Below are 57,671 nucleotides of genomic sequence, written 5' to 3' on the forward strand. Positions count from 1 at the left end.
CCGGGGCGATGATGATCGAAATCGCCGCTACCATCGCCATGAACGTGATCGGCCCCTGACTCAGGGCCAGCACCGAATCCCACAGCGTCGCGCTGTTCTTCAGGCCCTTGAGGCTGATGCTCATCACCGGATAGAAATTGGCGAACAGCCACAACATCGCCGCCGTGAACGACAGCGCCAGACGTTGCTCCACGGTCAGATTGTTGTAGCGCTGCAGCACGCCGCCGCAGCGCACGCAGAGGGTTTTCTGGTGCCGGGCGAGCGTGGCTTTCTCATACACACAGTCGCAGTGTTCGCAAATGATCAGATCTTTGCTGTTGACCATGGGCAGGCTCGCCGAAAGCGGGAAAGGCTCGGAATCTCAAAAGCATAGAAGCGCAGGGGTATTCGGCAAATTTTTATTGGTGATGGCCCTGCACCCAAGGGCGAGGTCACTGGCCTGCCCGTCGCAGATCAGAGCAGGCTCATGGTGATCAGGTAATTTCCTGAACGCAGTGGTGCGCCTTCTTCATCCACCAATTGGTATTGCTGGTCATGAAAACGCCCGTTGTCGATGTCAGACAGCCGTTGAACCGTGACAGGCGAAGCAATCTTGAGTGGATCAACGCTGTTGGCTTCGACCGTCATGGCGCGGGCGGCTGCGGGGCAGCGGGTCAGGTCGAAGCGCGAGTGCATGACCCTGTCCGTGTTGCAAGGCGCTTCAACAATGGCGCCCTGGAACCGTATGACGCCTTGCGTAGCAGGGGGAGCCGCCCAACACGCATTGTTCAGGGCGAATAAAAGACCGGTGACGACGGGCAGGTGCTGGATTCTCATGGCTCTCTCCTCGGGGTTGTAAGGATTACGTCGTCACGAGTGGACAGAACTTGAGTTTTGCTGAGCGGTTATGGGGTCGCCTGCTGCACCGACGAACGGCTGCTGCTTTCGCTCAGAGCACCCTGCAAAAACATCCGCTCCAGTGTCCGTGCCGAATCGGCATTGGCCGCACGTCCACGCTGCTCTGCATCCACTAACCCGTACACCAGCGTAATAAACAGCTCGGTAAAGATCGCCGCCGTGATGTCGATGCGGAACACACCTTGCTCCTGGCCGCGCAGAAAAAACGCATCAAGCGCCTCCATGTAAAACAGCCAGCGGGCACCGCCGCATTCGAAGTCGAGGAAGTCGGGGCGATATTGCGCCACGAGAAATGCCAGCAGCTCGCGATGGGCGAGGTGTTCCCTGATCAACCGGCGGAGCGCGTCCAACGGCTCGGCCTCCTGCAATCCTGCGTTCACGATGATTTGGTTGAGCGTGCCGCCGGCGTAGTCCTCCAGCCTGTGTTCCAGATTCTCCCGCGTGCCGCAGAAGCGATGCAGCGTTGCCTTGCTGATGCCCGCCAGTTGCGCCAATTCCTTCATGGTCGCCCGTGGCCGGTTAACCACCGCGAGGGTCAGCGCCTTGAGCAACGGTTCGTCATGGGAAGGTGCGGTCATCAGCAGGCCTCAGAGGTTTTAACAAAGATTCACATAATTCTCACATGAGACATATTTGACTCATTATGGATTCGAAAGTAGCATTCGAGCCGTTTTCAATCAAGCCTCGGGTGATTCATGGGCAATTTGCGTGCAATAGGAATGGCGAGTTCATTGGCGGTCGCCATTGCCTTGGCCGGGTGCGGACCGGCAACTGAACAGGCGAACGTGGCCGAAGTGGCACGGCCGGTCGAAGTGGTGGCGGTGACCACCGAGCCTCTGGCCCTGAGTTCGGAACTGCCGGGCCGGGTTGAGCCGGTGCGCGTGGCGGAAGTCCGCGCACGGGTGCCGGGCATCGTCATGAAAAAGAACTTTGAAGAAGGCGCGGATGTGAAGGCCGGCGACCTGTTGTTCCAGATCGATCCGGCGCCTTTGAAAGCGGCGGTATCCCGGGCCGAAGGTGATCTGGCGCGGGCGCAGTCAGTCGCCCATGAAGCGCAGGCGCGGGTCAAACGCTATGAGCCGCTGGTGAAGATCGAGGCGGTCAGCCAGCAGGATTTCGACAGCGCCACGGCCGACTTGCGCAGCGCACAGGCGGCGATCCGTTCGGCTCAGGCCGATCTGGAAACCGCGCGCTTGAACCTGGGTTATGCCTCGGTCAAGGCGCCGATCTCGGGACGTGTAGGGCGGGCGTTGGTCACCGAAGGTGCATTGGTCGGGCAGGGCGACGTGACGCTGATGGCACGGATTCAACAGCTCGATCCGGTGTATGTCGATTTCACCCAGTCCGTGGCCGATGCGCTGCGTCTGCGTGAGTCGCTGAAGGACGGAAAGCTGTCCGGCGACGACAACAAAGCACTGTCGATCCGGGTTGAGGGCACGCAGTACGAGCGTCAGGGGGCGTTGCTGTTCACTGATATCGCGGTGGATCGCGGCACCGGCCAGGTGTCGTTGCGCGGCAAGTTCGCCAACAGCGACGGCGTGTTGCTGCCGGGGATGTATGTGCGGGTGCGCACGCCTCAGGGCACCGACAACCAGGCGATCCTCGTGCCACAACGCGCCGTGCAGCGCGGCAGCGATGGCAACGCTGTGGTCATGGTGGTCGGCGCCGACGATCGGGTCGAGCCGCGCAGCGTGACCACCGGCGCCATGCAGGGTTCGCGCTGGCAAATCAGCGAAGGCTTGAAGGTCGGCGATCAGGTCATCGTCGGCGGTCTTGCCGGCCTGCAACCGGGCGGCAAGGTCGCGCCTGCGCAAACTCAAGTGCAGGCCCAGGTGCAGTCGCCTGCGGCGCAACAGTAAGGGCGATTCGCCGAGGATTTTCCGATGTCTCAATTTTTCATCAAGCGCCCGAACTTCGCTTGGGTCGTGGCGCTGTTCATATCCCTGGCCGGCCTGCTGGTCATCCCGATGCTGCCGGTGGCGCAATACCCCAACGTCGCGCCGCCGCAGATCAAGGTCACCGCGACCTATCCCGGTGCCTCGGCGAAAGTCCTGGTGGATTCGGTCACCAGCGTGATCGAGGAATCGCTCAACGGGGCGAAGAACCTGTTGTATTTCGAGTCGACCAACAACTCCAACGGCATCGCCGAGATTGTCGTCACGTTCCAGCCGGGCACCGATCCGCAACTGGCCCAGGTCGATGTGCAAAACCGCCTCAAAAAGGCCGAGGCGCGCATGCCGCAAGCGGTGCTTACCCAGGGTCTTGAGGTTGAGCAGACCAGCGCCGGGTTCCTGCTGATCTATGCGCTCAGCTACAAGGAGGGCTCGCAGCACAGCGATACCACGATGCTCGGTGACTACGCCGCGCGGAACATCAACAACGAGCTGCGCCGGGTTCCGGGCGTCGGCAAGCTGCAATTCTTCTCGTCCGAAGCGGCGATGCGGGTCTGGGTCGATCCGCAGAAACTGGTGGGCTACGGACTGTCCATCGACGATGTGAGCAACGCCATTCGCGGGCAGAACGTGCAGGTGCCGGCGGGCAGTTTCGGCAGTACCCCGAGCAGTTCGCAGCAGGAGCTGACCGCCACTCTGGCGGTGAAAGGCACGCTGGATAACCCGCAGGAATTCGGTCAGATCGTCCTGCGCGCCAATAGTGACGGTTCGGCGGTAAAACTGGCGGATGTCGCGCGGGTGGAAATCGGTCAGGAAAGCTACAACTTCAGTTCGCGTCTGGACGGCAAACCGGCAGTGGCGGCGGCTGTGCAGTTGTCCCCCGGTGCCAATGCCATTCAAACCGCAACAGCGGTCAAGGAACGCCTGGCCGAGTTGTCGGCGTACTTTCCGGCGGACGTCGAATATTCCGTCCCCTACGACACTTCGCGGTTCGTCGACGTCGCCATCGAGAAGGTGATCCATACCCTGATCGAAGCCATGGTCCTGGTGTTCCTGGTGATGTTTCTGTTCCTGCAGAACGTGCGCTACACACTGATTCCGTCGATTGTGGTGCCGGTGTGCCTGGCCGGCACGCTGCTGATGATGTATCTGCTGGGCTTCTCGGTGAACATGATGACCATGTTCGGCATGGTGCTCGCCATTGGCATTCTGGTGGACGATGCCATTGTGGTGGTGGAGAACGTCGAGCGCCTGATGGCCGAGGAAGGCTTGTCGCCGGTGGAGGCGACGATCAAGGCGATGGGGCAGGTGTCGGGAGCGATTATCGGCATCACCCTGGTGCTGTCGGCGGTGTTCATGCCGCTGGCGTTCATGGCCGGTTCCGTGGGGGTGATCTACCAGCAGTTCTCGGTGTCGCTGGCGGTGTCGATTCTGTTCTCCGGTTTCCTCGCACTGACCTTCACCCCGGCGCTGTGTGCCACGCTGCTCAAACCGATCCCCCACGGACACCACGAGAAACGCGGTTTCTTCGGCGCCTTCAACCGTGGTTTTGCGCGCCTGACCGAGCGCTATTCGTTGCTCAACAATGCGCTGGTGGCACGCGCGGGGCGGATGATGCTGGTGTACGTCGGCATCATCGCCATGCTGGGCTACTTTTACTTGCGCCTGCCTGAGTCCTTCGTCCCGGTCGAGGATCAGGGCTACATGATTGTCGATGTCCAGTTACCGCCGGGCGCGGCGCGTACCCGCACCGATGCCACGGGCGAAGAACTGGAGCGCTTTCTCATGTCCCGCGAAGCCGTGGCCTCGACGTTCCTGGTGTCGGGCTTCAGTTTCTCCGGCATGGGCGATAACGCCGCGCTGGCGTTTCCGACTTTCAAGGATTGGTCGGTGCGCAGCAAGGAGCAGTCGGCCGAGGCGGAAACCAACGCGGTGAACGGCCAGTTTGCCGCGATCAACGACGGCACGATCATGGCGGTCCAACCACCGCCGATCGATGGTCTGGGCAACTCCGGCGGCTTTGCCCTGCGCTTGCAGGATCGCGCCGGACTTGGCCGCCAGGCGTTGCTTGACGCGCGCGATCAAATACTCGGGCAGGCCAACGGCAATCCGAAAATCCTTTACGCGATGATGGAAGGTCTCGCTGAATCGCCGCAACTGCGAATCGTGGTCGACCGGGACAAAGCGCGCACTCTCGGCGTCAGTTTCGAGTCCATCAACAGCACGCTGTCGTCGGCGTTTGGCTCGGCGGTGATCAACGACTTCACCAACGCCGGTCGCCAGCAGCGGGTGGTGGTGCAAGCCGAGCAGGGCGACCGGATGACCCCTGAAAGCGTACTCAAGCTCTACGTGCATAACAGCGCCGGCGACCTGGTGCCGCTCAGTGCCTTTGTCACCACCCATTGGGAGGAAGGTCCGGTGCAACTGGTGCGCTACAACGGCTACCCGTCGATCCGTATCGTCGGTGACGCCGGCCCCGGTTTCAGCACCGGTCAGGCGATGGCGGAGATGGAGCATCTGGCCTCGCAATTGCCGTCCGGGATCACCTACGAGTGGACCGGCCTGTCCTATCAGGAAAAGGTCTCCAGCGGCCAGGCGACGCAACTGTTTGCCCTGGCGATTCTGGTGGTGTTCCTGCTGCTGGTTGCGCTCTACGAGAGCTGGGCGATTCCGCTGACGGTAATGCTGATTGTGCCGATCGGCGCGTTGGGTGCGGTCCTGGCGGTGATGGTCGTGGGGCTACCCAACGACGTGTACTTCAAGGTCGGCCTGATCACCATCATCGGTCTGGCGGCGAAGAACGCGATCCTGATCGTCGAGTTCGCCAAGGAACTGTGGGAGAAGGGTTACAGCCTGCGTGACGCGGCCATCGAAGCGGCACGCTTGCGCTTCCGGCCGATCGTCATGACGTCCATGGCGTTCATTCTCGGCGTGGTGCCACTGGCTCTGGCGAGCGGGGCGGGGGCGGCTAGTCAACGGGCGATCGGCACCGGCGTGATCGGTGGCATGCTCAGCGCGACCTTGCTGGGTGTGCTCTTCGTGCCGATCTGCTTTGTGTGGGTGCTGTCATGGCTGCGCCGCAAACCTGCCACCCTCGAACAACCGGCCCTGGCCCAGGAGTGATTGCATGCGCATCTTTGCTTTTTCGACGCTGCTGATCGCTATGGCACTGGGCGGTTGCTCCCTCGCGCCGACTTACCAGCGTCCTGTGGCGCCGGTAGCCGACAGCTGGGCGCAAGAGGCCGCCAGACCGGGCAGTCCGATCAATGAACTGGCGTGGCAGACGTTTATCGTCGATCCCGATTTGCGCCGTCTGATTACCATGGCCCTGGACAACAACCGTTCGTTGCGCCAGACGCTGCTGGACATCGAACAGGCCCGGGCGCAATACCGCATCCAGCGGGCCGACCGGGTGCCGGGGCTGAACGCGAGTGCGTCGGGCAATCGCCAGCGCCTGCCGGCGGATCTGTCCAGCGATGGCCGATCTGGGGTGTCCAGCACCTATCAGGTTGGCCTGGCCCTGCCTGAGTACGAACTCGACCTGTTCGGCCGGGTGAAGAGCCTCAGCGACGCGGCGTTGCAGGAGTACCTCGCCACCGAGGAAGCCGCCCGTGCGGCGCAGATCGCCTTGATCGCCGAAGTCAGTCAGGCCTATCTGACCCATGATGGCGCCCAGCGCCGACTGGAGTTGACGCAACAGACCCTGATCAGCCGCGAATACTCGTTCGCCCTGATCAGCCAGCGCCGCGCGACCGGTACGGCCAGTGCGCTGGACTACCAAGAGGCGCTGGGACTGGTCGAGCAGTCTCGTGCCGAACAGGAAAGCAATCTGCGACAGAAGCAGCAGGCGCTCAATGCGTTGGTGTTGTTGCTGGGAACGAAGGACGCCGCGAAGTCGATCCCGCAAACCGTGCAGAAGCAACCGATGCTGGTTCAGGACATTGCGCCCGATACCACCTCGACGCTGATTGAGCGGCGTCCGGACATTCTTGCCGCCGAGCATCGCTTGCAGGCACGCAATGCCGACATCGGCGCGGCGCGTGCGGCGTTCTTTCCGCGCATCAGCCTGACGGGCAGCTTCGGCACTTCCAGTGCGCAGATGTCGGGGTTGTTCGACGGCGGTTCGCGTTCCTGGGCCTTTGTGCCGACGCTGTCGTTGCCGTTGTTTGACGCCGGGCGCAACAGCGCGGGCCTGAGCCTTGCCGAAGCCCGCAAGGACTCGGCCGTGGCGGCTTATGAGGGGACGATTCAGACCGCGTTTCGCGAAGTGGCCGATGCATTGGCGGCCACCGACACGTTACGCCGGGAGGAGGCGGCGCGACGCGCCTTGGCCGACACCAGCAGCGAAACGCTGAAGCTGGCCAAGGCCCGTTACGAGGGCGGTATCGACAGCCACCTGCGTTACCTCGACGCCCAGCGCACGCGCTTCGTCAACGAGTCGGCATTCATTGAGGTCAGCACGCAGCGGCAGTTGGCCCTGGTCGATCTGTTCCGTTCGTTGGGCGGCGGCTGGTCAGCCGAACGGCAGGTGCGATAGCAACGGGTTGGCGCATCCAGCCTGATTTCAGCCCCGTGGATCATTTGATCGCGGGGCTTTTTTTCGCCTGGATTTTACTGAGGACGGGCGGGACTGGCGGCGCCGTGCAAGAACATTTGCTCCAGCACATTGGCCGAATTAGCGCTGGCGGCACGTCCACGGCGTTCGGCATCGACCATGCCGAAAATCAGGGTCAGGAACAGTTCGCTGAACACTGCCGCCGTGATATCGATGCGAAATACGCCGAGCTGCTGACCACGCAAAAAAAATGCATCCAGCGCATCCACATAGGATTGCCAGCGATCGCCTTCGCCATTTGTCGGCAGGGTATCGGGGCGATACTGGAAGAGCAGGAACACCAGCATTTCACGGTGCGCCAGGTGCTCGTTGATCAGGCTGCGTAGCGCCGCCACGGGTTCACCGTGCAACAGATCGGTGGTGGCAATGATCTGGTTGAGCACCGTTTCGCCATGGCCCTCCATCATCTGCACCAGGTTGTCGCGGGTGCCGCAGAAGCGGTGCAGGGTGGCCTTGCTGACGCCGGCGGACTCGGCCAGTTCCTTGAGCGTCGCCCGTGGGCGATCAACGATGGCCAGGGCCAGCGCCTTGATGAGTCGTTCGTCTTGGGCAGTCAGGGACATCAATAGGTCTCGGCTCGAATTTCTATGGGACGCATTGTGCCGCAAAAGCTTGCGAGAACAATGAAAACGGCGAATCCGTATTGATTTTTACAGCCGTGAACACGGCACTTCGCAATCTGCACGGCTTCAATGAGCGTCGGCGGACGGTTGTCTGGGCGGCTGAACCTTGTGCATCAGCGGCACCAGCAAGGTGGCGACCACAAAGCACGACATGATCATCAGGAACGCGTCGGCATAGGTGAGCGTCTGCGCTTCCCGCCAGGTCAGAGCCCACAGTTGATGCAGTGCGGTCTGGCTGCCTTCGAGGCTGTTCTGGCCGAGCAATTGGGCATTCAGGGTCAGTTGGTCGAGCCAGGCATTCATGGTTTCGTTGCGGGTATTGAGGTGTTCGGCCAGCCTCAGGAAATGCAGGTTGGTGCGATCGTTGAGCACCGTGGCGCACGCAGCAATGCCAATGGCGCCACCCAGATTGCGCATCAGGTTGAACAGTCCCGAGGCAAGCTTGAGCCGGTCAGGGGCCAGAGATCCGAGGGTGAGGGTGACGACGGGCGGCACCGCCAGTTGTTGGGCGAAGCCGCGAATTGCCTGCGGCAACAGCAGCTCCTTGGCACCCCAGTCGTGGGTGATCGGCGAGAAATCCCACATCGACACGGCGAAGAGGGCCAGGCCCAGCATCAGGATCCAGCGCAGATCGATGCGGTTGGCCAGCAGCGCGTACACCGGGATCGCCAGCAACTGAAAGACGCCGGTGGAAAATACCGCCAGGCCGATGTCCAGCGATCCATATCCGCGAACACGGCCCAGAAACAGCGGCGTCAGGTAAATGGTGGCGAAAATGCCGATGCCGGTGATAAACGAGAACAGGCAACCGAGGGCGAAATTGCGATCACGCAAGGCGCGCAGGTCGACAATCGGTTCGGAAATCTCCAGGCAGCGCCAGATGAACAAGGCACCGCTGATGCCCGCGATCCAGGCAGTGGTGGCGATGGTGCTGTCGCTGAACCAGTTCCAGCGCGGGCCTTCTTCGAGGGTGTATTCCAGGCAACCGAGAAACACCGCCATCAGGATCATGCCGATGTAGTCGGCGCCCTTGAGCAAGGCCAGGTTGGGGCGGTCGACTTTCACCAGCATCGGCACGGCCAACGTCACGAACAAGCCCGGCACCAGGTTGATATAGAACAGCCAGTGCCAGGATGAAATGTCGGTGATCCAGCCACCGACCGCGGGGCCGAGGGTCGGGGCCAGCGAGGCAATGGCGCCGATGGTCGAGGCGGCGATCACCCGCTGTTTGCCGGTGAAGTACATGAATGCCGTGGTGAACACCAGCGGGATCATCGAGCCGCCCAGGAAACCCTGCAGGGCGCGGAAAGCAATCATGCTCTGGATGTTCCAGGCCAGCGCGCACAACAGGCTGGTCAAGGTGAAACCGGCTGCCGACGCCGCGAACAGCCAGCGCGTGCTCATCACTCGGGAGAGCCAGCCGGAGAGCGGGATCACGATGATCTCCGCGATCAGGTAAGCGGTCTGCACCCAGGCGGTGTCGTCCGCACCGGCCGACAGACCACCGCCGATGTCCTTGAGCGACGCGGAGACGATCTGGATGTCGATCAGGGCGATGAACATGCCCACGCACATGGTCGCGAAGGCGGCGACTTTTTGCGCCGTGGTCAGTGTCGGCAGTGGGCTGTTCATGGCTGGCCTGCCAGCGCCACTTCGTTGCGCGACGACGCATCATGAGTGTCTACCCGGACCACCACCGACAATCCCGGACGCAACGCACCCAGTTGAGCATCGACGGCGTCCAGACGTACGCGGACCGGCACGCGCTGCACGATCTTGGTGAAGTTGCCGGTGGCGTTTTCCGGCGGCAATATGCTGAACTGCGCGCCAGTGGCCGGTGCCAGGCTTTCAACGTGACCGTGAAACTCACGACCGGGCAAGATATCGGCACGGATGCTGACGCTTTGGCCTTCCTGCATATGCGCCAGTTGGTCTTCCTTGAAGTTGGCGTCGATCCACAGTCCCTTCGCCGGGACCACCGAAATCAGTTGGCTACCCGCTGCGGCATAGCTGCCGACCCGCACGCGACGGTTGCCGACATACGCATCGACAGGGGCGCGCAACTCGGTGTAGCCGACGTTCAGCAGCGCCTGTTCGCGTTCGGCTTGCGCCTGCTGCAAGGCCGCGCGGGCCTGGCCGCGCTGGCTTTCGATCACTGCCAGTTGCCGGCGGGCCGCCAACAGCCCGGCTTCTGCACGAGCGCGATCGGCCCGGGCGGTTTTCCAGGTGGCGTCGACCCGCTGGGCACTTTCGACCGAGACGGCCTGGCTGCGGACCAGATTTTGATAGCGCGCGTGGTCATCCCCGGCGCGTTTGGCTTCCGCGTCCGACGCATCGATCTGCGCCTTGGCCTGATCGATCACCGCTTGTTGCAATTGCTCGGTCGCATCGAGGTTGATCAGGCTGGCCTGTTGCGCCGCGACGGCGCCATCGGCCTTGGCCAGTGCTGCGCGATAGTCGCGCACATCGATCCGAGCGAGCAGATCGCCGGCTTTGACAAACTGGTTGTCCTGCACCACCACTTCACTGATGTAGCCCGGCACCTTGGCACTGATGACCGTGACATCGGCGCCGACATAGGCATCGTCGGTGTCTTCGATGAAGCGATTGACCGACCACCAGTGGCCGCCGTAACCGACGGCACCGATGATGGCGAGGGCCAACAGCCCGAGTTTCAAGGCTTTTTTGGAGCGGGCGGGGTGAGCGGCCTGTACGACTTCGGGGCTGACTTGAGTGTTCATGGCGATGACCTTTGCGGGACGTTAATGGGGGAAGTGGCTGATCAAGGCATCAGCCTCGCGATAGGCCTGACCGGTGCGCACACGCCATTTGGCCAATTCGTCGGCGTCCTGCGACACATGCACCCGGTGGCCCTCGCGGGCGATGGGCTTGCCGGTGTTGGCGTCCATCAACACCAGATCCACAGGTTTGCCAGTGGCTTCGTCGGCCAGGAAAACCTTGTCCGAGCCGCTGGTGTGGCGGGCGCCCCAGGCCATCAGGGTGAGGATGACCGGGCGTAGATCACGGCCTGCTTCGGTGAGGAGGTACTCGTAACGGGGCGGGTTGTCCTGATAAGGACGGCGTTCGAGCAAACCGGCGGCGGTCAGTGCTCCGAGGCGGCGGGTCAGGGTGTTCGACGCGATACCGAGGCTGTTGAGGAAATCGTCGAAACGGCGCAGACCGTAGAAGGCATCACGCAGGATCAACAGGCTCCAGCCGTCACCAATGTGCTCAAGGGCATGGGCAACCGGACAAGGCATAGGTTGAAAGCTGGCTCTTTTCATCGGGCTTCTCCACAGTCAGCGGTGAAATATTATGCAAATAATATTACATAGATAATTTCATCATGGAAGTGACTTTTCTAAAGCGTCGATGCCGGTCATCGGTTCGTGCTCGAACTCAATTTCGGAGGGGGAGGGAAGCTCGATGGAGTAACGAGCAAGCAAAAAAAAGCCCCGCAACCAAAGGGCGCGGGGCAACAAATCGCCGACGATGCGGGGAGGGGCCGTATCAGCGATCCACCGATTCGCCGTGCGGTTGACGCAAGTAGTGCTTCTCAATGGTATGGCGGGTTGAGGAAATGATTTCCTTGCGGGTCTGCTCCTTCGCCACGACGCGGGACAACATCAAGGCACCCACACATTGAGCGAGAATGGCCCAGGCAGCCTCCGGATCGTCGACACGTCTGGCCCAGGCCTGCTGAATGTGTTTCAACCCTTTCTCGACCGTCTGGCGCACTTCGGGTTCGGCGCGTGCGATCTCTGCGCCCAATGCGGGAAGCACGCACCCCTCATCGGGATGAAGCGAGTGAAAGGTGCTCAGGTAGGTGCGCAAACATTGCTCCAACTGCTCCCCTGACTGGTTTTGATCGCCAGCCAGCATTTCGGTGCTGTTTCGGATCTCGTCTTCAATCACCGCCTGGAACAGTGCCTGCTTGGAGGGGAAGTGGCTGTAGAAAGCACCGCCCGTCATGCCGATGGCGGACATCAACGCGTCAACGCCGGTCGTGCCGAAACCGCCTTTCTTGGTGATGGCTCGTGCGGTTTCAAGCAGTCTGGATCGTGTCTCTTCCTTGTGCGTTTTGGAGTAGCGCATGGGTGGATCTCAGCGATGGATTGACATGCGGCGGAGCTTAGCATGTCGCTCGTTTAGTAAACGATCACTCAGACTCTTCAGTCAGTGCGAAATGAGCCCGTGATCGATCGCGTATTTGACCAGCGCCGCCGGTTTGTCGATGTTGAGTTTGCGGCGAATGCTCAGGCGATGGGTTTCCACGGTGCGCACGCTGATGTCCAGTTCCCGCGCCATTTCCTTGTTGTTCAACCCTTGCGCCATCTTCGACAGCACCTGGCGTTCCCGAGGCGTCAGCTCGCTGTCGCTGTTCTTGTCGGCAATCAGCCTTTGCGCGATTTCGGCGCTGTAGAACGTACCGCCGCTGGTGATGGCTTCGATGGCCGCAAGGATTTCTCGCGACGGCGCATTCTTCAGCACATAGCCGCTTGCACCTGAGCGCAGGGACTCACTCACGTATTCATGATTGTCGTACATGCTCAGGACCAGCACTTTGAGCGACGGGTACTGGCTGCGCAGCACACGGGTCAGCACCAGGCCATTCATGTCGCGCAGGCTGATGTCCACCAGCAGCAGGTCCGGTTGGCAGCGTCCGACCATTTCGATCGCCTCGGCGCCACTTTCGGCTTCGCCCACCACTTCCAGAGGCGGCATGACCGCCAGCAGGGCCTTGATGCCGTCGCGGACCAGAGAGTGGTCGTCAACCAAGGCGACGCGGATAGGAGAGGGCAGGTTCATTGCGGTATTCACTCTTATTGTTTTGGGAGGCGTCAGGATTTGTCGACGGAAGGGTTCATGGGCAGCAGCACGTCCAGCTCACTGCGCCCCGGCGTCGAAATCAGATCGAAGCGACCGCCAAAGTGCTCAACCCGCTCGCGCATGTTGCGCAGCCCGATTCCGGCATGGCGCCGTTGGACCTGAGCGACGTTGAAACCCACACCATCATCGACCACGGTCAGGCGAATGTTGTCGTCCGTGCCGTGCAGGGTAATGGAAACGTTTTTTGCCTGTGCATGGCGTTCGATGTTGGTCAGACACTCCTGCACGATGCGGAACAATGACACCGCTGCGCCATCGACCAGATGACAATCGAATTCGTTGTCGTTGTAGGTCACCGCAAGGCCGCTGCGCTGCTCGAATTCCGCCGCCAGCTGGCCGATGGCCGCCGACAGACCCAGGGTGTCGAGCAACGAAGAACGCAAGTCGTGAGACAGGCTGCGCACTTCTCCAATCGCTTCGCCAAGCCGCTCGGTGGCATTTCTCAAAATCGTCAGGCCATTGTCCTGTCCCTTCTCCAGCACATGGCTGGCCAGTTCGAACTGAAACTTGATCGAGACCAGTACCTGGCTGATGCCGTCGTGCAACTCGCGGGAGACCCGTGAACGTTCCTCCTCTTGCAGACTGACGATGCGCTGCGTCAGACGCTGCAGTTTCTTGTCCGCCAGACGGTGCTCGCTGACGTTGAGGGTAATCCCGGTGGCGAACACGAACAGTACGGCAACGAGGGCGACAACGCCTATCGCCATCATGGTTTTGCGAATGCCCATGGCCACTTCGGTACGCGCTTGCTGAGTGGCGCGCTCGACGTCTTCAATGTAGATGCCGGTGCCCAGCATCCAGCCCCAGCGATCGAGCATGACCACATAGGCGAGCTTGTCGGTGACCTGGCCGGAGGAGGGCTTGTTCCAGGCGTAGCGTTGAAAGCCTTCGCCGGATTGAGCGCTCTTGAGCAACGCCTGAATCACCGGTAAACCGTGTGGGTCCTTCATGTCCCACAGGTATTGGCCCACCAGTTCCGACTGGCGGGCGTGCATCAGGCTGCGGCCTTCATGGTCGTAGACGAAAAAGTAACCGTTGATGCCGAAGCTGAGCTTGCGCAGTTCTTCCAGCACTTGTTGCTGGGCATGGGCATCGCCGCGCCCATCGTCATACAGCGGCGCAATCAGGCTCTGCGCCATTTCCACGTAGTTTTTCAGCTCCGCGCGCTTGCTCGCCAGAATGCTGTCTTCAATCAGTTGCGCCTGCTGATCGCCCAACTGGCGGTTGAGGGAAATCACCAGCCCACAGATCACCGCAATCGCCAGTACGAGCGGCAGAATTCCAAGGGCGACGATTTTGTGTTTGAGCTGCATGGGGGCTCCTGTCCGGGGCGATGGCTCGGCATCATATGTCAAAAGATACGCCCGGCCTTAAACATTGGCGGACGGAATGACTGACGGCTCGAAACGATCCGTTGAAGCGCAAAACCGGCACCCGCGTGGCATCTACGTAGAACTACGTAGGTGGCGCGTACGTAGTAACGCGGATTTCTTTGATGACAGGATGCGCAGATATTGGGCCAGCTCCGCATCGCGGACACAATTATAAAAATTACCGCCGCAGCCCCTGGTTGTCGGCAGGAGACAAGCTATGCCCCGTCTGGCTAAACACCTCGCCTGGTTTGCCGTGGCTGTCCTTGGAGCGATTGCGCTGAGTGTCGTGGCCCTGCGCCGCGGCGAAGCGATCAACGCCCTCTGGATCGTAGTCGCAGCAGTCGCTATCTACCTCGTTGCCTACCGCTACTACAGCCTGTTCATCGCCAATAAAGTGATGCAGCTGGACCCCAATCGAGCCACGCCCGCCGTACTCAACAACGACGGTCTGGACTACGTTCCAACCAACAAACACGTTCTTTTCGGTCACCATTTCGCGGCCATCGCTGGCGCGGGTCCGCTGGTCGGTCCGGTTCTGGCGGCGCAGATGGGTTATCTGCCCGGCACACTCTGGCTGATCGCCGGCGTGGTGCTGGCGGGCGCGGTTCAGGACTTCATGGTTCTGTTCATGTCGACCCGGCGCAACGGCCGCTCCCTTGGCGACATGGTGCGCGAAGAAATGGGCCGCATCCCTGGCACCATCGCGCTGTTCGGTTGCTTCCTGATCATGATCATCATCCTCGCGGTGTTGGCGCTGATCGTGGTCAAGGCGCTGGCCGAGAGCCCATGGGGCATTTTCACGGTGATGGCGACCATCCCGATCGCGATGTTCATGGGCGTCTACATGCGCTACATCCGCCCGGGCCGCATCGGCGAAATCTCCATCATTGGTGTGCTGTTGCTGCTGGGTTCGATCTGGCTGGGCGGGCAGGTGGCCGCCGATCCGGTGTGGGCCAAGGTGTTTACCTTTACCGGTATCCAGATCACCTGGATGCTGATCGGTTATGGTTTTGTAGCTGCGGTGCTGCCGGTGTGGCTGATTCTGGCCCCGCGTGACTACCTTTCCACGTTCCTGAAAATCGGCACCATCGTTGCCTTGGCAATCGGCATTCTGGTGACCATGCCCGAGCTGAAAATGCCGGCGCTGACCCAGTTCGTCGACGGCACTGGCCCTGTGTGGAAGGGCGGTCTGTTCCCGTTCCTGTTCATCACCATTGCCTGCGGTGCGGTATCGGGTTTCCACGCGCTGATTGCTTCTGGCACGACGCCGAAGTTGCTGGCGAGTGAAGGACATGCCCGTTATATCGGTTACGGCGGCATGCTGATGGAATCGTTCGTGGCAATCATGGCCATGGTCGCCGCGTCGGTGATCGATCCAGGTGTGTATTTCGCCATGAACAGCCCGGCCGCCGTGGTCGGTGCCGACGCCGTTGCCGTTGCGCAGACCGTCAGCAGCTGGGGCTTCGCCATTACCCCGGATGCCCTGCAAGCCGTGGCTCACGACATCGGCGAAACCACCATCCTGGCCCGTGCCGGCGGTGCGCCGACCCTGGCGGTCGGTATCGCGCAGATCCTGCACCACGTACTGCCGGGTGAGAACACCATGGCGTTCTGGTATCACTTCGCAATCCTGTTCGAAGCGCTGTTCATCCTCACCGCTGTCGACGCCGGTACTCGTGCTGGGCGTTTCATGCTGCAGGATTTGCTCGGCTCTTTCGTACCAGCGCTGCGCCGTACCGAATCCTGGACCGCCAACCTGATCGCGACCGCTGGCTGCGTGGCGATGTGGGGTTATCTGTTGTATCAAGGCGTGATCGATCCACTGGGCGGCATCAATACCCTGTGGCCGCTGTTCGGTATCTCCAACCAGATGCTGGCCGGTATCGCGCTGATGCTCGGCACTGTCGTGCTGATCAAAATGAAACGCGAGCGTTACGTGTGGGTCACCTTGCTGCCGGCGGCCTGGCTGCTGATCTGCACCACCACCGCAGGTTTCATCAAGCTGTTCGACGCCAACCCGGCAATCGGCTTCCTGGCCCTGGCCAAGAAGTACAGCGATGCCCTGGCCAATAATCAGGTGCTGGCGCCGGCTAAAAGCATCGATCAGATGCAGCACGTGATCTTCAATGCCTATACCAACGCAACCCTGACGGCGCTGTTCCTGTTCGTGGTGTTCAGCATCCTGTTCTTTGCGCTCAAGGTCGGTGTCGCGGCCTGGGGCAAAAAAGAGCGGACGGACAAAGAAGCGCCATACCAGGCCGTACCGGATGCCTGATCATGTTCAATGACCTCAATCGACTCGGCAAATACCTCGGTCAGGCCGCGCGCCTGATGGTGGGGATGCCTGACTACGATAACTACGTCGAACACATGCAAAGCAAACACCCGGACAAGCCGTTGATGGACTACGAGGCGTTCTTCCGGGAACGCCAGGAGGCCCGATACGGTAGCAAGGCCGGGCCTAAGTGTTGCTGATCCGCTGAGCGGGTAGTGAAATCTGATGCGGGAGCCGATGTAAGTCGCTCCCGCATTTTTTGTGTTCTTATGGGACGGAGAAAAAAGATCAGGGTAAAGACACGGTTCCCACCCTTATTTCTTTAAAAATAAACAGTCACATATTGAATAGCAAAATTTCATATGCCATTTCTTTGACATTGCTCTTGATGCCCGCTTGACTTGCAGTCAGATTTATAGAAAGAAGCTTCTCCAAAGATCGAAAGTTTGATGTCCAAACCTAGAATCCAATCTAGGGGTTATTAATAAATAGTTTATGCAGAAGAGCTAAAAAGCTAGCCGTAGTCCCGTTGATTCAAGCGGTTCAAGAGGGCACGAAATCTTATTTGTCCTGCATTCTGATTACTACAATATTGGCATAGCTTACGACTTAACCCTGATCCGATAATTGGTTCTGGAGGTCAATCTCATGCCTGTCGTAGAACCCATCACGAATAATCCCGACCCGGACAAGCCCACGCCAGTGCGCGAGAGTATGGCGCTTGCACTTTCCGGGGGCGGGTATCGCGCAATGCTGTTCCATACGGGAACTCTGTGGAGACTGGGTCAGCTCGGCTTTTATCAGAATCGCCCGTTTGACCGAATGGACGCCAACGGCGATCTAGTGAGTGCAGGCAAGCTGGAACGGATATCGAGTGTTTCAGGTGGTTCGATTGTTTCTGCGAAATTGGCATTGGAGTTCGCTTCGCTTGAAAACCTCAATCCGGTTGAATTCGACAATGTGTACCGAAAACTCGTCGTAGACCCGATACGCCATTTGGCAGAGACCACTCTCGCAGGAATGTCGGTCGAGGGGGTTTTCAAGGTCATCAAAGACATAGTGATGCCCGGAGAAGTAAACGCGCATGTCGCCAAGGCACTTGATGATGCGCTGTATCAGGGAAAGAAACTCCAGGATCTCCCTGACCGCATGCGCTTTATCTTTAATGCTTCGAATTTGCAGTCGGGTGCAGTCTGGCGTTTTTCGAGACCCTATATGGGTGACTGGAAAGTGGGAAGGGTTATGAACCCGAAGTTTTCGGTAGCCCGGGCGGTCGGTGCATCTGCTGCATTTCCGCCGATTCTGGCACCCGCAACCCTGACTCTTCAGAACAGTGATTTTGATCAGGATAAAGAAAAGTCCTTTCTGCGGCATGCACCCTATACAACTTCTATAGCCCTCGCTGATGGCGGGGTCTACGATAATCTCGGATTGGAGACCTGTTACAAATCCTTCCAGACCCTGTTTGTCAGTAACGCTGGGAAACCTTTTTCCGAGCAACCCGAAATTTCCGCTAATTGGGTTTCTTTGGGTAGTCGCTGTCTCGACGTAATGGATAACCAGGTATTGAGTCTCAGGAAGCGTTTGTTGATTCAGGCGTATAAGGATCGCGAGCGATATGGCGCCTTTTGGGATATCAAGCAGGATATCGGGGTGCATAACCTTCCCGATTGTCTGCCTTGCCCATACGACAGCACACGCAAGCTGGCTCAAGTACCCACAGACCTAGCAGCCAAAGACATTGAAACCCAGAAGCGCCTGATCAACTGGGGCTATGCGGTTGCCGATGCTGCGATACGTGCTCACTTCAACAGGAGCTTGCAACCTCCTGCGAACTTTCCCTACCCAGAGATCGGTGTATGAGTCATTCAACTTTCTCCATAACGCTGATGCCCGCCAGGGAAGGTGATTGCCTTTGGATTGAATATGGCGATGCTGCGTCACCTCATCGAGTATTGTTCGATATGGGACGCCAAAACACCTACGCACACATCAGGCAGCGGTTTGAAAAACTGAGCCAGGATCAGCGTGAGTTTGAATTGCTGGTGATTTCACATATCGACCGTGACCATATCGAGGGTGCCCTGGCATTTTTCGCCGATCCTCAACAACCGGTCGGATTCAAGGAAATATGGTTTAACGGATATCGGCATCTGGCTCCGGCCAGTATGGAGTCCTTCGGTGTTCTCCAGGCTGAGGCCCTATCAGGTCACCTGAAAGACCTGGGTCCAGCCTGGAACCGCCAGTTTAACTCGGGTGCTGTCGTCTGTGATAAAGAGGGCGCTCTCCCCGTGGTCCAACTGGCAGGCGGCCTGAAACTGACGTTGGTTTCTCCGACAAGGGCCAAACTGGACGCGCTCGAGAAAGAGTGGGCGAGCGAATGTCTCAAGGCAGGCATCGTACTTCCGGAAACATACGAGGCTGACCCGACGGAAGATGAGGCGTACGGCGCCCCGAACATAGATTTGCTGGCCAATGAGATGTTTATCAGCGATACCGCTGTTGCCAACGGCAGCAGCATCGCCTTCATTGCCGAGTTCGAAGGGGTGTCGATCCTGCTCGCTGCGGACGCGCACCCAGACGTGCTGATCGAATCATTGGGCAAACTGGTGGCTGGAACAGGCGCTGAAAGAGTGCGCCTGGACGCCGTCAAGGTTTCTCATCATGGCAGTTCGCACAACACCTCCAACGAATTGCTGGCTCTGATCGACTGCCCCAAGTGGCTGGTTTCGACCAACGGAAGTTACTTCAAACACCCATCACCTTCGACGATTGCGCGTCTGATCAAAATGGGTAATGCCAAAGAAATTGTCTTCAACTATCGATCGAGCGAAACCGCTCCTTGGGATAATCAGGCGATGAAGAGCCAGCGAAGTTTCACCACTCGTTTTCCTGATAAAAACCAGCCGGGTGAGATAAAGGTCGAGTTATTGCCGTAGTCAACCATAGCGCCATCGAGGTTCGATCATGACCCTGATGTATGAAAGCCAGGACTACCAGAATAATCCAGATGCGCCGGGCACCCATGCCTTGATCGTTGGCATCGGCAATTACCCATATCTCTTGGGTGGCGCGGAGGAAACACCCAATGCGCTCCCTTTGGCACAGCTCACGTCCTCGCCTGTTTCCGCTCGTGCGGTGGCCGACTGGGTGCTGGGCATCAATATGTTTGCTGGTCATCCTGAGGCGAGACTTAATAATCCCGCTGCCCCTCTGGCAACCGTTGATTTACTGGTTTCAGAGGCATCACCACCAATAAATGCTGTGTCGATCCCGACCATGGCCAATCTGACAATGGCCATCCGCCAATGGGTTACGCGCTGCAATACTCACCCCGACAACGTCGCATTTCTTTACTTGTGCGGACACGGTTTGAAAGTGCGCGATCTGGTACTGCTGGCCAGTGACTTTGGCAAGCCGGGAGAGCTCAGCATCTGGAATCAGACCCTGAGTCTGGACTCCATACGGCTGGGAATGCGCAAATGCAGCGCCCAGTCGCAGTTCATGTTCTTCGATTGTTGTCGTAGCTACCCTGTTGCCTTTACCGATATTTATGCGACCGGGACCCAGATGTTCGATGCCTTGATGGACCATGCTGACAATCGAAACTATCTGGCAATGAACTCGACGCTCGAAGGCTCGCAGGCATTCGGTACTGCTGGTGAGCCCTCACACTTCACCAAGGCATTGCTCGATGGCTTGAGTGGTTTTGCATCAGAAAACCGCGGGGGAGGATGGGTCGTAACAAACAGCAGCCTGGCGAGTGCAACGCATCGAATCATGCGCTTCGACGCCGGCGCTTCGGTGAACAGGCAACTGGTAGTTTCCGAGGCACCCGGTGATGCAATTCTTCATGTGCTCAGGGGACTACCGAGAGTCAAGACTCGTGTGCAGTGCCTGCCACCCGTTCCAGTGGTTCCCGTCACTTACCAACTCAAACGCTCGGGGCTTGTACACCACGAAGCTATAAACCAGCCATTGCGGGCCGATATCGAGCCAGGAGAGTGGCGTGTCGAAATGGGAGTCGGGAATCAATGGACGCAGCATGATCAAATGATTTATCCGCCGACTTGTGATCACCCGTTCAAATATCCGTGAGATTCTGCGCATGGCCATCATCAATCTGGTAATCGATCTGCCGCCATCTTTTCAGGACAAGTTCGTCGCCACTTGGGACATTATTAACGCCAATATGGAAATCTGCGCCCGGGGGGCGTTCTTTTCAGAAAGCACGGCTTCGCTACGCTGGCAACTGCCTGGGCGATATTGGGCGCGCGTCCACCTGCCTAATGGTGAATCTCAGTCGCGTGCGTTCGAGCTGACGGGAAACGATGAACCCGTTGAGGTCAGATTCCCACAAAACATGGTTGTCCAGCATGAGTGGTTGGGTTGGGCAAGCATCGGGGAGTCCTCGGAGCTGGTGCAACAGGGTTTCAATGGACCGGTCATGGACGATTTGTGGACCCGTGCATGGACATACAGCCAAGAACAATGGAGTCCATCTCTTGAGGCTGTCGATGCAGTCGTCAATCACGATACGGGGCTGTACCAGCTGGAGCTGGATTCATCATGCCAGGATCCCTTGATGTTGGAGATTGGCGGCCCCGATATCGCCACACGTTTTGTGGTAATACCACAGCAAGGTTTCTCCCGACTTCTGATCATCACCAAACCCGCCACCAATTTGTCGGAACCCGCGGATGACCGGATTGAGGTGGCGGTGTCGTTGCGCAACTCCGTCGCCGACAATCTGATTCGATTCCTGACTGCGTCACAGTCCGGCACGGATCAGGTTTCAGACCAGGATCTATTGGAAAAATGCAAGGAGTTGCTGAACCAGAAGGCTCAGGATCCTCTCGCAGCTATCGTCGGTGGTTATTTCATATTGCAACATCGGCGCGATGTTCCGATTGAATGGTTGAACAGACTAGCGCTACTGACGCCGTGGATGGCCGATGGATACATACAATATGCCAACGCGTTGTTGCTTGTTGAGGGCATCCGCAATGTGCCGATGGCCGTGCAGGCCTTGATACAGGCTTCCAGTCGTGGATATCCATTGTTCCGCCGCGGAATGCGCCTGTTCCTGGATACACTGCGTATTCTCGAGTCCGTTAAGGCAGTCGAACAAAACCACCGACTGATGAAGCAGGCAGAGCTTTATGCGCAAGTATTAGCGGCGGATACCCGTCAGAGCGCATTCACATCATTCTATGGGACGAGCCCGAATAGTCCGGTCAAACCAACCTCGCCACCAGACGCTGTTAAAACCCAACTCTCGTCCGGGATAGCAGAGATCTTTGGACTCGGAAAAATTCTGTTTGGCGATAGTCTTCGCAAAAAGTGAAACGACAAATGTGTTTCAGGCTGCTCGCGAATATCTATGAAGTTCTCGCGATCCGAGCCCAAATAATCGAGCAACAAGCAAGCCGTCTCTGCGCCGGTTTGCCTGTTGCTTCGAGTCACGCAAATCGAGCGCTCAGAGCGCAGCCTTCACCTGCAATCCCACCACCAGTGCATTGTCGATGTCCTGCCCGGAAAACGCGCCCGGTTCGATGATGTATTGCACATTCGGACGCAGCGTCAGCCAGGGGGTGGCTTGATAGCCGTAACCGAGTTCGACCAATTGTTCCGCACTGTCCAGGTTCGGGAATGCAGCGCCATTGGCCAGCGCGGCGTCTTGTTGCACATCGCGACTGTGCGGGTTGGGCACGGCGCGGCCATAACCTAAAGCAACCGTGTCACGCGGGCGGCCTTCGAACGGTTTGTACAAAACCACGCCGGTGCCGTACCACTTGCTGAACGGCGAAGCTGCTTCGCTCGCGGCCGAGTATTGGCCGAAGGCGTGCAGGCTGCGCCCCTCGGACGTCGGCGAACGCCAGACCGCCTGATCGATCAGCAGATAATGACCGCCGCGCCCGGATACGTCCTTATCGCTGCCGATGCGTTTTACGTCGGAGCTGTCGTAGTAATAACCGAGCTTGTATTCGCCGGGCAGGCTGCCGGCGTGCTTGTACACCAGTTCGATCGGAACCACGGTGCCGGTGGTGTGTTTCGGTCCCAGGTGCCAGGCACGGCTGGAATTACCATTGCTTTCAGGATCGACGTTGAAGGCGGCCACACGCAGTTGCCAGGCGGACGACAGGTCGTATTTGACCCGCACACCGAGGCGGGCATTGGGGTAGTTGGTCCAGCCGCTGCCACCGGACATGTTTAACGGATGGCCGCAGAACCCGGCGTTCATGAAGTTGCAGAGAATGCCACTGTCGAGGCCGCCGAGGTCGTTGCCCATGGCCATGTAGCCGAGCTTGACGTTGAGCGCCGGGGTGAACAGCGTGCGCTCGTAGCTCAGTTCGGTCAGGCGGGTATAGAGGCCGCCGTAGTTTTCCTGGATCGGCAGACGGTTGCCGACCAGGTCTTCCGAGGCGCTGTTGCCGCGTCGGTCGTTGATGGTGAGCTGGATCTTGCCGGCGTTGTCCACGCCATACAGTTTGCTCAGGTCGAATTGCGCGCCGAGCTTGATGTTCTGCGAGTAGCGCGCCGAGCGGTGCAGACCGCCGTCGGCGTTGTAGGCAGTCTCGCCGCTGTAGTCACCGGTGAATTTGATGCCGTCTTCGTCGAGCTGGTGGCGCAGTCCGCCCCAGTCGCCGGTCAGGGTATTGCGGGTGAACAGATTCGAATCGGTATCGGCGAAGGCGGGCAGGGCGGCGCTGCAAGTGAGACCGAACAGCACGCCGGTGAAAACGCCGGAATGAGTAAAGCGAACAGCCAATGACATGTAAAAACTTCCTGCTGAAATCTTGGGCATAGACAGAAAACGACGCGGCACCCGAAGGTGCCGCGCACAAGTGCAATGAAGAAGGGCGGCGGTTTACGGCAAGGCGTAAGCCATCACGTAGTCGCCGCGATCGGTCGACTGACGGGCACCACCGGCAGTGATGACGACGTATTGCTTGCCGGTTTTCGGCGACACATAAGTCATCGGGCCACCCTGACTGCCCACCGGCAGACGCGCTTTCCAGACTTCTTCGCCATTGCCACTGTTGAAGGCGCGCAGGTAGAAGTCCTGAGTGCCGGCGATGAAGATCAAGCCACCCTGAGTCGACAGGGTGCCGCCGAGGGTCGGCAGACCGATTTTGATCGGCAGGTGCATGCGGATACCCAGCGGGCCGGTGTCTTCAACGGTGCCGACTGGAACTTGCCAGGCGACTTTTTGAGTCTTCATGTCGATGGCGGTCAGCGTGCCGAACGGTGGTGCCTGGCACGGAATGCCGGCAACCGACAGGAAGCGGTTCTTGTTCACCGCGTAAGGCGTGCCTTTCAGCGGCACGGCGCCCATGCCGGTGTTCAGTGCTTCGCCGCCGGAGGTGGCCTGGCCCTTGTTCTGCGACGCAATCATCTGAATCCACAGGCCCAGACGCATGTCGTTGACGAAGATGAAACCGTGTACCGGGTCGGTGGAGATGCTGCCCCAGTTCATGCCGCCCAGCGAACCCGGGAAACTCAGCGATTTGTCGGTGCCCGGTGCGGTGTACAGGCCGTCGTAGCGCATCGATTTGAAATCGATTCGGCACAGCAGTTGGTCATACGGCGTCGCACCCCACATGTCCGATTCGGTCAGGTGCTGGGCACCGATCTGCGGCATGCCGACCGATTTCGGCTGGGTGGGCGAGTAAGGTTCGTTAGGGATGTTGGAGGCCTTGACCGGCACTTCCTTAACGTCGGTCAACGGTTTGCCGGTGGCGCGATCGAGCACATAGATTTGCCCGGCCTTGGTGCCGATCACCAGCGCCGGTATGGTTTTACCGTCCTTGGTGAAGTCGATCAGGCTTGGCTGCATTGGCAGGTCGAAGTCCCAGAGGTCGTTGTGGACGGTCTGGTACACCCACTTTTCTGCGCCACTGGTGGCGTCCAGCGCCAGGATCGAGGCGCCGTAGGTGTGATCAAGCTTGCTGCGCTCGACACCATAAATGTCGGTGGACGAGCTGCCCATTGGCAGGAACACCGTGTTGGTCGCCGGATCATAGGACATCGGCGCCCAGCTGTTCGGCGTGCTGCGCACATAAGTGCTGCCGTCGGCCGGTGCGTTGCGATCCTGCGGGTTGCCCGGGTCGAACGCCCAGCGCATGGCGCCAGTGACGACGTCGAAACCACGAATCACGCCGCCGGGCATGTCGGTTTGCACGTTGTCGGCGACGCGACCGCCCACCACCACGGTGGTGCCCGCCATCAGTGGAGCGGACGACAACTGGTAGTAGCTGTCCGGGACATCGCCCAGACCGGCCTTCAGATCCACCTGGCCGTTGTGGCCGAAACCCTGGCAGAACTCGCCGGTGTCGGCGTCGACCGCGATCAGACGCGCATCAATGGTGTTGGTCAGCAAACGGCGTTGGCAATTGGCGGCCGGCGCGGGTTTGGCTTCGATGATGGTCGAGTTGCTCGGCTGAGCGATTGCCTTGGTGGCATCGAAGTAAGCCATGCCACGGCAACGCTGCCAGACTTTCGACTGGGCATTGATCGGGTTTTTCCAGAGTTCCTTGCCAGTGTCGGCATCCAGCGCAATCAGGTTGTTATGCGGGGTGCAGATGAATACCTTGTTGCCGATCTGTAGCGGGGTGAGCTGGTCTTCGGCACCATTGCCATCGCTCTCGGCGACGTCACCGGTGTGGTAGGTCCACGCCACCTGCAGCTTGTCGACGTTGCTGCGGTTGATCTGATCCAGCGCGGCAAAGCGGCTGCCGCCTTCGGTATTGCCGTAATGCGCCCAATCCTTCTGTGCCTTTTCCGGTTCGACCGGAGTGAGGGCAGGGCTGGTGCCAGTGGCGGCAACGGTCGGGTGGGCGACAAACATGTTGCCGGCGGCCACGGCGATCGCTACGGCCAGCACGGCGGCAACGGCATAAGCGCCACGACCCGGCACACCGCCGTTGGCACGCTTGAGCAATGGGTAGACCAGCGTCACCGCCAGGCCCACGACGCTGAACATGAACAGGCGCGAGAACACCGGCCAGAACACCAGCCCGGCGTCGCTCACCGCCCAGATCGCCGTACCCAGCAGAAATACGGCGAACAACCAGGCGCCGGCCGGCTTGCAGCGAGCGATCAGCAAACCGGAAATGGCCATGACCAGACCACCCACCAGGAAGTACCACGACCCTCCCAGACTGACCAATTTCACGCCGCCAGCGGCCAGTGCCAGGCCGAGGAGGGCGATGACCACGCCCAGCCCCACCAGAATGAATGTTGATATGCCCGAGAGGCGTTGACTCTGCTTCACGTTGAATGTCCCGTTGAAATGAGGCGGGCATTATATAGATAGGTAACTACCTAGTTAAATCACTAATTCAGCATGAAGCGTAGTTGGCTGCCCGAAGGCTTGCCAGAACGAGCACGGGCTTGCGTCTCGGGGATTCGCGGGGATTTCTGCAGCGTTTGAAAAAGTGGCTTTTTTGTCAGGAAGGGGAAGAGTTTTGACAGGTATGGATTTTGGCGGATGCAGGTTAGCCCTCCAAACTTCAAGGCGCGGAGGACACTTCCTGAGTGTTAACGACGCGCGAAATGCTGTTGCGGTGCCAGAAAGGCATCATGGAAATACGTACGGAACGCCTGCATCGCCGGACTGAACTCTCGCTCGCGATGCCACGCCAGGCCGACACTCATCGCGGTCACCTTGTCAGTGATCGTCAGCGTTTCGATGCGCTTGCCTTCCAGCGACCAGGGGCGGTGCACGAGGTCCGAAAGGATTGCCACGCCACTGCCATTGGCGACCATGCTGCGCACGGCTTCCACCGAGCTGGTCCGAACTCTGACGTTCGGCTGCTGGCGGGCGTTTTCCCAATACCGCATGGCGCTTTGTTCTGCCTCGTCAACGGTCAGCAGGATGAACGGTTCTTTCGCCACGTCGGCAAGACTGACCGCCGAACGCTCGCACAGCGGATGGTGGCTGGGCAGCCATAACCGGCGTTCAGAGTTGAAGAGTGTTTCTGAAACGATATCCGGGTGGGTGAGGTTGGCAGTGAGCACCACCGCCATGTCGAACCGACCTTCCAGCAAGCCTTGCTCGATTGCTTGCCGTTCCTGTTCGTGGACTTCGATGGCCACGTCGGGATGCCAATGCTCCAGTCGCTGCAAATGGTGCGGCAGGAAATAGCCTATCACCGTGTAGCTCGCGGCCAGGCGTAATACGCCACTGGCACGAATGTCCGGCAACGGGCTGTTCAGCGCGTCATCGACACTGCGCAAAATCACGTAGGCGCGGTTCAGGAAATGCCTCCCGGCATCCGTCAGGCTCATGCCTTGGGCCGAGCGCTGGAACAACAACGTGCCGAGTAATCCTTCCAGCTCCTTGATCGCGGTGGTCACCGCCGACTGGGAAATATTCAGGTGGATCGCCGCTTGGGAAATCTGCCCGATCTCGGCCGTGGCAACGAAGTAGCGAATTTGGCGCAGCGTCAGGGACATGAAGACTCCGGGCGAATAGGTATCTGATTTTCAGAAGATAGCCTATCTGATAATAGATCTTCCCAAGGGGGTGGCAGAAATCTAACGTGGCCTGCATGCAGTCACAAGCGCCAGGAGCAAGCGTCATGCAAGCAGTAGATTTCAATTCGGACATGGGTGAAGGCTTCGGCCCATGGACCATTGGTGATGGTGTCGACAACGAGCTGATGGGGTTTATCAGTTCCGCCAATGTCGCCACCGGTTTTCATGCCGGCGACCCCGGCACCATGCGCCGGACCGTCGAGCAGGCCAAGCGCCTGGGTGTGGCCATCGGCGCGCATCCGGGATTTCGGGACCTGGTCGGCTTTGGCCGCCGGCACATCAACGCTCCGGCCCAGGAACTGGTCGACGACATGCTCTATCAACTGGGCGCCTTGCGCGAGTTGGCCCGGGTGCAGGGTGTGTCCCTGCAACACATAAAACCCCACGGGGCCTTGTACATGCACCTGGCCCGGGACGAGGAGGCTGCCCGCCTGCTGGTGGAAAACCTGCAACGTCTGGAGCCTGAGTTGCTGTTGTATTGCATGCCTGATTCGGTGATCTGGCGAGTGGCGACAGAACTCGGCCAGCCGGTGATCCGCGAGTTCTATGCCGACCGCGAATACGACCTTAGCGGCTCCATCGTATTTACCCGCAACGTACGTGCCTACGATCCAGCCCAAGTCGCCGCACGGGTGCTTCGCGCTTGTCAGCAAGGCGTGGTGCGTACGGTCGAGGGTGAGGATCTGGCAATCGAATTCGATTCCATCTGTTTGCACAGCGACACGCCCGGCGCACTGAGTTTGGTTCAAGCCACACGTAAATCCCTCGACAACGCCGGGATCAAGGTGCGCGCACCGCGCTGACCTCTCGCGACATCACCTGGCACCCAGAGGCCAGGGTATGCACCACGATTCACTTTTTGCCTGCCTTTCTACAACTATTCCAAGAAGGAACAGACATGGCCGAACACACTGTAATCACCCCTTTGCCAGGGACCTTCTATCGCAAAGCCACCCCGGAATCGGCGAACTTCGTCGAGGTGGGCGCGCAGGTCAGCGCCGACACGGTGATTGGCCTGATCGAGGTCATGAAGCAGTTTTCCGAACTGACCGCCGGGACGGCCGGTCGCCTCAGTGCCTTTCTGGTAGAAGACGGAGATCCGGTGGAGCCGGGTCAAGTCATAGCAACACTCGACGACGAGTGAGGGCGTGATCATGACTCAAGGCATTCATAAATTACTGATCGCCAACCGTGGCGAGATTGCGGTGCGGATCATCCGTGCCGCCAGACAACTGGGCATTCCCACCGTCGCTGCCTGCAGTGAGGCGGACGTCGATTCCCTCGCCGCGCGCATGGCCGATGAGGTGCATATCCTCGGCCCGGCCCGCGCCGATAAAAGCTATCTGAACGTCGAGGCATTGCTCGCTGCCCTGAAAGCCACGGGCGCCAATGCGGTTCACCCCGGTTACGGTTTTCTTTCGGAAAACGCTGATTTCGCCGAAGCGGTTGCTGCCGCCGGAGCCATTTTTGTTGGCCCCAGTGCCGAGACAATCCGGCGCATGGGCGATAAAGCCGAGGCGCGTCGCACCGCGCAAGCGGCGGGGGTGCCTGTAGTACCGGGATCGGCGGGAGAGCTGTTCGACGTTGAGGCGGCGCTCAAGGCTGCCGAAACCGTGGGCTTCCCACTGTTGATCAAAGCCTCGGCCGGCGGTGGCGGACGCGGTATTCGTCTGGCGGAGAATGCCCAACAGCTGAGCGAAGAATTTCCCCGCTCTCAGCGCGAGGCGCAGGCGGCGTTCGGCAATGGCGCGGTGTACCTGGAACGGTTTATCGGCCAGGCCCGGCATATTGAAGTGCAGGTGTTGGGCGATGGCCGCAATGCGGTGCACCTGTTTGAGCGCGAATGCTCCTTGCAGCGCCGGCGGCAGAAAATCTTTGAAGAAGCACCGTCACCAGTCCTCAGCCAGCAGCAGCGGGAAAAACTCTGTGCCAGTGCCGTGCGCCTGACAGAATCGCTGGGCTACAAAGGCGCTGGTACCCTGGAGTACCTGTATGACGATGTCACCGGCGAGTTTTTCTTCATTGAGATGAACACGCGGATTCAAGTCGAACATCCGGTCAGCGAACTGATCACCGGCATCGATCTGGTCCAGGCAATGTTGCGCATTGCCGGTGGCGAACCGCTCGGTTTCAAGCAAAGTGACATTCAACTGAACGGTGCAGCCTTGCAAATGCGCCTGAACGCCGAAGATCCGCAGCGCGATTTCTTTCCCTGCCCGGGGCTGGTTGAGCAACTGATCTGGCCGCAGGGTGAAGGCATTCGCGTCGATACGCATCTGTATCAGAGCTACCGCGTGCCGCCTTACTATGATTCGCTGCTGGCCAAGGTGATCGTGCATGGCATTGATCGGACACAAGCGTTGGCTCGGGCACAGCTTGCCGTGAAGCAAACCACGCTCACCGGCATGGCCAGCACGCTGGCGCTGCACGGCGAGTTACTGGAGCAACCGTGGCTGCACAAAGCAGACTTTCACACCGGCACCCTGGAAATCTGGCTGGCCGCGCGCCGCAGCAGAGGTGAAGCATGAGCAAGCCGATCCGATACAGCTTTGGCGCCGATGAGCATTTGTTTGCCGAAGTCAGCGACAGCATGTCTCTGGACGCGTTCTTCAAGGGGCTTGCGGTCACCCGCGCAGTGGAGCGACTGGCGCTCGATGGCGTGCTCGATGTGTGCCTGGCCAATGCCTCGTTCCAGATCCGCTTCGATCCGGATCGTATCGCCCCGCAAACCTTGCTCGAAGCGGTGCAAGGCGCCGAGGCCGAAGCCGTCGCCGAGCGCACGTTGCAAACACGGATCATCGAGATTCCGGTGCTCTACAACGACCCCTGGACTCATGAAACTCTGATGCGCTTTCGCGATCGTCACCAAGACCCGAGTGCCACCGATCTTGAATACGCCGCACGGATCAATGGCCTGGCGGACGTCGATACCTTTATTGCGGCTCACAGTGGCGCCCCGTGGTTTGTGTCGATGGTCGGCTTCGTTGCCGGGCTGCCGTTCATGTTCCAGATGGTCGAGCGCGAACGCCAGTTGCAGGTGCCGAAGTACCTGCGGCCTCGCACGGACACACCGAAGTTGACCCTCGGCCATGGCGGTTGCTTTGGCTGCATTTACTCGGTGCGCGGTGCCGGTGGTTACCAGATGTTTGGCGTGACGCCGGCACCGATCTACGACCCGCAACAGAACCTCGCCTACCTGAAAGAGCACATGGTGTTTTTCCGTCCGGGCGACATCGTGCAGTTCAAGCCAATGGACCGGGCGGCCTATGACCGCGCCGTAGCTGACGTGGAGGCAGGGAGTTTTGACCTGCGGATTCGTCCGGTGGAGTTTTCCCTGGACGCCTTTCTGGCCGATCCGATCGGTTATCCCAAGTCGCTGCAGGAGGTGCTGGCATGATCAAGGTACTCAAACCCGGTCTGGCCACCTCGGTACAGGATCTTGGCCGCGAAGGCTATTACCACCTGGGTATTCCGCCGTCAGGCGCACTTGATCAATACGCGTTGAGCGCGGCCAATCAACTGGTCGGCAACCCGGCGGGTCTGGGCGCGCTGGAGTGTACGCTGCTCGGGCCGGAACTCGAGTTTCAGCAGGACGCCCTGGTGGCGGTTTGTGGTGCACACATGACACCACGGGTCGACGGCGTGGAGATGCACCACGACACGGCCTTCTCGGTAAAGGCCGGGCAAGTGTTGCGGTTCGATTTCCCCAAGGCGGGTGCCCGGGCCTATCTGGCTGTATCGGGGGGGATTGATGTGCCGCTGGTGCTCGGCAGTCGTTCGACCTACGCGCTCGGAGCACTTGGCGGTTTTCACGGCCGCCGACTGGTCGCGGGAGACGAATTGCCAATAGGCGTTGCCGGTGGCAACGGCCGTGTCGGGGCCAGCTTGCCTATGGCATTACGGCAGTCGCTGGGTGGCGAAATTACTTTGCGAGTGGTTCCAGGCCTGTATTACGAGCGCCTGAGCGAATCGGCGTCAAAGAGTTTCTTCGCCGAGCCGTGGACGGTTGGCTCGGAAGCGGATCGCATCGGTTATCGCTTCAAGGGCGGCAGCGCGCTGAGCTTTCAACCGCGTGAACAGCCGTTCGGTGCCGGTTCCGATCCCTCGAATATCGTCGACAGTTGCTACCCGATCGGTTCAATTCAGGTGCCGGCCGGGCTTGAACCGATCGTCCTGCACCGTGACGCGGTGTCCGGAGGCGGTTACGCGATGATCGGCACGGTGATCAGCGCCGACCTCGATCTGATCGGCCAGATGCAGCCCAACCAGAAAGCCCGTTTTGTTGCGGTGACTCTGGAGGAGGCGCTGCAAGCGCGCCGTTCCTATAAGAAAAAACTCAGCTGCCTGAGCATGCTGTTCCCTTCCTGATTCTGCCCGCCGCATCGCGCGGGCCATGCCAAACGGTAAGCCAACGCCGCACTTCGGTGCGGTGACGGCTGCCCGCGCTTCAACCTTTGACTGGTTCTGGAGTTCACGCATATGGCTGCTTTATCGCAATCGAGTCAGACCGGGCAGGACCCGGCCCATCATCCTGTTTCAACCGAAGCCCGTATGGGCCGCCTTTCGCTGACCATGGCCTGGTGGGCGGTGTGCAGCGCAATGTTCTACATCGTGGTCGGCGCTTCACTGGCCTTGTCCTTCGGCGCGCGCAATGCACTGATCGGCATGGTGCTGTCAGTGATCAGCTATGGATTGGTCAACAGCGTGCTCAGCCGATTCGCCATCCGCAGCGGCTTGTCGGTGGCGTTGTTCTCAAAATTGTTGTTCGGCAGCACGGGAGCGTGTCTGGCAACGTTGATCTTCTTTTCTACCGCGATCTACTACGCGGTGTTTGAAGGTTCGGTGATCGCCGTAGCGCTCAATCACCTGTACCCGGAACTGGTCTATCCGCTGGCGGCGCTGGTGGTGGTTTTGTACAGCGTGCCGATGATCCTGGGGAGCGTGCAACACTGGCTGGACAAGCTCAACGGCGTATTGCTTCCGGTGTATCTGGGCGGTTTGCTGGTGGCGGTGGGGCTGTCGATCAACCGTTATGGCTACCAACCGCAGTGGCTGGATTTCGGCCCCCAAATGCCCAGCCCGTACGGTTGGTGGCACTGTTTTGTCGCCTACATGGGCGTATGGATTTTGATGCTCTTCACCTTCGACTACGCCCGTTTCGGCAAAACTGAAGACGCCGGGTATCACGGTCGCTGGAACTTCGGCATGCCGTTCTACGCGGTGACGTTTTTGCTCAATGGCGCGGCGGGGATCTATCTGGTCAGCAGCATTCCCCACGAAGGTGCGCTGAACGAAGTGTCGGTGGTAATGGCGATCCTGCAGTTGATGGGTTTGTGGGGGCTGGTATTCGTCTGGGCGACGCAGACCCGCATCAACACGGCCAATTACTACCTGGCGACGTTGAACATGCAGGCGTTCTTCGGCCGATTTGGCGTACGGGGTTCGTACCTGGCGTGGGCATTGGTGGTGGGGGTAGTCGTGTACGGCCTGATGCTGGCGGACGTGTTCGCCTACTTGCTCAAGGCTCTGGCCTATCAAGGGATTTTTGTGGTGGCCTGGGTCGGTGTGGCGTTGGCGCAGACTGTCTACGGACGCAACGATGCGGCGGCACTTGAACGTGTGGAGGCGTTCAACCCTGTCGGTTTGACGGCGTGGATCAGCGCTACAGCGCTGGGACTGGCGTTGATGTTTGCAGGCGATGGGCTGAGCAGTTTTTCAGCGCCTGCAACGGTGATACTTGCCTTTGCCTTGCAGTCGGGTTTATCCCGGAAAGTCCGGTTACCGTTGACTGAGTGAGGACTTCAGGCAGGGAATTCGAACAGGGCAAGCAGTCTCTGTGTGTAGAGGTCGATGGCACGCGTGCCTTTCGTCGCCATGCTTGAACGCAACGCACGACAACGGCTCTACGGATCTCGTTGGCAACTGTTGTGTTCAAGCCATGACGGGAGAGGGGATTTGCATCAACGCCTGCAACGACCAAAGCACCGGACTGCGTTTTTTGCCGATACCACAGCACTGATCCTGTTTTTCACCACCACCGGGATTATCAATGAACGCTTCATTGCCAGCATGGATTGGAATCAGGTTCTGTACGCACGTCTACTGGGCACGGCGTTGATGATCCCCGTCGCCAGGCCTTATGGTGTCTGGCGCGATTGGGTGATGACACGGGCCAATCAGAGCAGGGTGTCCAGAGTGTTTTGGGACAGCATTGCGCTGGTCAGCTTTCAGGTGCCCATCTATGCAGCGATCATTGCTTTCAGTGGTGCATCGGGCGGTGACCTGGTACGCGGTACTCTTGGGGCGGCTTTGATGATGCTGTTTTTGGGGCGACCTTATGGTGCGTTTCTGAACGGAGTGAGAAAGTTGTTCGGGTTGCCTCCGGGCGGTGACAAGCCAATGTCGTTGAATAGCTGAATGAACGTTATCGGCGAAAGAATATTGGGATAATCAAAGCCGGTAACTGTTAGGGGATCTAATTGATCCCCGCTTCATAATCGTTCAATTGGGACAATCGCCCCGTCTGAGGATTGCGAACTCGCAGATACACTGGAGCGCACGCCTCACTCACAGCCTATTTCATGGCCCGATCTGCGACAGCGCAGTCATCTGCTACTCCGGCATTCCATGATATGCAGGGAAGTCTGCACGTTCGAGGTGATTGTCGCGTATGGTAGCCCCTGGATCAGACTTTGTACGCTTGTGCAGCATTGCGTCCGAAAACTCAAGCAACCTGATTTTGCGGACGACGCTGCATGCTCAACAAAGCACTCAACCCACTTCACACCTTGACTATTCTCACTGTTAGCTTCGGCGGAGAGTCACTGTTCGAGACAACGCTGGACGACATCGGGATAGGTCATGAACCTGCAAAAACGTAACAATGTGCATATTGCCGGAGACGGCAGCGCAACCTTGATCCTGTCCCACGGCTTCGGCTGTGATCAATCGATGTGGAAGCTGTTGCTGCCACATTTCATCAAGCGTTTTCGCGTTATCACCTATGACCTGGTCGGCGCGGGGCAATCAGACCTCAGCGCTTATGATCGCGAAAAGTACGCTTCATTGTGGGGTTACGCTTCGGATCTCAACGAAATCATCGACGAGTACGCGACCGGACCAGTGGTCGTGGTGGCGCACTCGGTGAGCGCAATGATCGCAGCCCTGGCACAGGTTCAGCGACCAGGACGGATCGCTGGCCTGGCCATGATTGGCGGTTCGCCTTGCTACATCGACTCCGGCACGTACACCGGGGGCTTTTCTCTGGATGAAGTCTACGAATTGCTCGCCACCATCGATGAGAACTACCTCGGTTGGTCCAGCACCATGGCGCCTGTGCTGATGGGCGCACCGGAACAGCCGGCGCTCGCAGAAGAATTGCACGGCAGCTTTTGCCGTACCGATGCGCAGATCGCCAGACATTTCGCTCGCGTTATCTATCTATCCGATCACCGGCAGGACCTCGCCGGGCTGCCGATACCGACCTTGATTCTGCAATGCACCGGCGACCCGGTGGTGCCGGTTGACGTCGGAGAGTATCTGCACAGTGTTCTACCTGACAGCCAGCTGACCCTCATTGACAACATGGGCCACTATCCGCAGTTGAGTGCTCCGAGTGCTTGCTCTGCGGCCATCGATGCATTTCTCACACAATATGGTCTTGTTCATGGATGACACAGCCCAGCTGTTCACAGAATCGTTTTTCGAGAACGCCCCCTGCGGACTGATCGTTATGGCCGTGGATGGCACCCTGCTGCGTTGCAATCAGACGTTCAGTGATTGGTTGGGCTACGACAAAACATCCTTGCAGGAGCGCAGTTTCGATCAGTTGCTGACGGTCAGCGGGCGAACGTTTCAGCTCACCCACTGGGGGCCATTGATGAACAAGCAGGGCTCTGTGGCGGAGGTGAAGCTTGATCTGCGGCATAGCGACGGATCTGTGCGTTCCATGCTGCTCAACGGTGTCCGGCGTGTAACGAGTGATGGAGTACGTTTTCATCTGGCGCTGTTTGCCACGACGGAGCGTGACCGTAGCGAGCGGGCGGTTTTTCTGGCGATGCAGCAAGCCGAAAAGCTGCTGGCGGAGAAAATCAGCGCTGAGGCCGCATTGCACCGCGCTCAAGCCGAGCTCGCCAAGGCCTATGAAGAGGCTCAGCATCGCGCACTCTTCGCTGAGCAGATGGTCGCTGTCGTCAGCCATGACCTGAAAAATCCGATGACCGCCATCAAAATGGCTAGCCAGTTGCTCGAGCAGGAAGCACAAAGCGACAGGGCGCACCGTTTGCTGGCCAGCATCGGCGACTCGACTGACCGGGCACAGCGCATGATCATTGACCTGCTGGATTTCGCCTCGGTCAGGATGGGGCAAGGCATCAGCATCCGTCGCCGGGAGGTCGACCTCCTCAAGGTGGTGGACGAGAGCGTGAGTGAACTCAGGGTTGTATTCGCCAAGGCAAATATCCGTCACTACTCGCGGGGGCGTGGCACCTTCGGCGTGGACCCGGACAGATTGCAGCAGATTATCGGTAACCTCGTCGCGAACAGCGTGGCCTATGGCGACCTGCGGTTCCCGATCACACTGACCACTGACTTGTCGCAGGAAAACGTCACTCTGAGCGTTCACAATCATGGGCCGGCCATCGATCAGGCATTGGTGCCGGCCTTGTTCGAACCCATGACAAGGGGGACCGAACATCAGGATTCAATACGCTCGGTGGGGCTCGGGTTATTCATCGTCAGGCAGATTACCCAAGCGCACGGCGGCACGATTGCCATGACCTCGAACGCGGCCAATGGCACCACGTTCACCATTCGGTTGCCCGTGGAGTTGCCGGAGCAGGTCGGCAGTTAATCCAGGTTGCTGCACCCGGCCACGGAGCTACTCGTACGACAGGACGTCAGCATGAGAAGTCATCGAGACAAACGAATCGTCATTGTGGGGGCGGGCATCGTTGGTGCCTCCCTGGCCTATCACCTGTCTGCCAAAAAGGCGCATGTCACGCTTGTGGATGCCGGGGAAATAGCTTCAGGCGTGACCGCAACCTCGTTCGCCTGGATCACGGCCGCACATTGCGGATCTGATCCCATCTCACAACTGCGTGGCGCGGCGATCGAGGAGTACCGACGACTTGAGGCGCAGGTGCCAGGTCTCGACATCCGTTGGACCGGAGCGTTGTCTTACGATGCGGATGCCCATCAGACACCGCCGCCCGATGGGGTGCTGTCGGCGAACCTGGTATCGCGCGCTCGAATACTCGAACTGGAACCCCATCTCAAACGTCCACCACGGCAGGCTATGTTTGCAGCGCAAGAAGGCGCGCTGGACGCAGTGGCCGCGACTTACGCATTGGTTGGCGGCGCTCGCCAGAACGGGGCGAAGATTCTCACGCACACGCCCGTTGACGGCTTCATCAGTAAGGGTAACCAAGTGATCGGCGTTGAAACTGCGTCAGGCGTGATTGATGCCGATGTTGTCGTAATGGCGGCTGGTACGGGAATCAAAATGCTGACTGAACAACTTCAAACGCCTGTTCCTGTAACGGCATCGCCGGCGATTTTCATCCGCTACAAGGCCCGGCCCAATCTGGTGCGCACTCTCATTTCCAGCCCTGAGATGGAAGTCCGGCAATGTGCGGACGGTACGTTGCTGGCCGCCGAAGATTATCTGGACAACACCCCGGAAAACCGGCCGCAAGCCATCGCTTTACGTACCGCCAGGGCCATTCAGAATGAGCTCGACGGCGTCGTTGCGATTGAAGCGGAAGTGGCCTGCGTCGGCCTCAGACCAATGCCTGAAGACGGTATTCCCATCATCGGCTATCTGCCGCAAATCAACGGTGTCTACATTTGCGCCATGCACCCGGGAGTGACCCTGGCAGCGGTGGTGGGCCGGCGCGTCAGCGAAGAGATAGTCGACCTGAAGGTCGCGCCTGCTCTGGCTGCGTGCCGGCCGGATCGGTTCTTCCAGGCTGATTGACCGACTCGACCACACCGTAACCTCTTACCGCTCAAATAGACGAAGCCCGCACGAGGCGGGCTTCGGTAGTGCGTTCAGGCGTCTGGCTCACCTTGGGGAGGTAACACGACCAGACATCAGAACGCAGTACTTAGGGTCAACGACAGATTGCGCGGATCGCCATAAATGGCGCCGGCATAGAAGCCGTATCGGGTGTAGTAGGTTTTGTCGAAAAGGTTGTTGGCATTCAGGGTGAGCGAGGTGTCATCGGTAATGTCGTATTTGGCCATCGCGTTCCAGATCGCATAGCCAGACCAGTTGACGTCGGTCGGGCCACGGCTGACGCCGTTGGTTGGAGCGCCTGCCGGCGTGGAAGTGACGCGGATGTTGGTCTGTGCGGTCACGCCGGTGCCCAGCGTCAGGCGGTCAAGCGCACCGGACAGACGATAGGTGGTCGAAGCGCGGAACAGGTGCGACGGATCATTGCGGCCATCGGCGTCAAGTCGACGCATGTGCAGGTAGGTGTAGCCGCCGTAGACATTCCAGTCCGGGGTGAGGGCGCCGGACACTTCGATATCGATGCCATCGGTTTCCACGCCTGTTCCGGCCTTGTACGCCGTGGCGCCGGAAGGGGTCAGATTATCGCCGTCGGTGACCGCTTTGTTTTCCTGCTTGGTCAGGAAATACGCCACCTGCGCATTGACCTCGCCGTCGAACCATTCGCCCTTGATGCCTGTTTCATAGCTCTGGCCACGGATGGGTTCGATCTTGCTGCCGCTGGCGCTTTCTTCGCTCTGCGGGCTGAAAATGTCGGTGTAGCTGGCGTAGAGCGAGTAGGTGTCGTTGAGGTCATACACCGCCCCCAGATACGGCGTGACGATGCCGTTTTCCTGCTGATTGCTGCGTGCGCCTGAGGTTGCGAGCGTGGTGTTGCTGTAGTCGCTGACCCGGGCCCCGAGGATGACCGAGAGGGGATCGGTAATGCTCAAGCGGGTGGCGGCGTACATGCCTTGCAGGCGGGTGGTGGTCTTGGTGTGCAGGCCGGTTTGTTGCGCGACGATCGAATAGTCGTCGTTGACGCCATTTCGCCAGTCGCTGAGCGCAAAGCCGTTGTTGGCCCTGAACTGACAGCCCAGAGAACTGGCGCTGATACGGCTTGAGCTGACCATGTTGCAGCGATACTGAGGCACCCACGCCACCGTGCGGCTGTCGTTGTAGCCGAACATGGCCTGGTGAGTGCGGCCGAACAGGCTGAAAGGTCCGGTCAAATCCACCTGTGCCGACTGTTGGGTGGTGTCCGTTGAGCTGTGCAAACCGTTGAGCACCGCGCCGCTACCGTCCTGATTCCAGTACCCACGATAAGTACCTGCGCCGGCGAGTTCACTTTGGCCAGGCCACGGTGGTTCAACGCATCTGTAGTACTCTGCGCGACTTTAAGGTTCAGGTTCCAGTCGTTGTCGAAGCGATGCTCCAGCGAACCAAACGTGGTGCGGGTGGTGAACTCGCCGAAGCTCCAGCTCGGCACGACATTGGTGCTGCGTGGCAGGTCGGTTTTGGCGCCGTTGCCGTACCAGATCGGAATGTTGGCGCCCCAGCCGCCACCCACGGTTTTAGAGTACTCATACTGATAGCCCGCGCCGATGGTCGTGGCATCCGTCAGGTCGAATTCGAAATTGGCCAGGGCTGCCCGCGAGCGATCCGATTGCTGATCGCGGAAGGAGTTGGCGTCCTGCTGCGTCATGACGAAACGCGAACGCAGCCGGCCGTCTTCCGACAGTGGCAAATTCAGATCCGCGCCAAGACGGCGTTTGTCCCAACTGCCATAGGTGACGTAAGCCTTGCCGCCGAACTCGGTGCCGGGACGCTTGCGAATAAGGTTGATCGTCGCCGAAGGATCGCCCGTTCCACCCAGGAGGCCGTTGGCTCCCCGCACGATATCGATACGCTCGTACATGTCCATGTTCAGCGCGTTGCCACTGCCACTGAAGTCAGATCCGCCCTGAACCTGCAGCCCATCGACTTTCCAGTTGGTGACCGGATAACCGCGAGCACGAAACTCTGTACGTCCGCCCACTTCCGACTTGCTCACGCTGATGCCCGGCGTGGCTTCCAGGGCCTGTTCGATGTTGGTGATCTGGCGGTCGGCCATTTGTTGCTGGGTGATGGTCGTGACCGACTGCGGGGTTTCTCGTGGCGAGAGTTTCATCCCCGTGGAACTGGTGGTGCTCTTGACCGTGTAGCCGAGCTGCTCGTTGCTCTCATTGGCCTGGGGCAGGCTGGCCTGGACATTCACCGCATCCAGCTCGACGGCGTCGGCGACGGCATTTGGACTGATAAAGCCTGCAACCGCGCTTAATCCCATGGCGATAAAAAGTGCGGATTTCGGGTGGCTGCATGCCTGTGTTTTCAGCAAAAGCGGTGAATAGTCCTTCATGTTGCCCCATGTTGTCATTGGTAACGGTTCGTATTTGCAGATGATTTTTGCTAGCATTTTATGCATCGCGGCTCTGCGCTCTACCACTGGCTTGTATGGGGATGTAATGGATTGTAATGAGGGCATCTGCCCCCCGGTCTTGAAGGCCCATCCGCTGGTCAAGACCCTGCTGGTCGTGGATGACGACGATGAAATACGCGAGCTGCTGTGCGACTACCTCAGTGAAAACGGCGACTGTGTACTCGCCGCCGCCGATGGTCCGCAGATGTGGCAGCAACTGGAACAGCAACCCGTGGATCTGGTGATACTGGACGTCATGCTGCCTGGCGAGGACGGTTTGAGCCTGTGTCGACAACTGCAAGCCCGACCAGGTCTGAGCGTGATCATGTTGTCCGCCAAAGGCTCTGCACTGGATCGCATCATCGGCCTGGAAGTCGGCGCTGACGATTACGTCGCCAAGCCGTTCGAGCCGCGTGAATTGTCGGCCCGGATCAAAGCGGTACTGCGCCGCCCGGTTCGTAGCGCGCCCGAGGAGAGGCCACGTCCGGAGCCACAGCATCAGTTCGCCGGGTATCGGCTCGATCATGCCAAACGTGTTCTCAGCGTCCCGCAAGGATCATCTTTCACGTTGCCGCGTTCTGATTTCAGAGTGTTGCGGGATCTGCTGGATGCGCGCGAGCAGGTGTTGTCCCGAGATCAGCTGACGCGCAGTGCAATGGGCCGTGATTACTCGCCGGATGATCGCAGCGTCGACATGTGCATCAGTCGCCTTCGCCAGTATTTCAAGAGCGCCGAGGATGGCCTGGTGCAGATCCTTACGGTGCGCAATGAAGGGTATCTGTTGAGCATTTCCAGCATGGCCGCCGATTGAGATGATTCGTGACCGCCTGCTCAACGGCTTGAGACGTCTGTGGCCCAAGACACTCTTTGCCCAACTGACATTGATCATGGTGACTGGCACGCTGGCCGTTCAACTGCTGTCGAGCAGCATCTGGTTCGATGTGCGCTTCGCCCAGGTACTCGAGGCCCCTTTACGTCTGATGGCCAGCCGTTCCGCCGATCTGATTCGCCAGGGCGGTTGTCATCCCGACGAAGTGATAAAGGCACCTGCGAACTATCAGGTCCAATGTCTGGACTCTGAACCTGCGATACATGCCGATTTGCAACGAGGTGCCCGGCGTACCGAAATGCTGCTCAACCAGGCGCTGACGTATGAGCTTGGTCACGAGCAATCGGTCAAGGCATTGATGATTCAACTGACCGATCTGCAAGGCAAGCCAGTGGTCTGGCGCAGTCTATTCGGGTTGCAGACGGCGCTGACCCATGTCTGCTTTGCCGTGCGGCTGCCCGATGGTCACTGGCTGGAAGTCGACGGTCAGGAGTTGCAGGGCTGGAGTGGCGAGTCGGCCTGGGCGCTGATCACCGATTACATTCTCAGGGTCTACGTGCTGCGGATAATGGCGGTGTTGGCCATTTGTTGGATAGCTGTCCGCTTGTGCCTGAGCCCGCTCAAAAGGATGAGTGATGCCGCCAGGGCACTGGGTAAAAACCTCGATCAACCACCCCTCATTATTGAGGGATCATCGGAAGTCCGTCAGGCCGCGCGCACGTTCAATTCCATGCAACAGCGAATCGTGGCGATGGTCAATGACCAGAGCTTTTTCCTCGCGGCCGTTTCCCATGACCTGCGCACGCCCCTGACTCGTATGCGCTTGCGCATCGAGCGGCTGAAAGAAGTCGATCACCGCGAGCGCCTGAAGCAGAACGTGCAACAGATGGATCGGATGATCGCCCAAGTGCTCGATTATCTGCACAGCGCCAAACAGCATTCTTTCCAGTTTGTGGACGTCGACAAGCTGTTGCATCGACTGTGCACGGATTTGGCAACCAAAGAAGAGAACCTGCCGGTGACCGGGCGGGGAGGGATGATCCACGCAAACGAAGTGTTGCTGCAGCGCTGCCTGCAGAATCTGTTGGAGAACGCTTTACGTTATGCCTGCCAGATCGAGATACATGTCGAGAGGACACAAGAGGCGGTGCTGATCAGCATCACCGACCGTGGTCCCGGCATTACGCCAAGCCTGCTCGACTCCATCACCGATCCGTTCGTGCGTGGAGAGAGCTCGCGCAATGGCCAGTCTGGCGGATATGGCCTGGGACTGAGCATTGCCAAGCGTATTGCGGCGAGCCAGGAGGGCGCGCTTGAACTGTCGAATCGGCAGGGGGGCGGGCTCAGAGTGAGCGTAGGTCTACCTTACATACGTGAAAGCTGCCGGACGGATTGCTGTTGATCCACGTTTAACCTGATGCCTTCGTGCCCGAAGCCGCTTTCAGGCGATAAGCGGCTGGGGAGCAGCCAAACCAGCGGTTGCAGGCGCGGTAAAAACTGCTGACCTCCTGAAACCCCAGACCTTTGGCGATCACCGCAGAACTCTGGTCGGTCGTACCGATCAAGTGGCGGGCGAGCTGCAAGCGGGATTCGTCCAAAAGCTCCCTGACCCCCGTTTGCTCCTCATCCAGCCGGTTACGTAGCATTCGTGGACTCAAATTCATGGCACTGGCGATACTTTCGAGTGAAACCACGACACCTGTGGCCAGACCCGAGACAATATGATTCTTCACCACGGAAGACATTTTTACGGGGAAGTTCTGGATTTCCAGGTTGACCAGGTTGTCGTGATGAATTTTCAGTTCGGGAAATCCGGTTGGCAACTTCTGATTCCAGTCGTGAACAGAGATCGTTATTTTGTTGATCAGATTGGAAAATGTCAGATTTTCCCCGAAAAGGACTTTAAGTTTGCTTGTGTCGACAGGGGCTTCATAACTAAATGTTGTTGCGACAGGTACGACCTTGTTAAATGGCAGTAACCAATGAACAATTCCAATCAGCGTGGCAAAATAACAGTCTATATAAGATCTGGAAAGATTCAGTAGCTCCAGCCTAAGAAATACGACGCTAAACGAGTCAGGCTCTTCAAGAACCAATAGTGGAGCTCCGTCCGACAATATTGCGGAGAGTCGCGAAAGAAGCAATAACGCGTCACCTAGAGTAGCGCTGGACATTAAAGGGTAGAGTTGGGATTGAAGTTGTCCTGGGTGAAACTCTTCATAACAGGCCAGCCCGATGTCTGTGTTTCCCGAGTCGGACTGTAGGCAGAGCATAAACTTCGATACGTCTTTTATTTTTGTCCGCTGCCCGCTATCCGCCAAAGCGTTCAAATAGTTGTATAGATTTTCTGTTTCATCAGATGTCGCTTGCGCATGCTCTTTTAATCTGAGCATGACTTTTGTACAGGACGGTGCAATGGTTGACATAAGTAGGGATTCAGACCTTTAGCTTTTCTGGTTTTGTGCTCTTAGCTGACCAGGGGACAGAGAAAACCAACGCTGACAGGCTTTACTCAGGCTGCTTGACTGGCTGAAGCCGAGAATGGAGGAAATCTCCTTCAGGCTCAACGCGGAGCTGGCGATCAAATTGCTGGCAAGTTCTTTTCTCAATGCCTCCTGGAGTGCAGAAAACGTTACACCTTCCTCTTCAAGGTATTTTTGCAGTGTGCGTTTACTCATGTTCAGGGTTGTGGCCATTTCCTGAAGCGAGATCAATCGTCCCTCGGTCATGCCGGAAGAAAATACTGAACGAACTTTTTCCATCAATGAGCCATTTATTTTTTCTTCGAGTTGCGCATCGGCATATCGACGGTGAACGTCTTCAAATCCCGGGTTTCTGCTGTAAATCGATTTCTTTTTGATCTCGCTATCGAATACCAGGCGGATATGTGGCGCATCGAAATTGATGTTTTTACCGAATAGCCGCTGCAGATTTATCGTTTCAGCCGGCTTTGGATAGGGCAGATCTACAAAAACCGGCTGTAGTTTCAACGGAAACGCAAGCCAATGAATGAGCCCGAGAATAACGGCTGCTGCGGCGTCGATAATGTGCCGAGTGACTTCGGTGCTGGGTAATCCTTTATTGAAAGCCGAAATGATGAAGTGCTCGTTTTCGTCATCCAGTGTAATGAATGATGAGTCAGCCACTAATGGGTGATATTTGGCCAGGCGTTCAAGCGCGATGTCGAGGGTTGGACTGGACATCAACGAATAGCCGGCTATTCCAAAGAAGTCCGGTCTGGCATGTTTGTAGGCTGACAGACCGATATCCGCATCGCCTGAATACTGAGAGGCGTCATTAAAGAAACGACAGGCTATCGAAAGTTTTAACTTGTCATCGTCATTTTCTTCGATTAACTGCTCAGCGTAATGATTGACCAGCGATTTTATTTTAAAGTTGCTCGATGATATGGCCTGAATGATATTTCTGAAAGAACTTGCGGAAATCGTACACATCACTTTGCCTGAAGTTTTTATGGGTTAATCATCGATGGCACACAATTTACGAGAGGGCAATTTGCGCGGCAGGACATAATAAAAGAAACTCAAGACACTAGGCAAGGCAGCGCAGCAATGTGATCATCGCCTTCGTAATAGCGCATGGCCATTTGTCTTGATTTGTTAATCAAAGATTGATTATCAAGGAAACAGCGCAAGCGTCTCCGTCGACATGCAGAGCGCGACAAATCAATAAGGGAGACCGCAGCAAGGATTTGCGTCTTTTTTGGACTGGTGTTCCATAAAATACCCAAGTAGTTGGTGGCGGAGGAGCTTATGGAGCTATTTTCTTATACAGAGACGAGTTCTGATCTCAAGTTTTGCAGCGTTTCGTCCGAAGATGCACGCGAGTTTGTCAATTGGTTCTATCAGGAGCTCGCGCAAGGCCATTTTTTTCTCGCTTTCCAGCCGATTATTGCTGTCGGCTCAGACAGGTTTTTTTATTACGAGGGCCTGCTTAGGCACTGCAACGGCCCGATGAAATTCAGCCCGTTTGCAATTCTGGAAGGGCAAAAATCTATAAGGGATCTTGATCATTGTGTGGTGTCGAGCGTGATTGCCATGTTGCGCGAGCATCCCGCAATCAGGCTGGGTTGCAACATCTCGGCGCAAAGTGCAGTCGTTGATGAACAATGGAAAAGTATCATTTCTCAATTGAAGGCTGAGCCGCAGCTCGCTGAACGCCTCGTCATTGAAATCACCGAAAGTGCATCTCCCGATCAAAGCGCCGCAGCTGATTTTGTCATTCACATGCGAAGTGTTGGCTGCCTGTTGGCCGTTGACGATTTTGGCTCAGGTTTCAGCACACTTGAATTCATCCGTGTCGCGTCTCCCGACATTATAAAAATCGATAAGGGCTACCTGCTGCGCGCGAGCAATTGCGCAACGGCTGCCAAGGCATTTGAGCATCTGGTCGGTCTCTGCAAAACCTTCGTTCCCTATGTGATTGCGGAGGGCGTCGAGTTCGAGGCGGATACCGAACGCTTGGCGAACTGCGCTGTGGAGTGGATGCAGGGGTTCTTTACAGGTCGGCCTGAGCGCTGCCTGCCGGGTATCACTGGGCAGTGTGTCGTTGGTAACTACCTGTAATGGAGTGATCACCACTGATATCCAGTTCAAATCTTCTCAAATCGAGTTCAGGAAGTAGATTCATGCCCCAAAATCATCGCTTGCATGATATGACCTCCGAGCCTTTACCGAGCCTGTCTCTTCCTGCGTTGACTACCGGTGCATTCGCGGTCGGGACGGTGTTTCTGCAGAGCATTTATCCCGTTCACTGGGGCATCTCTTGCGCGGCAATCCTGTTGGCGACGCTCATGTCGGCGTATTGGCTCAATCCGCTCCGGCGCCGGCAACCATCCAACCGCTTTGTGCTGCAAGGGGCAATGTCCTCGGCGCAGCCTGATGCTGCGGACGATGATTTGCAGGCGTTATGTCTGAAGGCAATGCCCATCTGGTCGAGCCAGATCGAGATCTCCCGCAACCAGACCGAAGTGGCAGTCGTTGAGCTGACCGACCGATTCGTCGGCATTGCTTCGCGCCTGCAACAAACCGTACAGGCATCACAGCAAGCCGCCGGTGATCTGGTCGGGCAGGGCGGTGGCGGCGTGAACGAGACCCTGGCCAGCGGCAAGCAGGACTTGCGCAGAGTGATCGAGTCACTGCGCATCACCCAGCGAAACCGTGACGAAATGCTGGCGCAAGTGCAGAAGCTCAACGACTACACCGGTGAGTTGAGCAACATGACCAAAGAGGTCAAGGCCATCGCTTCGCAAACCAACCTGCTGGCCCTCAACGCAGCGATTGAAGCGGCCAGAGCGGGCGAGGCAGGGCGCGGTTTTGCCGTCGTGGCCGACGCGGTGCGCAAGCTCTCGCAGGAGTCCAGCGCAACGGGTGAGCTGATGTCGAGCAAGGTGGACATCATCAACGCCGCGATCGCTCAGGCAGTGGGCGTTGCGGACAGCAACAGCGAGCGTAGCGCCGACATGATTGCGCAGTCCGAGGAGACGATCCGCAACGTGCTCGCCCGTTTCGGCGATGTCACGGCGCGCCTGAGCCACTCCGCCGAGTTGCTGCAGCGTGAAGGCAGCGGCATACGCGAGGAGCTCGACGACGTGTTGGTGGCGTTGCAGTTCCAGGATCGTACCAGCCAGATCCTGTGCCACGTGCGTAACAACCTGGATCAGTTGCTGGAGCACCTGCACACCCGCGCAAACGCTCCAAGCCAGGCGGGCACTCTAGACACCTTGAGCTGGCTGGCCGAGATGGAGCGCACCTACGCCACTGACGAGCAGCGCCAGTCCCATAAGGGCGGCTTACAGCAGTCGGGCACTGAACATGAAATTACTTTTTTTTAAGGAACCGCTCTCGTGGCAAAGACCATTCTCGTTGTGGATGACTCCAGCAGTGTCCGTCAGGTTGTCGGCATTGCGCTCAAAGCGGCTGGCTACGACATCATCGAAGCCAGCGATGGCCGGGACGCCCTGAGCAAGCTGACAGGGCAGAAAGTCCATCTGATGATCAGTGACGTCAACATGCCCAACATGGACGGCATCACCTTCGTCAAAGAAGTGAAGAAGCTGCCCGCCTACAAGTTCACTCCGATCATCATGCTCACGACCGAGTCCCAGGACTCGAAGAAACTTGAAGGCCAGGCGGCGGGCGCCAAAGCCTGGATCGTCAAACCGTTTCAGCCGGCGCAAATGATGGCGGCGGTCTCCAAGTTGATCATGCCGTAAGGCCCTCAGGGAATCCGCACCATGGCAATCGTCAATCAGTGCCCTGAGGGCGGCGTTAATTGGGTTATCGACGGGGAGCTGACCATTTACACCGTCGCAGAGCTCAAGGCTGAGTTGTTGCCCTCGCTCGCGCCGAACGGCGACGTCGAAGTGGATCTTGCCCTCGTCAACGAGATCGACAGCGCCGGCGTTCAGTTACTCCTGGCGCTACGGCAAGCCGTCACGGCGTGCGGGAATGCGCTGCACATGAAGGGTGCTAGCCCGGCAGTACGCGACGCGCTGCAGTTGTGCAATCTCGCGCATGTGTTTGATGGTCACGCGAGCCTCATTTGAGGCTCGCAAATTCAAAGGGCAGTTGGACGATCCATGGATATCAACCTCGATTCCGCGTTGCAGACCTACATCGTCGAAGCCCGCGATCTACTCCACCAGATGGAGGAAGCGTTGCTCGTTCTGGAAAACGACCCGAACGACAGCGACACGGTCGACAGCTTGTTTCGCGGTGCGCACACCATCAAGGGGTCGGCCGGCCTGTTCGGTTTGACCCCCATCGTCAGCTTCACCCATGGCGTGGAAGACCTACTCGATCGCGTGCGGGATGCGACGCTGAACATCGACAGCGCGTTGATTGCCTTGCTACTGGCATGCACGGACCATATTTGCGAACTCGTCGATGTCGTCGCCGAGCGCAGCGCCAGCCTTGATGCGCAGGCAGTACAGCGCGAAAACGCCCTGCGTGAACGGCTGATGACGTATCAGGTTTCGACACCAACGAGTCCAGATACGTGGGTGCGCCAGTCTGTGATCGACGATTCTGCAGTGCGGGCAGCCAATCTCGACTGGCATATTTCCCTGCGCTTCGGTGAGCAGGTTTATCGCAATGGCATGGACCCGTTTTCGTTCCTTCGCTATCTGAACACCCTCGGCGAAATCCTCCATATCGTCACCACTACGACGGCCATGCCTGCCTTGCCTGAGATGGACCCTGAGTCCTGCTATCTCGGCTTCGACATCCGTTTTCGCTCCGCTCAAACGTTTGAAACGATCAACGAGGCTTTCGATTTCGTGCGCGACGATTGCGCCGTGCACATCCTGTCGCCGCGCGCTTCATTGAGTGAGTTTGCAGCCTTGCTGGGGCAACTTCCGGAAAGTCGCGATCACGCCGAGCGTTTGTTGGTGGAGTCCGGTTCGCTGCTGCCGGGAGAACTCGACAGCGTACAGAGCCAGTTACCTACGCAGCCGAGCCCATCAACGGATCTCGAACTGCCTGCTGATCCCGTCCAGTTGCGCGGTGATTCCGCCCCCCAGGCCACCGCACGCGAGCAAAAGAGCCGGGAAAGTCGTTATGTCAGAGTGCATGCCGACAAACTGGAAGAGCTGATCAACCTGGTGGGCGAACTGGTCATCGCCGGGGCAGGCGCGAAGTTGCTGGCGAGCTATAACCCCGAGTCTGAGCTGCGCGATGCCACGGCAGCGGTGGCGGAGCTGGTCGAGAAGACCCTCGATTGCGCGCTCAGAATGCGCATGGTACCCATCGGTGACACGTTCAGCCGCTTTCAGCGAGTGGTTCGCGATGTCAGCAAGGAGCTTGGCAAAGACATCGAGCTTGAGATCAGTGGTGGCGAAACCGAACTGGACAAGACCGTCGTCGAGCGTATCGGCGACCCGCTGATGCACCTGATCCGCAATGCACTGGATCACGGTATCGAGGCCCCGGCGGTGCGCCAGGCCAACGGCAAGCAGGCCAGGGGCCGACTGCGCCTCAATGCGTTTCACGATGCCGGCAACATTGTCGTGGAGATCATCGACGACGGCAGAGGCTTGGACCGTGAACGCATTCTGGAAAAGGGCCGCGAGCGCAATCTCGTGCCTGCCGGGGCGACGCCGAGTGATTCGGACATCTACAACCTGATCTTCGAACCCGGTTTTTCAACCGCCGAGGCGGTTACCAACCTGTCCGGCCGAGGCGTCGGCATGGACGTCGTGAAGCGCAATATCACGGCGCTGCGTGGCTCAATCGACCTGGACAGCCGAAGCGGCGAGGGCACGACCGTGCGAATCCGCCTGCCGCTGACACTGGCGATCATCGATGGCTTCCTGGTGGGTGTAGGCGAGGCCTTCTACGTCATCCCCCTGGAGCGCGTGCAGGAATGCATGGAGCTGACGTCTGCCGCCAACGACGCAGCCCGCCGCTGCGGTTACATCGATCTGCGCGGCGAGGTGCTGCCGCTGCTGTTCATGCACGACTACTTCTCGATTGAAGAGGCAGGCGCGGGCAGTCGCCGGCAGAACGTGGTGGTCGTGCATCACCTGAGCAAAAAAATCGGGCTCGTGGTGGATGAGCTGATGGGCGAGTACCAGACCGTTATCAAACCGCTGGGCAAACTCTTCGGTGCGCTTCACGGGTTTGGCGGATCAAGCATTCTGGGCAACGGCGCGATTGCCCTGATTCTGGATATTCCGGCCTTGCTCACGCGCTTGTCTGAAGACAGCCGAGCCTGCGTCTCCAAAAGCACAACCACATCCGAATCTCTTTCCGTTTCGCAGGGGCAACGCTCATGAACTGGTTCTATAACCTGAAAATATCCACCAAGCTGCTGACGTCTTTCATGCTCGTGCTGGTGCTCACGGCGGGAATGGGGATCTTCGCGGTCTTTCAACTGCAACAGGTGAATTCCAGTTCTACCGACATGAAGGAGAACTGGATCCCGTCGATCCGGCTCGCCGCCGGCATGCGTTTTTATGCGAGCCAGTACCGTACCCGCGAACTGCGCAACGTGCTGGCTGATGATCTGCGGGAAAAAGCCGTACAGGAAAAGCAGGCTGCCGAATCCCGGCATGAGATGGACGAACGGATTCAGCGATACAAGCAACTGGTCAGCGACGAGAACGAACGCCAGATCTATGAATCGGTGATAGACGATTGGAACACCTACCTGAAGTTGAGCCAGTCGGTGTTCGAACTCTCGCGCACCGATCGGCCACGGGAGGCCGAAGCTCTGCTCACCGGCGAATCGAAAGAGGTCTCCGACAGCCTCTCCACCAAACTGCAACAGCTCGTTCAGCTCAATGACGACGGGGCTGCAGCCGCCAGCGACCAGGGTGACCAGATTTACAGCAACGCGCGCTTGTCGATCCTCGTGGCGCTGGCTGTCGCCTTGGGTGTCGGGTTGTTCCTGGCCTTTTTCATCGCACGGATCATTTCCCGCCCATTGATCAATGCCGCCGAGGTTGCCAGCCGTCTCGCCGAAGGCGACCTGACCCCGAACGTGATCGTCACCTCGCGCGACGAGACCGGTGTTTTGCTGGGCGCCATGGACAACATGATCGGCAAACTCTCGCACATCATCGGCGAAGTACGTAACGCTTCTGACAATCTGGCCAGCGCCTCGGAGCAAGTCAGTGCCACGGCACAATCCATGAGTCAGGCCACTAGCGAACAAGCCGCCAGCGTCGAAGAAACCAGCGCTTCGATCGAGCAAATGAGTGCGAGCATCAACCAGAACACCGACAACGCACGTGTGACCGACGGCATGGCCAGCAAAGCCGCCCGTGAAGCGACTGAAGGTGGCCAGTCGGTGCAGCAGACCGTCATTGCGATGAAGAAGATCGCTCAGCGCATCAGTATCATTGACGACATTGCTTATCAGACCAACTTGCTGGCGCTCAACGCCGCCATTGAAGCAGCGCGGGCGGGTGAGCATGGCAAGGGTTTCGCCGTGGTAGCCGCCGAAGTACGCAAACTGGCCGAGCGCAGTCAGGTAGCCGCCCAAGAGATTGGCGAGCTGTCGACGAGCAGCGTGGAAATGGCTGAGAAGGCCGGCAGTCTGCTCAATGAAATGGTGCCTTCGATCAACAAGACCAGTGATCTGGTACAGGAAATCAGCGCCGCCTCCGAAGAACAGGCCGCCGGTGTCGGGCAGATCAATACCGCCATGGCGCAACTCAATCAGGTCACTCAGCAAAACGCCTCGAGCAGCGAAGAGCTGGCTGCGACCGCCGAGGAAATGAGCAGTCAGGCTGAGCAATTACAGGAAGCAATGAGCTTCTTCACTCTCTCCACCACGACATCCTCTGCCCCCCGAGCACGCGCAGCAACACCACCCCGTTCGGCGCCGTCGAGCCCGACAGCCGTTCCGAGCTTTCGACCGGTTGCTGCCAGCGCAGCGATTTCGGAACACGAATTCACGCGATTCTGACGGGAGCATGTCATGAAGGGTTTGGCAGATAAAAGCCGTGTGCAAACACCTCCTGAGGGCGACGGTCAGTACCTGACGTTTACCTCGGGCGGCGAGATGTATGCCATCGCCATTCTAGGGATCAAAGAGATCATCGAGTATGGCGGTTTGACCGTGGTGCCGATGATGCCCGACTTTGTGCGTGGGGTGATCAACCTGCGGGGCGCGGTCGTGCCGGTCATTGATCTGGCGGCACGATTCGGTCAGCCCAATGCAAGCTTGAGCCGGCGCAGTTGCGTGGTGATTGTCGAGGGGCACTCCGAAGCCGAAGGGCGTCAGGACATCGGTCTGTTGGTGGATGCGGTGTCCGCTGTGCTGGATATCGCCGCCAGCGACGTCGAGCCTGCGCCGAACTTCGGCGCCCGGATCAACGCCGAATTCATCAGCGGAATGGCGCGCATGGATGGCAAGTTCGTCATTGTGCTCAACGTTGACCGCGTGTTGTCGGTGGACGACATGGCGGTGATAGGCACTGCTTGCGCCCCGGCTCATCCGGAGCCAGCGTGAGAGCCGTCGATGAACGCTTTTGGCGCGGGGTTGCTGCGTGAATACGATTGTCTTGCACGACAGTGAGTTTCGGCAGTTCCAGTCCTGGCTTCACCGCGCCGCCGGCATCAGCCTTTCAGAAGCGAAAAAGCCACTGGTGGCGGGGCGTCTGTTCAAGCGTCTGCGCCACTATGAGTTCAATAGCTATGGCGAGTATTTAACCCTGATCATGGGGCGCGACGGCGCTGCGGAATTGCAGGTCGCGCTGGATATGCTGACCACCAACGAGACCTACTTCTTCCGCGAACCCAAACATTTTGAGTTCCTGCGCGAAGTGGTCTTGCCTGAGGTCAGGGGCGGCCAGCCGCTTCGGGTCTGGAGCGCGGCCTGTTCTTCCGGCGAGGAGCCTTACAGTCTGGCCATGACCTTGGCCGAAGGCCTGGGGAGCAAACCCTGGGAGATCGTCGCCTCGGATATCAGCACCCAGGTATTGGCGCGCGCCTGCACCGGTCATTACCCGATGACGCGCACCAGCACGTTACCGCGTGAGCTGTTGGTCAAATATTGCCTTAAAGGCATCGGGCGCCAGGAAGGGACGTTCCTGGTAGAGGCCGGATTGCGCAGTCGCATTCAGTTTTTGCAAGTGAACCTGAATGAGCCGCTGGCGCCGATGGGTGAGTTCGAGGTGATTTTTCTGCGCAACGTGATGATCTACTTTGAAATGGAAACCAAGCGCCGGGTGGTGGCGCGCATGCTGCCGCTGCTCAAACCCGGCGGTTATCTGATTGTCAGTCACTCCGAAAGCCTCAACGGCGTGTGCGAAAGCCTGCAATTGGTTGCACCGTCCATTTATCGAAAACCATAAATATGGCCAGACCCATCCCACCGCAACCGGCAGAGGTCTACCTCGAGATCGGGGCGATCTATTTCGGACAGGCCGGCACGCGCATCACCACGTTGCTCGGTTCATGCGTGGCGTTGACGTTCTGGCACCCCACATTGCGCGTCGGCGGGATGTGTCATTGCTTGCTGCCAAGCCGGCGCAACGGCCAACCACCGTTGGACGGTAAATACGTCGATGAGGCTGTGCAGTTGTTGCTCAATGCCATGGCGAAGTGCCGTCGCCCCGTCAGCGAGTACCAAGTGAAACTGTTCGGGGCCGGCAATATGTTTCCTAGCATCGTCGGATCGGGGCCGCAGGTCGATGTGGCAGGGCGCAATGCCGAGGCCGCACGAGAAAAAGCGGCGAGCCTGGGGCTACAGATAGTCGCTGAAGATACCGGCGGCTGGGGTCATCGAAAAGTGGTGTTCGATTTGGCCAGCGGGCATGTCTGGGTCCGTCACGAACGCATCAACAACAGAAGAATGAAATGAATCCGATCAAGGTTTTGGTGGTGGACGACTCTGCGGTCGTTCGCCAGGTGATGCAGGCCATTCTTGACGCCGAGCCAGATATCCAGGTTATTGGTGTGGCCTCGGACCCACTGTTTGCCATCGAGCGCATGCGCAAAGAATGGCCGGATGTCGTGGTACTGGATGTGGAGATGCCACGGATGGATGGCATCACGTTCCTGCGCAAGATCATGGCTGAACGACCGACGCCGGTGATCATCTGTTCATCTCTGACCGAGAAGGGCGCGCAGACAACCCTGCAAGCTCTGGCGGCGGGTGCGGTGGATATCATCACCAAGCCGAGCATGGGCTTGAAGAACTTTCTGATGGAGTCTGCCAGCGAGTTGGTGCGCGCCGTGCGTGGCGCCAAACAGGTAAACATGCGCAATCTCAGTCGGGCACACGCAGCACATGACGCCACGACAGATCAGCCGCCCCCCAAAACCATTGCCGTCAATCCGCGCTATAACGCCGACGCCATCCTGCCGTCAGGCGATGGCCATGCCATGGTCGCCACGACAGAAAGAATCGTTGCGCTGGGCACCTCCACCGGGGGAACGCAAGCGCTGGAATACGTGCTGACCCGCTTGCCCAGAGTCTGTCCAGGCATCGTGATCGTCCAGCACATGCCGGAAAAATTCACCGCATCCTTTGCCACCAGGCTCAACGATATTTCACAAATCGAAGTCCGCGAGGCTCGTAACAACGATCGCGTCTTGCCGGGCACCGCGCTGCTGGCACCAGGTGGCAAGCACTTGCTGCTCAAACGCAGCGGCGCGTTATATCTGGTCGAGGTGCGCGACGGTCCCTGCGTCAACCGCCATCGACCTTCGGTGGATGTACTGTTTCGCTCGGTGGCCAAGTTTGCCGGACGCAACGCAACGGGAATCATCATGACGGGCATGGGCGATGACGGTGCCCGGGGTCTCAAGGAAATGGCCGAGGCCGGGGCCAACACCTACGCCCAGGATCAAGCGAGTTGTGTCGTGTTTGGAATGCCCAAAGAGGCGATCAAGCTGGGAGGGGTAAAGAAGGTCCTGGAGTTGCGGCAGATTCCGGGGGCAATTGTTGGTGGGTGAAGCGGCGGTATTATCCGGACGCGTCGCTGTCGCTGCGATGTGTCATTCTCCGCCACGGACGTGCCAGCGATCTCGATGCTCGAATCGGGCTATTGTCCCATCAATCCCTCTTCAGATCCGTCGTGGCTTTTGTCGTCTCGAGGCGAGCGTCCAAAATAACTTTTGTAGGCGCGACTGAAAGCCGCCTCGGACTCGTAGCCGATCGCGAAACCCACCTCGCCGATCCGGCTGTCCTTTTTGGCCAGCATCGATTTCGCCAGGCTCAGGCGCCATTCATTCTGGTAGCGCAGCGGCGAGCGTCCAACCAATGAGCTGAATCGCTCGCAGAAGCTGGATCGAGACATCCCCGCGATGGCCGCAAGAGCATCGATCCGCCATTGCTGTCCGGGCTTTTCGTGTATGGCCCTCAGCGTTCGCGCAATGCGTTCGTCAGACAAGCCCCCGAGCCACCCCGACGCCATGCCCTGTTGAACCCAGGTGCGGAGGATACGAATGACGATGAGGTCAATGAGACGTGAAATCATCAACGCACCGCCGGGCTGTGAGTCATCGGACTCGATCAGTATGAAATGCAGGATGTTTTGCGCCCACGCTGCCGCTTCGGTTTGCTTGATATGAATGAGCGATGGCAAGGCGAACACCATCGCCTGGAAACTGCTGGCATCAAACCAGAAGCGACAGATGATCAGCGCCGCAGGTCCCTGGGTGGCCATAATCCTCAGGGAGGAGGGGTCGTGGGGCAGCAGGAGAATGTCGCCCTTTTCAACAGTAATGATTTGCTTGTCGGCGCCTTCGATATGGAGTCGCCCGAGCTGCAGCACGCAGATATGTGAGCTTTTTGCATCCAGCTCCAAGCGTTTATCCATGTCCAGTGTTGCTGAGTAGACACGATCCCCTGTCAGGCGAATCTTGGCCAATACCTGCGAGAGCAGATCCCCCGTGGACAGCCCTTCCAATTTCAATTCCGGAAGAATGGTCAAGTTTTCCAGCAAATCAGTCATGTCGGCATGGTCACGTGTTGAATAGTCTGAATGCCTGAATCATAAGGTTTTCAAACGACAAAATTGGCATTTCTGAAGCAAATTTTGCTTTTAACACATCATCCATAAAACAAGGATACATCGCATGTTCGGGATATCTGCCCTCGGCTGGCTGCACACACTTGGAAGCCTGCCCGCCATTCCGCTGGCCGCCTATATGCTCTTCAAACACGGGCGCATCGTACCGAGGTCGCGAGCCGGGGCTGCCTATTTTGTCTTTATGCTGATCGGCGGTTGCACAGTGTTTCTGGTTGCTCGTCAGCCGATCAGTCCAGTGATCGGCGCCATAACACTGTTGTTACTGTTTGCCGGTTACGGAATAGGGTTCGTTCGCTGGCTGGGGCGAGCAGGGGTGTACCTTGAAACGATTCTCTTGAGCCTGACCGTGTTCTTCTTGATGGTTCCGACCGTCTCGGAAACCTTGCGTCGTGTTCCGGATGGCCACCCTGTTGTGACCGACCCGAATTCGCCTTTGCTCAAAGGCGTGCTGGGTTTCATAGCGCTTGCGCTGGTCATGGGTGTCACGGCGCAGGTGGTATTCCTGCGACGTTCTGGAAGATCGAAGTGAGTGATCACAATAGCCCTGATACGAGGAGCTCTTATGACCAGAGTTTCCCCCGTCCCGCCAGCTCCATCAATCTTGCCGGCTGAAGAAAATAAACCGCAGGTGACGACCAGTGGGCCGGATTTCCACTCGCAATTGCAGGCTCAGTCCAACCCTCGTGAGCGGCAGCCCGATACAACACGCGCTCAGGGGCTACTGAATATGACCATGAACGTGTCACGCCGACCGGAAATGGAAGCAATGCTTCAGTCATCGGAGTGGCGCAAGAATGCGGCCAGTGCAACGAACAAACCCGCTCGACCAGTGCCAGGTGCTCGAGCCAGTGGACTTGATATTGCTGACTACAGTTTTCCGGATCGAGACGTGCAGGTCGATGGGGAGGTCGTCAAGCAGGCCTGCTTGAATGAGCACGGTAGCGAGTTCGCTCCAGAGTCCGTCGATGATCCGACCGCATGTACTCCCAACGGCGAAGAGAGCCAACTCAACTCTGACGTTATCGGTGGAGGAGGACTGAATGCGTTCGCCATTGCAGTGGCTTTGTCCCCAATCACGCTCACCTGGGTACCGATTGAAATTGTTCGAGCACCACTGCGATCACCCCGGATCCGGACCTGGCGGCGCAATCCGTTTGCAGCGCAGAGCCATCTTCCAGACACGTCGGATTCAGAGGCAGGAAGTCCCAAACCGGTTCTTGATACTTAATCGTAGACGAACTGGTCAATCAGTCCCAGACGTGGAACGTGGGTGTTTGGCCGTAATATGGCACCGGGGGCTATGACTGCATTTGCCCCGATTTTGCATCCATCACCGACCAAGGCACCGAATTTTTTCACTCCCGTCTCGATCACACTGCCTGCGTAGCGGATGCTGATGTCTGCGCCATCCAACTCGTTACGGTAATTGGCGATGATTGCCCCAGCTTCAATGTTTACGCCTTCGCCAATCAGTGAGTCGCCGACAAAATTGAAGTGAGCAAGCTTGCTGCCATCAAGCATGAAGCTGCTTTTCAATTCGCAGCTTGGTCCGACAATGCAATTGCGGCCGAGATAAACCCCTCCACGCAGGTAAGCCCCCGCAGCCACAAAAGATCCCTCGCCGATGATAATCGGCCCCTTCAGCACAGCACCGTGCTCCACATCGGCGCTTTCGTGGATGGCTACATTGCCGTGGCGGCGATAACTCGCGCCGAGACCTTCCAGCAGGGACAAAACCTGGTTTTCGCAGTCTTGAGAAATCATTCAGGGGGCAGAGGGCAGCAAGCCCAACATGGGCCACCGACTAATAAACGCACTGATCTCAACTAGCTTCATGGCATCCTTCTGGTGCGGACAATGTGGGGAAGTACTGCGCGGCCAACGGCATGTCGATGGCGCCCGGACATGTGCAGCACATACCCGGGCTGATCGCTTATCCCGTCATCAAATAAGGCCAAGGGCGCTGAAAATCACTAGCGATTGCGCGGCAAACGCTTCGGCAGACTCGGTCAGTTCGGCGAGGTTTTCTTCAGCCGTGAGCAAAGGCTGATTGTCCTTGATCAGGACTTCGCCTTGTTCGCCGAGGACACTCCAGGCCAGCATTGCCCAGTCGGCAGGGCGCTTGTTGCCTTGTTTGATCGAAATCAGGAACAACTGCTGGAAGCGGCTGACCGTTACGCCGCCACCGGTGACCGGGCTGGCCAATACCTGGATCTTGGCGCTCAGCAGCGCGCGTTTGCACAGCTGCAGGTTGAGTGTGCGGCAGCGCGCCTCGACTTGTTGTTCGGCGGCTTCGCTTTGGCACGGTGCCGCGGCGCCCATCCCGACCAGTACGGTAATGGCCTGCACCAATTCGTCATATGGCAGCGAGGGCGCGGCCACTGACAGCTGACGCAAGGTTTTTGGCGTATAGGCGTTGGCGGCCAATGCTTCGAGCACCGGGCCGTAGATCTCCACTTGCAGCGATGCTTCGCCGGCCGGCCCACGGACGCTGGCGGACACGCTTTCTGCCGCTTGCAACAGCACAAAGCGCGTATTGAGCAGGGCCTGGCGCTGTTCCGAGGCGGTCAACCGGTTGGCGCCGCGCACGTACAGATCCCGGCGGAAGTGCTGATTGACGAAATAGTCACGCGCCTGTTCGCGCATGACCGGATGCTCGATGCCCTCGAGGAAGTCCATGCCTTCGGCGCTCAGGTTGAGCGGATCCACGGTATCCAGCGGCACCGCCGTCGCCGCGTAGTCGAGCTTGGCTGGCGCCAGGGCATCGACCACGTCGG

General features: G+C 58.5%; 51 protein-coding genes and 1 pseudogene (2 of these 52 only partly in view). 33 read left to right on the forward strand and 19 right to left on the reverse strand.

Annotated features, from left to right (window positions below; genetic code table 11):
* From N8H74_RS05510 to N8H74_RS05520, 3 genes are all read right to left on the reverse strand, one after another.
* Window positions 1-325: the 5' portion of a paraquat-inducible protein A gene (locus N8H74_RS05510; RefSeq protein WP_217829919.1), read on the reverse strand. 272 nt of this gene lie to the left of the window's left edge; only the first 325 of its 597 coding nucleotides appear in the window; its start codon is at window positions 323-325; its stop codon lies off the left edge, out of view.
* Between the two features lie 128 nt (window positions 326-453).
* Window positions 454-816: a type 1 fimbrial protein gene (locus N8H74_RS05515; RefSeq protein ID WP_217829920.1), complete on the reverse strand. Its 363-nt coding sequence runs from the start codon at window positions 814-816 to the stop codon at window positions 454-456.
* Between the two features lie 68 nt (window positions 817-884).
* A complete protein-coding gene (locus tag N8H74_RS05520; protein ID WP_217829921.1) occupies window positions 885-1,475 on the reverse strand; it encodes a transcriptional regulator in 591 nt (196 codons plus the stop codon).
* Window positions 1,476-1,592: 117 nt separating this feature from the next.
* On the opposite strand from N8H74_RS05520, the gene N8H74_RS05525 reads away from it, so the two are divergent.
* From N8H74_RS05525 to N8H74_RS05535, 3 genes are read left to right on the forward strand one after another with little or no spacing between them, the layout of a single operon-like run.
* A complete protein-coding gene (locus N8H74_RS05525) occupies window positions 1,593-2,756 on the forward strand; it encodes a MexC family multidrug efflux RND transporter periplasmic adaptor subunit (RefSeq protein ID WP_217829922.1) in 1,164 nt (387 codons plus the stop codon).
* 24 nt (window positions 2,757-2,780) lie between these two features.
* Window positions 2,781-5,912, forward strand: a complete 3,132-nt coding sequence (locus N8H74_RS05530; RefSeq protein ID WP_262146507.1) for an efflux RND transporter permease subunit — start codon at window positions 2,781-2,783, stop codon at window positions 5,910-5,912.
* Between the two features lie 4 nt (window positions 5,913-5,916).
* The gene (locus tag N8H74_RS05535) at window positions 5,917-7,326 is read left to right on the forward strand and encodes an efflux transporter outer membrane subunit (protein ID WP_262146508.1); all 1,410 of its coding nucleotides are present in this window, start codon (window positions 5,917-5,919) and stop codon (window positions 7,324-7,326) included.
* Between the two features lie 74 nt (window positions 7,327-7,400).
* Here N8H74_RS05535 and N8H74_RS05540 read toward each other — a convergent pair whose 3' ends face one another.
* The 7 genes from N8H74_RS05540 to N8H74_RS05570 form a co-directional block, all read right to left on the reverse strand.
* Complete coding sequence (locus N8H74_RS05540; RefSeq protein ID WP_217829925.1) at window positions 7,401-7,967, reverse strand: helix-turn-helix domain-containing protein; 567 nt, start codon at window positions 7,965-7,967, stop codon at window positions 7,401-7,403.
* A gap of 126 nt (window positions 7,968-8,093) precedes the next feature.
* Window positions 8,094-9,659 carry a DHA2 family efflux MFS transporter permease subunit gene (locus N8H74_RS05545; protein WP_217829926.1) on the reverse strand — a complete coding sequence of 522 codons (1,566 nt, stop codon included), beginning with the start codon at window positions 9,657-9,659 and terminating at the stop codon, window positions 8,094-8,096.
* Window positions 9,656-10,768, reverse strand: a complete 1,113-nt coding sequence (locus N8H74_RS05550; RefSeq protein WP_262146509.1) for an HlyD family secretion protein — start codon at window positions 10,766-10,768, stop codon at window positions 9,656-9,658. Before N8H74_RS05550 ends, N8H74_RS05545 begins: the two co-directional genes overlap by 4 nt.
* A gap of 21 nt (window positions 10,769-10,789) precedes the next feature.
* Window positions 10,790-11,311 carry a helix-turn-helix domain-containing protein gene (locus tag N8H74_RS05555; protein WP_262146511.1) on the reverse strand — a complete coding sequence of 174 codons (522 nt, stop codon included), beginning with the start codon at window positions 11,309-11,311 and terminating at the stop codon, window positions 10,790-10,792.
* Between the two features lie 226 nt (window positions 11,312-11,537).
* The gene (locus N8H74_RS05560; protein ID WP_217829929.1) at window positions 11,538-12,122 is read right to left on the reverse strand and encodes a TetR/AcrR family transcriptional regulator; all 585 of its coding nucleotides are present in this window, start codon (window positions 12,120-12,122) and stop codon (window positions 11,538-11,540) included.
* A gap of 81 nt (window positions 12,123-12,203) precedes the next feature.
* Window positions 12,204-12,836, reverse strand: coding sequence for a response regulator transcription factor (locus N8H74_RS05565; protein ID WP_217829930.1), 633 nt, complete (start codon window positions 12,834-12,836; stop codon window positions 12,204-12,206).
* A 32-nt stretch (window positions 12,837-12,868) separates the two neighbouring features.
* Window positions 12,869-14,230: a cache domain-containing protein gene (locus N8H74_RS05570; protein ID WP_217829931.1), complete on the reverse strand. Its 1,362-nt coding sequence runs from the start codon at window positions 14,228-14,230 to the stop codon at window positions 12,869-12,871.
* Window positions 14,231-14,507: 277 nt separating this feature from the next.
* Between N8H74_RS05570 and N8H74_RS05575 the strand changes: the two genes are divergently transcribed.
* The 6 genes from N8H74_RS05575 to N8H74_RS05600 all read left to right on the forward strand — a co-directional run bounded on the left by N8H74_RS05575 (window position 14,508) and on the right by N8H74_RS05600 (window position 21,912).
* Window positions 14,508-16,565, forward strand: a complete 2,058-nt coding sequence (locus tag N8H74_RS05575; RefSeq protein WP_262146513.1) for a carbon starvation CstA family protein — start codon at window positions 14,508-14,510, stop codon at window positions 16,563-16,565.
* 2 nt (window positions 16,566-16,567) lie between these two features.
* Window positions 16,568-16,765, forward strand: coding sequence for a YbdD/YjiX family protein (locus tag N8H74_RS05580; RefSeq protein ID WP_217829933.1), 198 nt, complete (start codon window positions 16,568-16,570; stop codon window positions 16,763-16,765).
* A gap of 448 nt (window positions 16,766-17,213) precedes the next feature.
* Window positions 17,214-18,428 (forward strand): patatin-like phospholipase family protein, encoded by a 1,215-nt coding sequence (locus tag N8H74_RS05585; RefSeq protein WP_262146514.1) that lies wholly within the window; start codon window positions 17,214-17,216, stop codon window positions 18,426-18,428.
* A complete protein-coding gene (locus N8H74_RS05590) occupies window positions 18,425-19,504 on the forward strand; it encodes a hypothetical protein (protein WP_262146515.1) in 1,080 nt (359 codons plus the stop codon). The genes N8H74_RS05585 and N8H74_RS05590 overlap by 4 nt, the downstream gene beginning before the upstream one ends.
* 28 nt (window positions 19,505-19,532) lie before the next feature.
* A complete protein-coding gene (locus N8H74_RS05595; RefSeq protein WP_262146517.1) occupies window positions 19,533-20,663 on the forward strand; it encodes a caspase family protein in 1,131 nt (376 codons plus the stop codon).
* Between the two features lie 10 nt (window positions 20,664-20,673).
* Entirely contained in the window at window positions 20,674-21,912 is a 1,239-nt protein-coding gene (locus N8H74_RS05600) for a hypothetical protein (protein WP_262146519.1), read from the forward strand.
* Window positions 21,913-22,044: 132 nt separating this feature from the next.
* On the opposite strand, the gene N8H74_RS05605 is transcribed toward N8H74_RS05600, so the two are convergent.
* The 3 genes from N8H74_RS05605 to N8H74_RS05615 form a co-directional block, all read right to left on the reverse strand.
* Window positions 22,045-23,343 (reverse strand): carbohydrate porin, encoded by a 1,299-nt coding sequence (locus tag N8H74_RS05605; protein ID WP_262146521.1) that lies wholly within the window; start codon window positions 23,341-23,343, stop codon window positions 22,045-22,047.
* Between the two features lie 93 nt (window positions 23,344-23,436).
* Window positions 23,437-25,842, reverse strand: coding sequence for a glucose/quinate/shikimate family membrane-bound PQQ-dependent dehydrogenase (locus tag N8H74_RS05610; protein WP_262146522.1), 2,406 nt, complete (start codon window positions 25,840-25,842; stop codon window positions 23,437-23,439).
* A 266-nt stretch (window positions 25,843-26,108) separates the two neighbouring features.
* Window positions 26,109-27,026, reverse strand: a complete 918-nt coding sequence (locus N8H74_RS05615) for a LysR family transcriptional regulator (RefSeq protein WP_217829936.1) — start codon at window positions 27,024-27,026, stop codon at window positions 26,109-26,111.
* 125 nt (window positions 27,027-27,151) lie between these two features.
* On the opposite strand from N8H74_RS05615, the gene N8H74_RS05620 reads away from it, so the two are divergent.
* The 10 genes from N8H74_RS05620 (at window position 27,152) to N8H74_RS05665 (ending at window position 37,083) form a co-directional block, all read left to right on the forward strand.
* On the forward strand, window positions 27,152-27,910 hold the full coding sequence (locus N8H74_RS05620) for a 5-oxoprolinase subunit PxpA (protein ID WP_217829937.1): 759 nt from the start codon (window positions 27,152-27,154) through the stop codon (window positions 27,908-27,910).
* 95 nt (window positions 27,911-28,005) lie between these two features.
* Window positions 28,006-28,251, forward strand: a complete 246-nt coding sequence (locus N8H74_RS05625; RefSeq protein ID WP_217829938.1) for an acetyl-CoA carboxylase — start codon at window positions 28,006-28,008, stop codon at window positions 28,249-28,251.
* A 10-nt stretch (window positions 28,252-28,261) separates the two neighbouring features.
* Complete coding sequence (locus N8H74_RS05630; RefSeq protein WP_217829996.1) at window positions 28,262-29,635, forward strand: acetyl-CoA carboxylase biotin carboxylase subunit; 1,374 nt, start codon at window positions 28,262-28,264, stop codon at window positions 29,633-29,635.
* Window positions 29,632-30,504, forward strand: coding sequence for an allophanate hydrolase subunit 1 (locus N8H74_RS05635; RefSeq protein WP_217829939.1), 873 nt, complete (start codon window positions 29,632-29,634; stop codon window positions 30,502-30,504). The genes N8H74_RS05630 and N8H74_RS05635 overlap by 4 nt, the downstream gene beginning before the upstream one ends.
* On the forward strand, window positions 30,501-31,475 hold the full coding sequence (locus N8H74_RS05640; protein ID WP_217829940.1) for a biotin-dependent carboxyltransferase family protein: 975 nt from the start codon (window positions 30,501-30,503) through the stop codon (window positions 31,473-31,475). Before N8H74_RS05635 ends, N8H74_RS05640 begins: the two co-directional genes overlap by 4 nt.
* 111 nt (window positions 31,476-31,586) lie before the next feature.
* The gene (locus tag N8H74_RS05645) at window positions 31,587-32,903 is read left to right on the forward strand and encodes an allantoin permease (RefSeq protein ID WP_217829941.1); all 1,317 of its coding nucleotides are present in this window, start codon (window positions 31,587-31,589) and stop codon (window positions 32,901-32,903) included.
* A gap of 159 nt (window positions 32,904-33,062) precedes the next feature.
* Complete coding sequence (gene alaE / locus N8H74_RS05650; RefSeq protein ID WP_262146526.1) at window positions 33,063-33,524, forward strand: L-alanine exporter AlaE; 462 nt, start codon at window positions 33,063-33,065, stop codon at window positions 33,522-33,524.
* A 444-nt stretch (window positions 33,525-33,968) separates the two neighbouring features.
* A complete protein-coding gene (locus N8H74_RS05655) occupies window positions 33,969-34,781 on the forward strand; it encodes an alpha/beta hydrolase (protein WP_217829943.1) in 813 nt (270 codons plus the stop codon).
* Entirely contained in the window at window positions 34,774-35,958 is a 1,185-nt protein-coding gene (locus tag N8H74_RS05660) for a PAS domain-containing sensor histidine kinase (RefSeq protein WP_217829944.1), read from the forward strand. Before N8H74_RS05655 ends, N8H74_RS05660 begins: the two co-directional genes overlap by 8 nt.
* A 51-nt stretch (window positions 35,959-36,009) precedes the next feature.
* Complete coding sequence (locus N8H74_RS05665; RefSeq protein ID WP_262146527.1) at window positions 36,010-37,083, forward strand: FAD-binding oxidoreductase; 1,074 nt, start codon at window positions 36,010-36,012, stop codon at window positions 37,081-37,083.
* 116 nt (window positions 37,084-37,199) lie between these two features.
* Here the strand turns inward: N8H74_RS05665 and N8H74_RS05670 are convergent.
* Window positions 37,200-39,424: pseudogene (locus N8H74_RS05670) on the reverse strand (TonB-dependent siderophore receptor).
* A gap of 226 nt (window positions 39,425-39,650) precedes the next feature.
* Here N8H74_RS05670 and N8H74_RS05675 point away from each other — a divergent pair.
* Window positions 39,651-40,367 carry a response regulator transcription factor gene (locus tag N8H74_RS05675; RefSeq protein WP_217829997.1) on the forward strand — a complete coding sequence of 239 codons (717 nt, stop codon included), beginning with the start codon at window positions 39,651-39,653 and terminating at the stop codon, window positions 40,365-40,367.
* A 1-nt stretch (window position 40,368) separates the two neighbouring features.
* The gene (locus tag N8H74_RS05680; protein ID WP_262146528.1) at window positions 40,369-41,787 is read left to right on the forward strand and encodes an ATP-binding protein; all 1,419 of its coding nucleotides are present in this window, start codon (window positions 40,369-40,371) and stop codon (window positions 41,785-41,787) included.
* A gap of 7 nt (window positions 41,788-41,794) precedes the next feature.
* Here the strand turns inward: N8H74_RS05680 and N8H74_RS05685 are convergent, their stop codons facing one another.
* Both N8H74_RS05685 and N8H74_RS05690 read right to left on the reverse strand, forming a co-directional pair.
* Entirely contained in the window at window positions 41,795-42,811 is a 1,017-nt protein-coding gene (locus tag N8H74_RS05685) for an AraC family transcriptional regulator (protein WP_217829948.1), read from the reverse strand.
* A gap of 18 nt (window positions 42,812-42,829) precedes the next feature.
* Window positions 42,830-43,840, reverse strand: a complete 1,011-nt coding sequence (locus N8H74_RS05690) for an AraC family transcriptional regulator (protein WP_217829949.1) — start codon at window positions 43,838-43,840, stop codon at window positions 42,830-42,832.
* A gap of 318 nt (window positions 43,841-44,158) precedes the next feature.
* Between N8H74_RS05690 and N8H74_RS05695 the strand changes: the two genes are divergently transcribed.
* The 10 genes from N8H74_RS05695 (at window position 44,159) to N8H74_RS05740 (ending at window position 53,815) form a co-directional block, all read left to right on the forward strand.
* Window positions 44,159-44,971 (forward strand): EAL domain-containing protein, encoded by an 813-nt coding sequence (locus N8H74_RS05695; protein WP_217829950.1) that lies wholly within the window; start codon window positions 44,159-44,161, stop codon window positions 44,969-44,971.
* A 62-nt stretch (window positions 44,972-45,033) separates the two neighbouring features.
* On the forward strand, window positions 45,034-46,239 hold the full coding sequence (locus tag N8H74_RS05700; protein WP_217829951.1) for a methyl-accepting chemotaxis protein: 1,206 nt from the start codon (window positions 45,034-45,036) through the stop codon (window positions 46,237-46,239).
* 12 nt (window positions 46,240-46,251) lie between these two features.
* Complete coding sequence (locus tag N8H74_RS05705) at window positions 46,252-46,620, forward strand: response regulator (RefSeq protein ID WP_217829952.1); 369 nt, start codon at window positions 46,252-46,254, stop codon at window positions 46,618-46,620.
* Between the two features lie 21 nt (window positions 46,621-46,641).
* Window positions 46,642-46,953, forward strand: a complete 312-nt coding sequence (locus N8H74_RS05710) for an STAS domain-containing protein (RefSeq protein ID WP_217829953.1) — start codon at window positions 46,642-46,644, stop codon at window positions 46,951-46,953.
* 33 nt (window positions 46,954-46,986) lie between these two features.
* Window positions 46,987-49,182 carry a chemotaxis protein CheA gene (locus N8H74_RS05715; RefSeq protein ID WP_217829954.1) on the forward strand — a complete coding sequence of 732 codons (2,196 nt, stop codon included), beginning with the start codon at window positions 46,987-46,989 and terminating at the stop codon, window positions 49,180-49,182.
* Window positions 49,179-50,819, forward strand: a complete 1,641-nt coding sequence (locus tag N8H74_RS05720) for a methyl-accepting chemotaxis protein (RefSeq protein ID WP_217829955.1) — start codon at window positions 49,179-49,181, stop codon at window positions 50,817-50,819. Before N8H74_RS05715 ends, N8H74_RS05720 begins: the two co-directional genes overlap by 4 nt.
* A gap of 12 nt (window positions 50,820-50,831) precedes the next feature.
* Window positions 50,832-51,365, forward strand: coding sequence for a chemotaxis protein CheW (locus N8H74_RS05725; protein WP_217829956.1), 534 nt, complete (start codon window positions 50,832-50,834; stop codon window positions 51,363-51,365).
* Between the two features lie 37 nt (window positions 51,366-51,402).
* On the forward strand, window positions 51,403-52,209 hold the full coding sequence (locus N8H74_RS05730) for a protein-glutamate O-methyltransferase CheR (protein ID WP_217829957.1): 807 nt from the start codon (window positions 51,403-51,405) through the stop codon (window positions 52,207-52,209).
* Between the two features lie 2 nt (window positions 52,210-52,211).
* Entirely contained in the window at window positions 52,212-52,718 is a 507-nt protein-coding gene (locus N8H74_RS05735) for a chemotaxis protein CheD (RefSeq protein ID WP_217829958.1), read from the forward strand.
* Entirely contained in the window at window positions 52,715-53,815 is a 1,101-nt protein-coding gene (locus N8H74_RS05740) for a chemotaxis response regulator protein-glutamate methylesterase (RefSeq protein WP_217829959.1), read from the forward strand. The genes N8H74_RS05735 and N8H74_RS05740 overlap by 4 nt, the downstream gene beginning before the upstream one ends.
* 89 nt (window positions 53,816-53,904) lie before the next feature.
* Here N8H74_RS05740 and N8H74_RS05745 read toward each other — a convergent pair whose 3' ends face one another.
* Window positions 53,905-54,816: an AraC family transcriptional regulator gene (locus tag N8H74_RS05745; RefSeq protein ID WP_217829960.1), complete on the reverse strand. Its 912-nt coding sequence runs from the start codon at window positions 54,814-54,816 to the stop codon at window positions 53,905-53,907.
* 124 nt (window positions 54,817-54,940) lie between these two features.
* On the opposite strand from N8H74_RS05745, the gene N8H74_RS05750 reads away from it, so the two are divergent.
* Window positions 54,941-55,423 (forward strand): hypothetical protein, encoded by a 483-nt coding sequence (locus N8H74_RS05750; RefSeq protein WP_217829961.1) that lies wholly within the window; start codon window positions 54,941-54,943, stop codon window positions 55,421-55,423.
* A 33-nt stretch (window positions 55,424-55,456) separates the two neighbouring features.
* Window positions 55,457-56,122, forward strand: coding sequence for a hypothetical protein (locus tag N8H74_RS05755; protein ID WP_217829962.1), 666 nt, complete (start codon window positions 55,457-55,459; stop codon window positions 56,120-56,122).
* Here the strand turns inward: N8H74_RS05755 and N8H74_RS05760 are convergent.
* Both N8H74_RS05760 and N8H74_RS05765 read right to left on the reverse strand, forming a co-directional pair.
* Entirely contained in the window at window positions 56,119-56,658 is a 540-nt protein-coding gene (locus tag N8H74_RS05760; protein WP_225929866.1) for a DapH/DapD/GlmU-related protein, read from the reverse strand. The genes N8H74_RS05755 and N8H74_RS05760 overlap by 4 nt on opposite strands.
* Window positions 56,659-56,838: 180 nt before the next feature.
* Window positions 56,839-57,671: the 3' portion of a class I SAM-dependent methyltransferase gene (locus N8H74_RS05765; protein ID WP_217829963.1), read on the reverse strand. 712 nt of this gene lie beyond the right edge of the window; only the last 833 of its 1,545 coding nucleotides appear in the window; the start codon falls outside the window, past its right edge — the gene reads right to left on this strand; its stop codon occupies window positions 56,839-56,841.

Origin of the sequence: Pseudomonas sp. B2M1-30, assembly GCF_025447575.1 — a bacterium.
GTDB lineage: Bacteria > Pseudomonadota > Gammaproteobacteria > Pseudomonadales > Pseudomonadaceae > Aquipseudomonas > Aquipseudomonas botevensis.

Bases quoted from the DNA above. Each gene is read 5' to 3' on its own strand.
- N8H74_RS05515 (WP_217829920.1), bottom strand. From the start codon at position 816: ATGAGAATCCAGCACCTGCCCGTCGTCACCGGTCTTTTATTCGCCCTG.
- N8H74_RS05520 (WP_217829921.1), bottom strand. From the start codon at position 1,475: ATGACCGCACCTTCCCATGACGAACCGTTGCTCAAGGCGCTGACCCTC.
- N8H74_RS05525 (WP_217829922.1), top strand. From the start codon at position 1,593: ATGGGCAATTTGCGTGCAATAGGAATGGCGAGTTCATTGGCGGTCGCC.
- N8H74_RS05530 (WP_262146507.1), top strand. From the start codon at position 2,781: ATGTCTCAATTTTTCATCAAGCGCCCGAACTTCGCTTGGGTCGTGGCG.
- N8H74_RS05535 (WP_262146508.1), top strand. From the start codon at position 5,917: ATGCGCATCTTTGCTTTTTCGACGCTGCTGATCGCTATGGCACTGGGC.
- N8H74_RS05540 (WP_217829925.1), bottom strand. From the start codon at position 7,967: ATGTCCCTGACTGCCCAAGACGAACGACTCATCAAGGCGCTGGCCCTG.
- N8H74_RS05545 (WP_217829926.1), bottom strand. From the start codon at position 9,659: ATGAACAGCCCACTGCCGACACTGACCACGGCGCAAAAAGTCGCCGCC.
- N8H74_RS05550 (WP_262146509.1), bottom strand. From the start codon at position 10,768: ATGAACACTCAAGTCAGCCCCGAAGTCGTACAGGCCGCTCACCCCGCC.
- N8H74_RS05555 (WP_262146511.1), bottom strand. From the start codon at position 11,311: ATGAAAAGAGCCAGCTTTCAACCTATGCCTTGTCCGGTTGCCCATGCC.
- N8H74_RS05560 (WP_217829929.1), bottom strand. From the start codon at position 12,122: ATGCGCTACTCCAAAACGCACAAGGAAGAGACACGATCCAGACTGCTT.
- N8H74_RS05565 (WP_217829930.1), bottom strand. From the start codon at position 12,836: ATGAACCTGCCCTCTCCTATCCGCGTCGCCTTGGTTGACGACCACTCT.
- N8H74_RS05570 (WP_217829931.1), bottom strand. From the start codon at position 14,230: ATGCAGCTCAAACACAAAATCGTCGCCCTTGGAATTCTGCCGCTCGTA.
- N8H74_RS05575 (WP_262146513.1), top strand. From the start codon at position 14,508: ATGCCCCGTCTGGCTAAACACCTCGCCTGGTTTGCCGTGGCTGTCCTT.
- N8H74_RS05580 (WP_217829933.1), top strand. From the start codon at position 16,568: ATGTTCAATGACCTCAATCGACTCGGCAAATACCTCGGTCAGGCCGCG.
- N8H74_RS05585 (WP_262146514.1), top strand. From the start codon at position 17,214: ATGCCTGTCGTAGAACCCATCACGAATAATCCCGACCCGGACAAGCCC.
- N8H74_RS05590 (WP_262146515.1), top strand. From the start codon at position 18,425: ATGAGTCATTCAACTTTCTCCATAACGCTGATGCCCGCCAGGGAAGGT.
- N8H74_RS05595 (WP_262146517.1), top strand. From the start codon at position 19,533: ATGACCCTGATGTATGAAAGCCAGGACTACCAGAATAATCCAGATGCG.
- N8H74_RS05600 (WP_262146519.1), top strand. From the start codon at position 20,674: ATGGCCATCATCAATCTGGTAATCGATCTGCCGCCATCTTTTCAGGAC.
- N8H74_RS05605 (WP_262146521.1), bottom strand. From the start codon at position 23,343: ATGTCATTGGCTGTTCGCTTTACTCATTCCGGCGTTTTCACCGGCGTG.
- N8H74_RS05615 (WP_217829936.1), bottom strand. From the start codon at position 27,026: ATGTCCCTGACGCTGCGCCAAATTCGCTACTTCGTTGCCACGGCCGAG.
- N8H74_RS05620 (WP_217829937.1), top strand. From the start codon at position 27,152: ATGCAAGCAGTAGATTTCAATTCGGACATGGGTGAAGGCTTCGGCCCA.
- N8H74_RS05625 (WP_217829938.1), top strand. From the start codon at position 28,006: ATGGCCGAACACACTGTAATCACCCCTTTGCCAGGGACCTTCTATCGC.
- N8H74_RS05630 (WP_217829996.1), top strand. From the start codon at position 28,262: ATGACTCAAGGCATTCATAAATTACTGATCGCCAACCGTGGCGAGATT.
- N8H74_RS05635 (WP_217829939.1), top strand. From the start codon at position 29,632: ATGAGCAAGCCGATCCGATACAGCTTTGGCGCCGATGAGCATTTGTTT.
- N8H74_RS05640 (WP_217829940.1), top strand. From the start codon at position 30,501: ATGATCAAGGTACTCAAACCCGGTCTGGCCACCTCGGTACAGGATCTT.
- N8H74_RS05645 (WP_217829941.1), top strand. From the start codon at position 31,587: ATGGCTGCTTTATCGCAATCGAGTCAGACCGGGCAGGACCCGGCCCAT.
- N8H74_RS05655 (WP_217829943.1), top strand. From the start codon at position 33,969: ATGAACCTGCAAAAACGTAACAATGTGCATATTGCCGGAGACGGCAGC.
- N8H74_RS05660 (WP_217829944.1), top strand. From the start codon at position 34,774: ATGGATGACACAGCCCAGCTGTTCACAGAATCGTTTTTCGAGAACGCC.
- N8H74_RS05665 (WP_262146527.1), top strand. From the start codon at position 36,010: ATGAGAAGTCATCGAGACAAACGAATCGTCATTGTGGGGGCGGGCATC.
- N8H74_RS05680 (WP_262146528.1), top strand. From the start codon at position 40,369: ATGATTCGTGACCGCCTGCTCAACGGCTTGAGACGTCTGTGGCCCAAG.
- N8H74_RS05685 (WP_217829948.1), bottom strand. From the start codon at position 42,811: ATGTCAACCATTGCACCGTCCTGTACAAAAGTCATGCTCAGATTAAAA.
- N8H74_RS05690 (WP_217829949.1), bottom strand. From the start codon at position 43,840: ATGTGTACGATTTCCGCAAGTTCTTTCAGAAATATCATTCAGGCCATA.
- N8H74_RS05695 (WP_217829950.1), top strand. From the start codon at position 44,159: ATGGAGCTATTTTCTTATACAGAGACGAGTTCTGATCTCAAGTTTTGC.
- N8H74_RS05700 (WP_217829951.1), top strand. From the start codon at position 45,034: ATGCCCCAAAATCATCGCTTGCATGATATGACCTCCGAGCCTTTACCG.
- N8H74_RS05710 (WP_217829953.1), top strand. From the start codon at position 46,642: ATGGCAATCGTCAATCAGTGCCCTGAGGGCGGCGTTAATTGGGTTATC.
- N8H74_RS05715 (WP_217829954.1), top strand. From the start codon at position 46,987: ATGGATATCAACCTCGATTCCGCGTTGCAGACCTACATCGTCGAAGCC.
- N8H74_RS05720 (WP_217829955.1), top strand. From the start codon at position 49,179: ATGAACTGGTTCTATAACCTGAAAATATCCACCAAGCTGCTGACGTCT.
- N8H74_RS05725 (WP_217829956.1), top strand. From the start codon at position 50,832: ATGAAGGGTTTGGCAGATAAAAGCCGTGTGCAAACACCTCCTGAGGGC.
- N8H74_RS05735 (WP_217829958.1), top strand. From the start codon at position 52,212: ATGGCCAGACCCATCCCACCGCAACCGGCAGAGGTCTACCTCGAGATC.
- N8H74_RS05740 (WP_217829959.1), top strand. From the start codon at position 52,715: ATGAATCCGATCAAGGTTTTGGTGGTGGACGACTCTGCGGTCGTTCGC.
- N8H74_RS05745 (WP_217829960.1), bottom strand. From the start codon at position 54,816: ATGACTGATTTGCTGGAAAACTTGACCATTCTTCCGGAATTGAAATTG.
- N8H74_RS05750 (WP_217829961.1), top strand. From the start codon at position 54,941: ATGTTCGGGATATCTGCCCTCGGCTGGCTGCACACACTTGGAAGCCTG.
- N8H74_RS05755 (WP_217829962.1), top strand. From the start codon at position 55,457: ATGACCAGAGTTTCCCCCGTCCCGCCAGCTCCATCAATCTTGCCGGCT.
- N8H74_RS05760 (WP_225929866.1), bottom strand. From the start codon at position 56,658: ATGATTTCTCAAGACTGCGAAAACCAGGTTTTGTCCCTGCTGGAAGGT.